The following is a 57671-nucleotide window of genomic DNA, read 5'->3' as shown; positions in this document are numbered from 1 at the left end:
TGTGGGCGTACACCCTGATGCTGGCGGTGACCTCCACCATCGCGTACGCCACGATCTTCGACGTCCTGTTCGACCTGAACCGCACCGTCGCGATCATCCTCGGCGGCACGATCGTCGTCGCCTACTCCACCCTCGGCGGCATGTGGTCCATCACGCTGACCGACATGGTGCAGTTCGTGGTCAAGACCATCGGCGTGCTGCTCCTGCTGCTGCCCATCGCCGTCGTCAAGGCGGGCGGCTTCAGCGAGATGAAGGCCAAGCTGCCGACCTCGTACTTCGACCCGCTGGGCATCGGCGGCGAGACGATCTTCACCTATGTGCTGATCTACACCTTCGGCATGCTCATCGGCCAGGACATCTGGCAGCGCGTGTTCACCGCCCGCAGCGACACCACGGCGAAGTGGGGCGGCACCGTCGCCGGCACCTATTGCCTGGTCTACGCGATCGCCGGCGCGGTCATCGGCACCGCCGCCAAGGTGCTCTACCCCAATCTCGGCAGCGCCGACGACGCCTTCGCCACCATCGTCAAGGACGACCTGCCCATCGGTGTCCGCGGCCTGGTGCTCGCCGCCGCCCTGGCCGCGGTGATGTCCACCTCCTCCGGCGCGCTGATCGCCTGCGCCACCGTCGCCAACAACGACATCTGGTCCCGGCTGCGCGGCGCGGTCCGACGCGACGGGGAAGAGCACGACGAGGTCAAGGGCAACCGCGTCTTCATCCTGATCATGGGCGTCGGCGTGATCTGCACCGCCATCGCGCTCAACAACGTCGTCGAGGCGCTGACCGTCGCCTACAACCTGCTCGTCGGCGGGCTGCTCGTGCCGATCCTCGGCGGGCTGCTGTGGAAGCGCGGCACGGTGCAGGGCGCCCTCGCCTCCGTGATCGTCGGCGGCGCCGCGGTCATCGGCCTCATGGCGGCCTTCGGCATCCTCGCCAACGAGCCCGTCTACTACGGCCTGCTGTCCTCCCTGGCCGCCTACGTCGTCGTCTCCCTGGCGACGAAGCCGACCGACGAGGCCGTCCTCGTCGCCTGGCGCGAGCGGCTCGCCGGGCGTACCCCCGAACTCGCGTCCGAACCCGCCCCCGCGCATCAGTAGAGTCGATCACGAGCCAGTACATGCGCGACGAAGCGCAAGAAAGAAGGCATTCCAGATGAGCAGCACCGAGACGCCCCGCGGTCCCGTCGACTCCTCCCGCGTCCCGCGGTACGCCGGCCCCGCGACCTTCGCCCGGCTGCCCCGCCTCGACGAGGTGGGCACCACCGACGTCGCCGTCGTGGGCGTGCCGTTCGACTCCGGCGTCTCGTACCGGCCGGGCGCCCGCTTCGGCGGCAACGCCATCCGTGAGGCGTCCCGGCTGCTGCGCCCCTACAACCCGGCGCAGGACGCCTCCCCGTTCGCCCTCGCCCAGGTCGCGGACGGCGGCGACATCGCCGTGAACCCGTTCAACATCAACGAGGCCGTCGAGACCATCGAGGCCGCCGCCGACGAACTCCTCGGCACCGGCGCCCGGTTGATGACCCTCGGTGGCGACCACACCATCGCGCTGCCGCTGCTGCGGTCCGTCGCCAAGAAGCACGGCCCGGTCGCGCTGCTCCACTTCGACGCCCACCTCGACACCTGGGACACCTACTTCGGCGCCGAGTACACGCACGGCACCCCGTTCCGGCGGGCGGTGGAGGAGGGCATCCTCGACACCGAGGCGCTCTCCCACGTCGGCACCCGCGGCCCGCTGTACGGCAAGCAGGACCTCACCGACGACGAGAAGATGGGCTTCGGCATCGTCACCTCCGCCGACGTCTACCGCCGCGGCGCCGACGAGGTGGCCGACCAGCTGCGGCAGCGCATCGGCGACCGCCCGCTGTACATCTCCATCGACATCGACTGCCTCGACCCCGCGCACGCCCCCGGCACCGGCACCCCCGAGGCCGGCGGCATGACCTCCCGCGAACTGCTGGAGATCCTGCGCGGCCTGGCGTCCTGCAACCTGGTCTCCGCCGACGTCGTCGAGGTGGCCCCGGCGTACGACCACGCCGAGATCACCTCGGTGGCCGCCTCCCACACGGCGTACGAACTGACCACGATCATGACCCGCCAGATCGCGGCGGCCCGGAAGGACGCGTAAGCGACGTGACGCACGACCACGACCCGGTACTCCGCCCGACACCCGCGCAGACGGAGGCCGCCCTCAACCCTCCCCCCGGCCGCAACGGCGGAGACCTGGTCGTGGAGACCCTGGCCGGACTGGGCGCGACGACCGTCTTCGGCCTGCCCGGCCAGCACGCCCTCGGCATGTTCGACGCGCTGCGCCGCTCGGACCTCACGTACGTGGGCCTGCGGGTGGAGAACAACGCGGGCTTCGCCGCCGACGCCTACGGCCGGATCACCGGCGAGGCCGCACCGCTGCTGCTGTCGACCGGCCCGGGAGCGCTGACCTCGCTGGCCGCGCTCCAGGAGGCGGCGGCGGCCTCGGCCCCCGTCCTGGCCATCAGCAGCCAGATCCCGAGCGCGGGGCTCGGCGGTGGCCGTCACGGCTACCTGCACGAACTGCCCGACCAGGCCGCCTCGTTCCGCGGCGTGGTGAAGTCGGTCCACACGGTCCGTGCCCAGTCCCAGATCCCCTCCGCCATCGCGGCGGCCTGGAAGTCGGCGCTCACGGTCCCGCACGGGCCCGTGTGGGTGGAGATCCCGCAGGACGTGCTGCTGGACGGGACGAGCCTGCCGGTGGTGACGGCGCTGGACGCGACGCCGGAGGAGCTGGTCCCGCGTCCCGAACTGACCGCGGTGGCGGCCGACCTGCTGTCGAAGGCCGCTCGCCCGGCGGTCATCGCGGGCGGGGGAGTGGTCCGCGCCGACGCGTCCGGCAAGCTGCTGGCGCTCGCGGAGCGGCTGAACGCGCCCGTCGTCACGACCTTCGGAGGCAAGGGAGCCTTCCCCTGGGAGCACCCGCTGTCCCTCCAGTCCTGGCTGGAGGACCGGCACACCACGGACTTCCTGGAGGACGCCGACGTCCTTCTGGTGGTCGGCTCGGGCCTCGGTGAACTCTCCTCCAACTACCACACGTTCAAGCCGCGCGGCCGGGTGATCCAGATCGAGGCCGACCTCGGCAAGCTGGAGTCCAACCACCCGGCGCTCGGCATCCACGCCGACGCCCGCCCGGCGCTCCAGGCCCTGCTGGAGACGGTGGACGAGCGCGCGGACGAGGGCGCCGCCGACCGCGTGCGCGAGGTGCTCGGCAAGGTCCGCGACCGGATCGCCGCCCAGGAACTCACCCTGGAGCAGAACGTGCTGGCGTCCGTCCGCCGCGCCCTGCCCGTGGGCTCGCCGTCCTTCTGGGACATGACGATCCTGGCGTACTGGGCCTGGTCGGCCTTCGACGCGAAGTCACCCAACACCATGCACTCGGCCCAGGGCGCCGGCGGCCTCGGCTACGGCTTCCCGGCGGCGCTGGGGGCGGCGGCCGCCGACCGCACCCGCCCGGTCCTTGCGGTGTCGGGCGACGGCGGCGCGCTGTACTCGATCGCGGAACTGGCCACCGCCCGCCAGTACGACCTCGACGTCACCTGGCTGATCGTCGACGACGGCGGCTACGGCATCCTCCGCGAGTACATGACCGACGCCTTCGGCCAGGCCACGGCGACGGAGCTCACCCGCCCCGACTACGTGGCCCTGGCCGAGTCCTTCGGGGTCCCGGGCGTCCGTACGACCCCCGAGAACCTGGAGACCGACCTGTCGAACGCCCTGGACCGACCGGGGCCCTCGGTGGTCGTCCTCCCGGCGGTGCTGCGGATGTTCGCGCCCACGCACCTGGCCTGAGAGGACGGCACACCCGCCCCGGCGGGGCTACTTCAGGCGCAGCTCCTTCCACGTCTTCTTGCCGACGACGCCGTCGTACGGCTTGACGTGGTACTTCTTCTGGAACCAGATCACGGCGGCCTTGGTGTTCTTGCCGAAGTCGCCGTCGACCTTGAGCTTGGGCTTGTACGAGGTCGTCTGGTTGATCAGCGCCTGGACCTCCCGGACCGCGTTGCCCTTGCTGCCCTTGCGGACGGTGCCGTTGCCCTTGTAGTAGCCGCAGTAGTAGCCGAGGCTCTTCGTGTACGTGCACTTCTTCGCCGCGGCCACGGTGGAGTGGGCGGTGACGCTCCCGGTCGCGTGGGCCGTGCCGGCGGTGGCCACGCCGCCCAGGAGGGCGAGCGTGGCGACACCGATCCCGAGGGACTTGTGCGTTGCGCCGATGGTCATGAGTGTTCCCCGTTTCCTTGCTGGGGCCGGTTGTCGAGGCCGGGCGGGGACCGCGTCGGACGAACACGCCGCCCCGCCGGGCACCACCGACACTGCCCGCCGGCCGCGGGGGCGGGCCACAACCACCGCCCGAATGCTGCCCAGATGGGACGTCCCCTCTCCTGACCTGCGGGGACGTGCCGTGCGACGAGGCAGTGGCGGGAGGCGGGTTACACCAGGTGGTGGTTGAACGCACCCTTTCGGGGGACGCCGCCGGGGAACCGCGGCGGGAATCCGTCGCATCTTCGGTAAAGAGTTGCTGGCAAACGGAAGAGATGTGGGGGACATGTCTCCTTGGAAGCAACTGCCGACCTCGCTCGACCCCAGGATGCGACAACTGGTCCTGCAACTCCGCCGGGTCAAGGACCACAGCGGTCTCAGCCTGCAGTCACTGGCCGCCAGAACCGGGTACAGCCGCTCCTCCTGGGACCGGTACCTCAACGGCCGGGCGTTGCCTCCCCAGCCTGCCGTGGCCGCCTTCGCCCGCGCCTGTGCCGCCGACCCCGGCCGGCTGCTGGCCCTGCACGAGGTGGCCGCGGCGGCGCTGGACGGCGCCGCACGGGACACGCGCGGCAAGGAGGCGGAGACACCCGAGGAGCCGGCGGAGTCGGAGGAGCCGGCCGACGTCGGGAAGGGAACGCGGGACGACGAGCCGGGGAGCGGCCGGCGGTCGTGGGTGGCCGTCCTGGCGGCGGCGTCCGTCACGGCCCTGCTGGCCCTGACCGCGCTGCTGATGGCCGCTCCCTGGGACCACGGCGGGACGCCGGACCGGCCGGCGGCCGCGGCGGGGAGTTCCGCCAAGGATCGGGACGGGCACCCGTTCGTGTTCCAGGCGGGCAAGGACTACGCGTGCTCGGTCCGGAGGGGCAAGGACGGCCTGCTGTACGCCGGTTACAGCAACACCCGTACGGAACTGCTCGGTGTGGGATCCGCGCAGTGGCCCGTCGTCGAGGCGCAGTGCCTGCTGCGGCACCACGGCTTCCCGCCGGGGCTCGCCGACGGGGCCTTCGGCAGCGGCACCGAGCGTGCGGTGCAGCGGCTGCAGCGGGACGCGCACATCGTCGTGGACGGGGTGGTCGGCGAGGACACCTGGGGAGTGCTGCGGCATGACACCCGGTGACCGGCACCTGGAATGCGACCGGCTGGCCGGGACGCTGCGCGGCCTGCGCGCCCGGACCGGCCTGAGCCTGGCCGGACTGGCGGACAAGACGCGGTACAGCAAGTCCTCCTGGGAGCGTTACCTCAACGGCAAGACGGTCCCGCCCCGGCAGGCCGTCGAGGCACTGTGCGCCCTGGCGGGCGAGGATCCCGGCAGACCCCTCGCCCTGTGGGAGCTGGCCGAGGCCGTGTGGAGCGGGCGTTCCGGGCGTCCGCCGGAGCCCGCACCGCCGAGCGCCCGAGCCGGACTCCCCGTGCCCCGCCCGGCGTCACCTCCGGACCCCGCCGAGGACGGCGCCGCAGCCCCGCCGGCGTCCCGTCGCGCCGCGTCCGAGGCGTCCGGTCACGCGGCTCGCCTACTCCCACGCTCGCGCGTGCGCCGGGAGTTGGCCGTCGGAGGGCTCTGCGGTCTGGCCGCCGTCGCCGTCGCGGCGGCGCTCGTGGCCGCCGGTGCCTTCGGAGCCGGTCACCGGCAGTCGGTCGGCTCTCCGGCCACGTCCGCCCTGACGGTCCCGGCGTCGCCGGGCTGCCAGGGCGGCGGCTGCACGGGCAAGAACCCCGAGAGTTACGGATGCGACGTCATACCCCCGCCGACGACGCTGCGACGGCAGGCCTTCCCCGTACGAACCGTGGTCAAGATCCGGCACGGTGCCGCCTGCCACGCCGTGTGGGCCCGTATCGACCTGGGGAAGGTCGGCGATCGGGTCGAGATCCGCATACCGGGCCATACTCCGCTGACGGCGGAGGTCAAGGACGAGTACGACGCGAAGGGTTCCCTTTCCACTCCCATGATCGCCCTCGGCCGCTCCGGCCCGGACACCGCCAGCGCCTGCCTGGTACGGCAGCAGGAACGACGCTGCTTCGGCCTGCACGGCGCCGACTTGTCCGGGTAGGGACGGCGATGGCCGGTCTGCACCCTTTCTTTGGTGGTTAACGGTGGGTCAAATCTCAGACAACTCGCACAACCATTCGCCGCAGCCCGTACGTCAACTGGACATGACTCACTCGACAACCCGACGCGCCAGAGTGCTCGCGGCGGGCGTGGGCGCCGGGATGCTGATTCCCTGCGTGGCCGCCGCGCCGCCCGCCGCGGCCGCCACACCCACGGTCAGCTGCACGTCCGGCAAGGCGGGCCTGGCGGCCAAGTTGCAGAAGGACATCACCGCGGCCATGGCGAGCCGCAAGGGCACCATCGCCGTCGGCCTGCTCGATCGCGGCACCAACACGACCTGCACGCTGCGCCAGTCGACCGCCTACGACTCGGCGAGCGTGGTCAAGGTCACCGTCCTCGCCACCCTGCTGTGGGACGCCAAGAAGCACAACCGCTACCTCACCACCCGCGAGTCCACGCTCGCCACGGCCATGATCACCAAGTCGGACAACAACGCCACCTCCAGCCTGTGGAAGCAGCTGGGCGTGACGAAGGTGAAGGGCTTCCTGACCGCGGCCGGCATGACCCAGACCAAGCCCGGCGCGAACGGCTACTGGGGACTGACCCAGATCACCGTGCGCGACGAGCAGAAGCTGCTCGCACTGATCACGGCGAAGAACTCCGTGCTGAGCGACAACTCCCGCGCCTACATCCTCAAGCTCATGGGCCAGGTCGTCTCCTCCCAGCGCTGGGGCACGCCCGCCGGGGCGCCGTCCTCCGTCGCCGTGCACGTCAAGAACGGCTGGCTGTCGCGCTCCACGCACGGCTGGCGGGTGCACAGCGTCGGCACCTTCAACGGCGCCGGCCACGACTACATGATCACGGTGCTCACCCAGGACAACAGCACCATGAACTACGGCGTCACCACCATCCAGAACATCGCCAAGGCCATCCACAAGGACCTCGTCCCCACTACGACGAACACCGTGCGCTATGTGCCGACCACCACACCGAAGGAGGCGTTCGTGGCGGTCCCCTCCGGCGGGTGATCCCCGCGCCGCCGGGCGCGCTGCCACGGAGGGATGAAATCCGCCCCCGCCCGCGTTGGTGTCTTCCGGAAGACCAGCTCTTGAGGGAGGCACCGACGTGGCAGCGCAGCCGGGGTGGGCGCGGAGACTGGCCGGGTACGCCTGGCGTTACCCCAGGGACGTCGTCCTCGCCCTCGGAGCCTCGCTCGCCGGCATGGCCGTCACGGCGCTGGTACCGCTGATCACCAAGGTGATCATCGACGACGTGATCGGCGGCCACAGCCGCGGTATGGCCCCCTGGGCGGGCGCCCTGATCGCCGCCGCGCTCGTCGTCTACGTCCTCACCTACATCCGCCGCTACTACGGCGGTCGGCTCGCCCTCGACGTCCAGCACGACCTGCGGACGGAGATGTACGAGACGATCACCCGGCTCGACGGCAGACGCCAGGACGAACTGTCCACCGGCCAGGTGGTCGGCCGCGCCACCAGCGACCTCCAGCTGATCCAGGGCCTGCTCTTCATGCTGCCGATGACCATCGGCAACGTACTGCTCTTCCTGATCTCCCTGGTGATCATGGCCTGGCTGTCGCTGCCGCTGACCCTGGTCGCCCTCGCCGTCGCCCCGGCCCTCGGCTGGATCGCCCGGCGCAGCCGCACCAAGCTCCACCCCGCCACCTGGTACGCCCAGGCGCAGGCCGCCGCCGTCGCCGGCGTGGTCGACGGCGCGGTGGGCGGCGTACGCGTGGTGAAGGGCTTCGGTCAGGAGGAGCAGGAGACCGCCAAGCTGCGGGACGTCGGCCGCAGGCTGTTCGCCGGACGGCTGCGCACCATCCGGCTGAACTCCCGGTTCACCCCCGCCCTCCAGGCCGTGCCCGCCCTCGGCCAGGTCGCCATGCTGGCCCTCGGCGGCTGGCTCGCCGTGCGCGGGCACATCACGCTGGGCACGTTCGTCGCCTTCTCCGCCTACCTCGCCCAGCTCGTCGGCCCGGTCCGCATGCTCGCCATGGTGCTCACGGTCGGGCAGCAGGCCCGGGCGGGCACCGAACGCGTCCTGGAGCTGATCGACACCGATCCCACCCTGACCGGGGGCACCAAGGAACTGCCCGCCGACGCCCCCGCGACCGTCGAGTTCGACGACGTCTCCTTCGGCTACGAGGACGGCCGGCCAGTCCTCCAGGGGCTGTCCTTCGAGATCCGCCCCGGCGAGACCCTGGCCGTCGTCGGCTCCTCCGGCTCCGGCAAGTCCACGGCCTCCCTGCTGCTGCCCCGCTTCTACGACGTCACCCACGGCGCCGTCCTCGTCGGCGGCCACGACGTGCGCGAGCTGACCCTGGACTCGCTCAGGGCCGCGATCGGCCTGGTGCCCGAGGACTCCTTCCTGTTCTCCGACACCGTCCGCGCCAACATCGCCTACGGCCGCCCCGACGCCACCTGGGAGCAGATCGAGGCCGCCGCCCGCGCCGCCCAGGCCGACCGTTTCATCTCGGAACTGCCCGAGGGCTACGACACCAAGGTCGGCGAGCACGGACTGACCCTCTCCGGCGGGCAGCGCCAGCGCGTCGCACTGGCCCGCGCGATCCTCACCGACCCGCGCCTGCTCGTCCTGGACGACGCCACCTCCGCCGTGGACGCCCGGGTCGAGCACGAGATCCATGAGGCCCTGGCACAGGTCATGGAGGGCCGCACCACCCTCCTCATCGCCCACCGCCGCTCCACCCTGAACCTCGCCGACCGTATCGCCGTCCTCGACCAGGGCCGCCTCGCCGACATCGGCACCCACGACGAGCTCCAGGAGCGGTCCCCCCTCTACCGGCGCCTGCTCACCGACCCCGACGAGCTCGGCGGCGTCTCGCCGGGCCACGCCCAGCCCGCCGCGCCCCCGGAGGACGTCTCCGTCCGGGAGGAACTGGACGCCGAGTTCGATGCCGAGCGCGGCATCACGCCCACACTGTGGGCGGGGGACCGCGAGCCCCGGGACACGGCGATGGCCGGCATGCCCGCCACCCCCGAACTGCTCGCCCAGGTCGAGGCGCTGCCGCCCGCGAACGACACCCCCGACATCGACGAGCGGCGGGCCGTCCGCCCGGAGGACTCCTACGGCCTGCGCCGCCTGCTGCGCGGCTTCGGCCTGCCGCTCCTGGCCAGCCTGGGCCTGGTCGCCGTGGACGCCGGCATGGGCCTGCTGCTGCCGATCCTGATCCGGCACGGCATCGACCAGGGCGTCACACGGATGGCCCTGGGCGCCGTCTGGGCGGCCTCGCTGCTCGCCCTGCTCGCCGTGCTGGTGCAGTGGTCGGCGCAGGTCGGCGAGACCCGGATGACCGGGCGGACCGGCGAGCGGGTGCTGTACTCGTTGCGCCTGAAGATCTTCGCCCAGCTCCAGCGACTCGGCCTGGACTACTACGAGCGCGAGCTGACCGGCCGGATCATGACCCGGATGACGACGGACGTGGACGCGCTGTCGACGTTCCTGCAGACCGGTCTGGTCACGGCGTTCGTCTCGGTCGTCACCTTCTTCGGCATCATGGTCGCCCTGCTGGTGATCGACGTGCAGCTGGCGCTGGTCGTCTTCGCGACGCTGCCGCCGCTGGTCGTCGGCACGTTCTTCTTCCGCCGGGCGAGCGTGAAGGCGTACGAACTCGCCCGTGAGCGGGTGTCGGTGGTCAACGCCGACCTCCAGGAGTCGGTGGCCGGGCTGCGGATCGTGCAGGCCTTCCGGCGCGAGCGGGACGGCGGGCGGCGGTTCGCCGGACGCAGCGACAGCTACCGCCAGGCGCGGATCCGGGGCCAGTGGCTGATCTCGGTCTACTTCCCGTTCGTGCAGTTCCTGTCCTCGGTCGCGGCGGCCTCGGTGCTGATCGCGGGCGCGGGCCGGGTGGAGGCGGCCACGCTGACCACGGGCGCCCTGGTGGCGTACCTGCTCTACATCGACCTGTTCTTCGCGCCCGTCCAGCAGCTCTCCCAGGTCTTCGACGGCTACCAGCAGGCGACCGTCTCCCTGGGCCGCATCCGGGAGCTGCTCCGGGAGCCGACGTCCACGAAGTCCGCCGCCGAGCCCCTCGACGTGCCCGCCCTGCGCGGCGAGATCGCCTTCGAGGACGTGCACTTCCGGTACGGCGCCGCCGACGCGGGCGAGGCGGCACTCACCGGTGTCGACCTGCGCGTCCCGGCCGGACAGACCGTCGCCTTCGTCGGCGAGACCGGCGCGGGCAAGTCGACCCTGGTGAAGCTGGTGGCCCGGTTCTACGACCCGACCGGCGGCCGGGTGACCGTGGACGGCACGGACCTCAGGGCGCTGGACCTCACCGCGTACCGGCACCGGCTCGGGGTCGTGCCGCAGGAGGCGTACCTCTTCCCGGGCACCGTCCGCGACGCCATCGCCTACGGCCGGCCCGACGCCACCGACGCAGAGGTGGAGGCCGCCGCGCGCGCGGTCGGCGCGCACGAGATGATCGCCACGCTGGAGGGCGGCTATCTGCACGAGGTCGCCGAGCGCGGGCGCAATCTGTCGGCCGGTCAGCGCCAGCTGATCGCGCTGGCCCGCGCCGAACTCGTCGACCCCGACGTGCTGCTCCTCGACGAGGCGACCGCCGCGCTCGACCTGGCCACCGAGGCACAGGTCAACCAGGCCACCGACCGGCTCGCGGGCCGCCGTACGACACTGGTGGTCGCCCACCGGCTGACGACGGCCGCCCGCGCCGACCGGGTGGTGGTGATGGACCACGGCCGGGTCGCCGAGGACGGCACGCACGAGGAACTGCTGGCCCGCGGCGGGCGGTACGCCGAGCTGTGGCGGACGTTCGTCGGCGCGCCCGAGTCGGAGGAGCAGGTCAGCGCGTCCCGCTGAGCCCGTGGTCGCAACCATCCGGCCCACGGGCCGCGTCCGTACAGCCGTACGCTTGTACGCTCACGTCAGGGGGGACCGTGGACAGTGCTGCGATATGTCGGAGGCCGCTGCCGCTCGTGGCCGTGCTGACCGGGGCGGTGCTGCTGGCGTTCGCCGCGCCCGGCACCGCCCAGGCAGCCACCGCCTGCGCCGGCCGCGAGGTCAGAACGCTCTCCTTCGCCACCGGCACCGTCCACGTCCACAAGCGCGACGGCTACGTCTGCGCCCTCACTGTCGCCAGTAAACCCGGCCCCAAGCGGCCGATGTCGGTGACGGTGCAGGCCCGCGGCAACCGTCCGGTCACCGACAAGGGCAACTACTCCCGGCACGCCGGCCCGGTCACCGTGCACGCGGGCCACCGGTGCGTGCGGGTCGCCGGATCGGTGGGGTCGAATTCGGTGCACACGGACTGGATCCTGTGCTGAACCGCTGAAACACGTTCAGGTATTTTCCCTGCTCCCCTGGTGTGCACCCGAGTTGCTCCGATACCTTCCGGCGAACATCTGTCTCATAGGGAGGGTGCATGCGCAAGGCGCTCAGATGGCTGCTCGCGCTCACGGTGTCCATCGGCACACTGAGCACGGCAGGGGTGGCTACCGCGGCCCAGCCGGAGGCCACGAACGGCCCCGCAAGCAGCACGGAAGCCGACATCCTGAACCAGCTCCTGGCCATTCCGGGCATGAGCCTGATCCAGGAGAAGCCCTACGCCGGCTACCGCTACTTCGTCCTCAACTACACCCAGCCGGTCGACCACCGCGACCCCTCGAAGGGCACCTTCGAGCAGCGGATCACCGTGCTGCACAAGGGAGTCGACCGTCCGACGGTCTTCTACACCGGCGGCTACAACGTCTCCACGACCCCCAGCCGCCGCGAGCCCACCCAGATCGTGGACGGCAACCAGGTCTCCATGGAGTACCGGTTCTTCACCCCGTCCCGGCCCGCCCCGGCCGACTGGTCCAAGCTCGACATCTGGCAGGCCGCCAGTGACCAGCACCGCATCTACCAGGCGCTGAAGCCGGTCTACTCGCAGAACTGGATCTCCACCGGCGGCTCCAAGGGCGGCATGACGGCCACCTACTACAAGCGCTTCTACCCCGGTGACATGGACGGCGTGGTCGCCTACGTCGCGCCCAACGACGTGGTCAACAAGGAAGATTCCGCCTACGACCGCTTCTTCGCCACCGTCGGCACCAAGGAGTGCCGCGACCGGCTGAACGGCGTGCAGCGGGAGGCGCTGGTGCGCCGGGAGTCGCTGGAGAACAAGTACGCGAAGTTCGCCGCCGACCACGGCTACACCTTCACCACCATCGGCAACCTGGACAAGGCGTACGAGGCCGTCGTCCTCGACTACGTGTGGGGCTTTTGGCAGTACAGCCTGCTGAAGGACTGCGGCACCATCCCGGGTGACGCCAAGAACGCCACGGACCAGCAGATCTGGGACTCCGTCGACGCCATCTCCGGGTTCGACGCGTACACGGACCAGGGCCTCGAGCCCTACACGCCGTACTACTACCAGGCCGGCACGCAGCTCGGCGCGCCGACCATCCAGTTCCCGCACATCGAGAAGCAGCTGATCCGCTACGGCTACCAGCCGCCGCGCAACTTCGTCCCGCGGTCCATCCCGATGAAGTTCCAGCCGTCGGCGATGCGTGACGTGGACACCTGGGTGCGCCAGCACGCGAACCAGATGCTCTTCGTCTACGGGCAGAACGACCCGTGGGGCGCGGAGCCGTTCCGCCTCGGCAACGGGGCACGGGACTCGTACGTGTTCACGGCGCCCGGCATGAACCACGGTGCGAACGTCGCGGGTCTCGTGGCGGACGAGAAGGCGCTCGCCACGGCGAAGATCCTGAAGTGGGCCGGAGTCGCCACCCCGGCGGTCCAGGTGAACCCGTCGGTGGCCAAGCCGCTGGCCGGCTTCGACGCGAAGCTGGACGTGCGGGACGTGGAGCGCGAGCCCGCGCTCAGGCCGTGACGCGCCGGTCGGCACCCGCCGACAGGCACGCGTTGATCGACACGCGTTGATCGACAGGCGCTGATCCATCGGTGGGCTGCACCCGGAGTCACAGTTTCCGGGCGCAGCCCACCGGTTCGTCGCCGCCGAGCCGGACGTACAGGGCGGTCGACGCCGGGCACTGGCCGCGGTCGCGCACCGCCCGCGTCACCCGGTACTCCGGTTTCCTCCCGCCCGTGCCGTCGCACGCGGTCTCCCGGACCTGGCCGCGGCCGGAGTCGTAGAGGCAGTCGCCGACGACGGTGCGCGGGCCGCCCCCGCCGCCGGGGTCGCCGGGGTGCGGTGGCTGGAGATTGCGCATGCAGGCGTAGCCCCGCGGGATCGCGCCGTCGTCCTGGCCGGGTGCGGCCGGCTGGGCGCCGATGTGCAGGACGAAGTCGGTGTCCGGCGGGCAGGGCGGGCCGTCGCCGGGTGGGCCGTCGTGGCGGGCGATCACCCGGGCCGCAGCCCGCTCCCCGGAACACGGCACCTCGGTGAAGCTCGTCGTGCCGAAGGAACTGCACTCGCCCAGGCCGAGGAACACCGCGCCGTGACCGGAGGGCCGCGCGGAGGCCGGGGCGCCGCCCCGCTCCTGGCCGCCCGTGGACCCGGACGGCTGCCCGCAGCCCGTCAGCAGAAGCACGAGCAGCGCCGGCAGGGCGCACGCCATCCCCACGGACCATTTCCCGAGCATCGCCATCCCCCGGTCCACCCCCCGGCCCAGCGTGGCCCGCCTCAGCGGGGCCACGCCAGGCGTGCGGGGTGCTTCGGGCCAGTTGGCGGTGGCACGCCGGGGGTGCGGCGTAAGCGCCGTACGCCCGGCGCGCGAGGGCGGCTAGTACGACAGGCCGTACCCGATGGGGTACAGGACCTGCGCCGGGTCGTCCGCCCGCTGGACCGGCACCGGGAGCCTGCCGTGCGGCCGCACCTGCCCTGCGATCACCCGTGCGGCGGCGCGCAGTTCCACGTCGGTCCAGGAGTAGGCCGCCAAGTGGGCCGGGACCGTGGGAAGGTGGGCGATGTCGTAGGGGTTGCGGATCGCGACCGCGATCACCGGGCGGCCGGTGGCGACGAGCCGTTCCACCAGCGTCTTCTGGGAGCTGCCCGCCGTGACGTTGTACGTCCCGACCACCACCGCGTCCGCGTCCTGCGCCGCGGCCACCGCCTTGTCGGCGGTCGCCGCCGACGGGGCGGTGCCCGTCGACAACGCCGTGGCCTGGAAGCCGAGTTCGGTGAGGGCGGCGGCGAGAACTCCGGTGGGCGGGCCCGTGGTGCCCGACGGGGAGGCGGGGTCGGCGCCGACGACGAGCAGCTTGTTGTGGCTGCGGCGGGACAGCGGCAGCAGGCGGCCCTCGTTGGCCAGCAGGGTCGTGGTCCGCTCGGCGACGCGGTCGGCCGCCGCCAGGTGGGTGCCGATGCCCACGACGCGGTCGACGTCCGCCTGGCTGACGTACGGGTCGTCGAGCAGTCCCAGCTTCGCCTTCATCCGCAGGATGCGCAGGATCGACTCGTCGAGCCGGGCCTCGGTCAGCTCGCCGGCGCGCACCGCGCTCAGCACCGCGTTCCAGGCCACGTCCAGCGAGGGCGGGTTGAGCAACTGGTCCACGCCCGCCTTCAGCGCCAGCACCGGCACCCGGTCGTCGCCGTACTTGCTGCGCACGCCGTCCATGCCGAGCGAGTCGGTCACCACGACCCCGTCGTAGCCGAGTTCGCCGCGCAGGATGCCGGTGAGAACCGGGTGGGAGAGGGTGGCCGGGTCGCCGGAATCGTCCAGCGCCGGGAACTGGATGTGCGCGGTCATGATCGAGTCGATGCCGGCCTTGATCGCGGCCCGGAACGGCACCGCGTCCAGCTTCTCCCACAGCTCGCGGCTGTGCGTGATGACCGGGAAGCCGTAGTGGCTGTCGGTGGCGGTGTCCCCGTGCCCGGGGAAGTGCTTGGCGGTCGCCGCCACCTTGGAGCTCTGATAGCCCTTCACCTCCGCGGCCACCAGCCCCGCCACCGCGTCCGGGTCGGCGCCGAAGGACCGTACACCGATGACCGGGTTGGCCGGGTTGACGTTCACGTCGGCGTCGGGGGAGTAGTCCTGGTTGATGCCGAGGGCGCGCAGCTCCGCGCCGGAGATGCGGCCCAGGGTGTGGGCGTCGGCGGGCGAGCCGCCCGCGCCTATCGCCATGGCGCCCGGGAAGAGGGTCGCGGGCTTGCCCACGCGGCAGACGATGCCGTGCTCCTGGTCGGTGGCCACGAGCAGGGGCAGACCGCGCGGCTGCCCGAGGGCCGCCTGCTGGATCCCGTTGGACAGGTCGGCGATCTGGTGCGGGTTCTTGGTGTTGTTGGCCCAGGCGAAGTAGATGATGCCGCCGACGCGGTACTTGGCGATCAGCTCGGCGGCCGTGCGGACGCCGATCTCCTTGAGGTTGGCGTCGATGTCGGCCTGCGTCGGGGCGGTGGCCGAGTGGCCGTAGACCCGCATCACGAAGAGCTGGCCGACCTTCTCCTCGAGCGTCATCCGGGAGATGAGGGCAAGCAGCTTCTGGTCGTTGTGGGAAGCGGCGTGGGCGGTGCCGGTGCCCTGGACCGCCAGGGCGGCCGTGATGCCGGCGGTGGCGGCGAGGAGGGTACGTCTGGAGGGAAGTGCGGTGGTTCCCGTGCTGGCGTCGTGCACGTGCGCCCCTTCCGGAGGAGATCCGCTGGAGTACCACTGAAGGAAACTTCCGAGGAGTCACCAATATCCGGGAAGTTTCTGCCAGTCAAGGGAGCGCACAGGAACCGGTGGGGCCGCCGCCGGCGCTGCCGGAGGGGGGGCGCGCCGACGGCGGCGGGCTGCCGGCCGCGGTGCGGAGGAGAGGGTGGTCGGCGACCGCCGGCCGTCGGCGAGGCCGACACCGCACCGCGCGGACTCCTCCGGCAGCTCGCCGGTTGGACGGGCGGCAGCGGGGCCGGGTTCCCGGCCGGGCGCGGATTCCCGCACGTCGGTGCGGGTGTGGCCGCGAGGGCTCAGCGGGGCTCAGCGGGGCGTGTGCGCGGACACCTCGGGCCAGTGCTCCCGCAGGGTACGCACCGTTTCCGCGATGGCCGGCCTCCGGGCGGCGCCCGTGCGCCACAGCGCGTACAACCGCCGTACGGGCATGGGGTCCAGCGGCACCTCCACGACCCTCTCGGGCAGCGGGCCCCGGCCCAGCCGCGGGATCAGCGCGACGCCCAGGCCCGCGGCGACCAGGGCGACCAGGGTCGGGTTCTCGTCGGCCTGGTGGACCACGTCCGGCTCGTGCCCGGCGGCGCGCAGGGTGCGCAGCAGCCAGTCGCTGCACACGCGGCCCGGCGGCTGGCAGATCCACCGCTCGCCACCCAGCTCCTCGCGCCGTACCCCCGTCCGCCCCGCGAACGGGTGCCCGGCCGGCACCAGCAGGTCGCACAGGTCGTCCCCGATGACGGCCTGTTCCACCCCGGACGGCGCGGGCAGCGGGGCGATGTCCCAGTCGTGCGCGACGGCCAGGTCGACGGCGCCCTTGGCGACCAGGTCCACCGACAGATGCGGGTCGACCTCGCTGAGCCGGGCGTCCAGGGCCGGGTGCCGGCGGGCCAGGTCCGCGAGGACGCGCGGCATGAGCCCACGCGCCGCCGAGGCGAACGCCGCCACCAGCAGCCGCCCGGCGGGCACCCCGCGCCGCTCCTCCAACTCGGTCTCGGCGCGCTCCACGATCGCCAGCAACTCCCCTGCTGTGGCGACCAGTTGGTGTGCCTCGTCGGTGAGCCGCACCCCGCGCCCCTCGCGTTCGAGGAGTACGGTCCTGGTCTCCCGCTCCAGCTTGGCGATCTGCTGCGACACCGCCGACGAGGTGTACCCGAGCGCGACGGCGGCCGCCCCGACGGTGCCGTGCACGGAGACGGCGTGCAGGGCGCGCAGACGCTGGAGATCGAGCACGGTTCCTCCGGTGGGCGAATGGTTAGCGGTGCTTCACTCAATGGTGCAGCAATCATCGCTGGTGCTTCACGGTCCCCGGAAGTGATCCTCGGTACATGCGACCTGCCCATGTCCTGCTCGCCGTCCTCGTCGCCGCCGTCTGGGGCGTGAACTTCACCGTCATCGAGGTCGGCCTCGGCCACTTCCCGCCCCTGCTCTTCTCGGCCCTGCGCTTCCTGGCGGCCGCGGTGCCTGCCGTCTTCCTGGTGGGCCGGCCGAAGGTGGCGTGGAAATGGATCGTGGCGGTGGGACTGGTGCTCGGCGTCGCCAAGTTCGGGCTGCTGTTCGTCGGGATGGACGCCGGGATGCCCGCCGGGCTCTCCTCCCTGGTGCTCCAGATCCAGGCGGTCTTCACGGCCCTGTTCGCCTTCCTGGTGCTGGGCGAACGGCCCACGGGCGTAAGGGTGCTGGGCATGGGCGTGGCGCTCGCCGGCATCGGCGTCGCGGCCGTGGACGAGGGCACCGCGGGCCCCCTCGGCGCCTTCGCGCTCGTCGTCGCCGCGGCGGCCTGCTGGGGCGTCTCCAACGTCCTGACCCGCAAGGCGGCCTCCCCGGACGCGCTGAACTTCATGGTCTGGGTGAGCACGGTCCCGGTCCTGCCGCTGCTCGGCCTGTCGCTGCTGCTGGAGGGCCCCTCCCGGGACCTGGCCGCGCTGCGTGCCCTGGACTGGCAGGGCGCGGGCACGGTTTTCTACGTCGCCTGGATCACCACGGTCTTCGGCTTCGGCGCCTGGGGCTGGCTGCTGCGCCGCCACCCGGCCTCCACGGTCGCGCCGTTCTCACTGCTGGTCCCGGTCTTCGGCATGTCCTCGGCGGCGCTCTTCCTCGGCGAATCGGTGAGCCCCCTGCGCTGGTGCGCGGCGGCGCTGCTGGTCGGCGGGGTGGCGCTGACCTCACTCGCACCGAGCCGCCGCGAGCAGCCGCCCGCCCCGGCCCCGGAGCCCGCCGTCCACGCCGTAGGCCCCGAGCCGTCGCACTCCGCCGGGCTGCCGCGGTGAGGTCGGCGGCACCACCGGTGGTGGTCCGGCCCGGCCTGGTGCCGGGGCGCTGGGTCAGGCCGACTCGGTCAGCAGCCGGGCCAGATGCTCCCGCCCCGGGCCGAGCAGGTCCGGCAGCGGTGCCGCCGCCTCGTACCAGCGCTTCTCGTACTCCCAGCACAGCCAGCCGTCCCAGCCGTGGCGGGTGAGGACCTCCACGCACTCGGCGAGCGGCAGGGCACCCGCGCCCAGAGGGAGAGGCGTCGTGTCGTCGGCCGAGGCGATGTCCTTGACCTGGACGTAGCCGAGGTACGGGGAGAGGGCGGCGAAGGTCTCAGGCGGCTGCTCGCCGCCCAGCCAGGTGTGCATCACGTCCCACAGGGCGCCGATCTGGCGGTGGCCGACCGGACCGAGGACGCGCAGGACGTCCGCGCCCGTGCGGTGCGAGTCGTGGGTCTCCAGCAGGATGCGGACGCCCAGGTCGGCGGCGTGTCCGGCGACGGCCGCCAGCCGCCGGGCGGCGAGGGCGTCGCCCTCCGGGGCCGGCCGCCCCGGATCCGCGCCGGGAAACACCCGCACGAAGGAAGCGCCCAAGTCCCCGGCGAGCTCCAGGAGTTCGCGGATCTCACGATTGACGGCCGCGTCGTCGCCGGGCGCGGCGACCCGCGGGTACCCGGCGAGCCCCAGGATCTCGACCCCGCCCGCCTCGAACTCGGCGGCCACCTCGGCCCGTTCAGTGGCCCCGAGCCCCGGGTGCACCGGCTCCTCGGGGTGGGCGCGCAGTTCGACACCGTGGTAGCCGTGCGCGGCGGCGAGCCGGACCACGTCCGGTACGGGCAGACCGGGCACACCCAGAGTGGAGAAGGCGAACTTCATGGGCAGGGACCCTACCCGTCATGCGCCCGGTTCGCCCAGATTCAGCCGCCAGTCCTGGCCCACCAGGTCCTTGCCGAAGGAGTGGTGCGGCTGCTCGGCGACCAGGACGAAGCCGTGCCGCTGGTAGATGCGGCGGGCGCCGCCGAGCACGTCGTTGGTCCACAGCACCAGGTCCCGGTAGCCGGCCACGCGCGCGAAGTCGACGACCGCCCGCACCAGCCGGTCGCCGATGCCCAGTCCGCGCGCCTCGGGCCCGACGAGCAGCAGCCTCAGCCGGGCGGTGGCCGGGGCCTCGTCCCGTACGCACATCACGCACCCCACCGGCCGCCCGTCGAGCTCGGCGATCCACACCCGCTCCAGGTCCGGGTCGTGGTCCTCGGCGAAGCCGGCGACGATCCTCGCCACCAGGCCCTCGTAGTCGGCGTTCCAGCCGTACTCGGCGGCGTACACCGCGCCGTTGCGCTGCACGATCCAGCCCAGGTCGCCGGGTCCGGGCCCGCGCAGCACGACGTCCTCCGGCCGGGGTGCCCGCCCCTCGGACAGGATCTCCCGTACGGTGCGCATCGCGTCCGCCAGCCGCGGCCGGTCCGTCGGCGGCACGGAGAGCAGCAGCCGGCCGACGGACTCCCGCGACCGCTCCTCCAACAGGCCGGCGGCCTCTCTGCCCCGCGGGGTGAGAGCGACGCTCCGGCGCCGGGGATCACGCTCGGACGGCCCGCGCTCGGCCAGCCCCTCCCGCTCGAACTTGTTGAGGATCCGGCTCAGGTACCCGGCGTCCAGCGAGAGTTCGGCCCGCAGGTCGGCCGCGTCGGTCCGGGGCGCGTGCGCGAGCTCGTAGAGCACCCGGGACTCGGTGAGCGTGTAGGGGGCGTAGAGGTGGCGGCCGTAGTCGAGGGCGCCGATGGCGTTGGTGTAGAAGCGGTTGAACGCGCGGATGTCCTGGACGGTCATGTCGGGCCCCGTGGGTGAGGGGTGGGAGACGGGCACGGTTCCGCCACCGGCCCGGACAGCCCGGATACTTGACCCAGTCAGAGAAACCGCTCACCCCGAGGCTATCCCCGCAACGACCCCCCGTCCACGCCTCGTCCCCGCCTCACGCCCCGCGGCGGTGTGCCCGCGGACTGGCGCGGCGCCTCACGCCCCGCGTATTGCCTCACGCCCCGTACGGTGTCTCACGCGCCGCATGGTGCTCCCACGACCCGCGCTTCTCAAGCCCCGCGGGATGTCTCACGCCCCGCCAGGTGCCTCCGCCCCAGCGCGGTGTCTCACCCCGGTGCGCCGCACGCTGCGGGGTCCCGTGGGTTCGCGTGTGCCTCACGTCCCGCGAGGTGTGCCCGTGGACTCGCGCGGTGCCTCACGTCCCGCGCTCACGTCCCCGCGGGATGTGTCTCCTGCCCTGCGGGATGTCTCCTGTCTCGCCAGGTACCTCCGCCCCGCGCGATGTCTCACCCCCGCGCGGCGCTTCACGTCGCGGGATCCCCGTGGGCTCGCGCATGCCTCACGTCGCGGGTCCCCGTGGACCCGCGCGTGCCTCACGCCCCGCGCGGTGCCTCCGCGGACTCGCGCGGTGCCCCCGTGGACCCCCGCACCATCAGCTCCCCCGGGATGGTCGCGACGCCTCCGGGCGGCGGCTCCTCGCGGCCCATCGCGATGCGGCCCGCGCGCGCCCCCGCTTCCGCGAGCGGCAGTCGGACCGTCGTGAGGGCGGGGACCGTGTCGACGCTGAAGGGAAGGTCGTCGAAGCCCGCCACCGAGACGTCCTGGGGGATGCGCAGACCGGACTCGCGCAGCGCGGCGCAGGCGCCCAGCGCGACGGAGTCGTTCGCTGCGACGACGGCCGTGAGGGACGGGTCGCGGCGCAGCAACTCCAGGGTGCCCTCGTGGCCGGACGAGCGGTCGTACCGGCCGTAGACCGTACGGCCGGGGTCGTCCTCGATGCCCGCCGCCGCCAACGCCTCCCGGTGGCCCTCCAGACGGTGGCGGGTGGTCGTCCGCTCCTCGGGGCCCGCGATGTAGCCGAGCCGCCGATGGCCCAGGGCGATCAGATGCTCCGTCAACCGCCGTCCGCCGCCCCGGTTGTCGAAGGCCAGCGCGATCGCCTGGGTGCCGGGCGCCGGCGGCCGCCCGCACAGCACCACGCGCGTCCCGGCGTCGGCCAGCTTGCGCAGCTTCGCCGAGACCGCCGCCGCGTGCGGCGCGTCCTCCACGGCCCCGCCGGTCAGCACCACCGCCGCCGCCCGCTGCCGTTGCAGCAGGGTCAGGTAGGTCAGCTCGCGGTCCGGTGAGCCGCCCGTGTTGCAGACCACCGCCAGCCGCTCCCCGCCGGCCCGGCCCCCGGGGCCGCCGATCTCCGACTGGATGGCGCTCGCCATGATCCCGAAGAAGGGGTCGGCGATGTCGTTCACCAGGATGCCGACCAGGTCGGAGGTCGCGGCGGCGAGCGCGCTCGCGGGGCCGTTGAGCACGTAGTCCAGCTCGTCGACCGCCTTCAGCACCCGCTCCCGGGTGGAGGCGGCGACTGGGTAGTTGCCGTTCAGCACGCGCGACACCGTCGCGGGAGAGACCTGTGCGCGGGCCGCCACGTCCGCCAGGGTCACCGTCATCTCGTCGTCCTCCGGTCGCGCATCTCGTCCTCGTACGTGCCGTGCTCAGCCGGTACGTGGCACCCGCGGCCCGCCGCGGGGATGCGGCCGCTCAGGGTGTCGAGCAGACCTTACGGCCACCCGGCCCGCCCGTTCGCCCCCTCGAACCATCACGTCCTGGCCGGGCTCTTGTCCGACCGCTGTCCAGAGGCTAGCTTCTCTGTGCATAGAAAGCGCTTGCTGCAACGCTCACCAGTGCGACCACCGGGGGCGCACGCGGCGCGTGGACCGCGTACGAAGGGACTGACGTGACACGCAAGACGGTGCGGATCGCCATGAACGGCGTGACCGGGCGCATGGGGTACCGCCAGCATCTGGTCCGCTCGATCCTCGCCCTGCGTGAGCAGGGCGGACTCGACCTCGGCGACGGCACCGTGCTGTGGCCGGAACCGGTCCTGGTCGGCCGGCGCGCGCACGCCCTGCGGGCGCTCGCCGAGAAGCACGGCCTGGAGCACGTCTCGACCGACCTGGACGCCGTCCTCGCCGACCCGGCCGTCGACATCTACTTCGACGCGCAGGTCACCTCGGCCCGCGAGGAGGCGATCAAGAGGGCGATCGCCGCCGGAAAGCACGTCTACACCGAGAAGCCCAGCGCCACCGGCCTGGAGGGCGCCCTGGAGCTCGCCCGGCTCGCCCGCGAGGCCGGCGTCAAGCACGGCGTCGTCCAGGACAAGCTCTTCCTGCCCGGACTGCTCAAGCTGAAGCGGCTGATCGACGGCGGCTTCTTCGGCCGGATCCTGTCCGTGCGCGGCGAGTTCGGCTACTGGGTCTTCGAGGGCGACTGGCAGGACGCCCAGCGCCCGTCCTGGAACTACCGCGCCGAGGACGGCGGCGGCATCGTCGTCGACATGTTCCCGCACTGGGAGTACGTGCTGCACGAGCTGTTCGGCCGGGTCACCTCCGTACAGGCCCTCGCCGCCACCCACATCCCCCAGCGCTGGGACGAGAACGGCAAGCCCTACGAGGCCACCGCCGACGACGCCGCCTACGGCGTCTTCGAGCTGGAGGGCGGCGTGATCGCCCAGATCAACTCCTCCTGGGCGGTCCGCGTCAACCGCGACGAACTCGTCGAGTTCCAGGTGGACGGCACCGAGGGGTCGGCCGTCGCCGGCCTGCGCAACTGCCGCGTCCAGCACCGCTCCGCCACCCCCAAGCCGGTCTGGAACCCCGACATCCCCGCCACCGAGGCCTTCCGCGACCAGTGGCAGGAGGTGCCCGACAACCAGGACTTCGACAACGGCTTCAAGGCCCAGTGGGAGCTGTTCCTCAAGCACGTCTACGCGGACGCCCCCTACCACTGGGACCTGTTCGCCGGCGCCCGCGGCGTCCAACTGGCCGAGCTGGGCCTGAAGTCCTCGGCCGAGGGCCGCCGCCTCGACGTACCGGAGATCCAGCCGTGACCATCCGACTGCCCGGCGCGGGCAGGGCGCTGCGGACCTACGAGCCCCGCACCGAGCCGCTCGCCCCCACCCCCGGCACGCCCTTCACCTCCCGCACGGTCTTCTCGGCGGCGCACGTCGTCGCCGACCCGTTCGCCGACGCGTCGCCCGACTCGCCCGCCGCCGTCGACTGGGACGCCACCCTCGCCTTCCGCCGCCATCTGTGGGCCCACGGGCTCGGCGTCGCCGAGGCCATGGACACCGCGCAGCGCGGCATGGGCCTGGACTGGGCGGGCGCGGCCGAGCTGATCCGCCGGTCCGCGGCCGAGGCCCGCGGCGTCGGCGGGCGGATCGCCTGCGGCGTCGGCACCGACCAGCTCACCGGCGGCTCGCTCGCGCAGATCCGGGCCGCGTACGAGGAGCAACTCGCCGTCGTGGAGGAGGCGGGCGCCCAGGCGATCCTGATGGCCTCGCGCGCTCTGGCGGCCACGGCCGAGGGCCCGGAGGACTACCTGGAGGTCTACGGCCACCTGCTCCGCCAGGCCGCCGACCCGGTGATCCTGCACTGGCTCGGCCCCATGTTCGACCCGGCCCTGGAGGGTTACTGGGGCTCGGCCGACCTGGACGCGGCCACCGACACCTTCCTCCAGGTCATCGCCGCCCACCCCGACAAGGTCGACGGAGTGAAGATCTCGCTGCTGGACGCCCAGCGGGAGATCGACCTGCGCCGCCGACTGCCGCAGGGCGTGCGCTGCTACACCGGCGACGACTTCAACTACCCGGAGCTGATCGCCGGCGACGAGCAGGGCTTCAGCCACGCGCTGCTCGGCATCTTCGACCCGCTCGGACCGCTGGCGGCCGAGGCGGTACGGGTCCTGGACACCGGGGACGTCAAGGGCTTCCGCGGCCTGCTCGACCCCACGGTCGAACTGTCCCGGCACCTCTTCCAGGCCCCCACCCGCTTCTACAAGACCGGCGTGGTGTTCCTGGCCTGGCTCGCCGGACACCAGGCGCACTTCACGATGGTCGGTGGTCTCCAGTCGGCCCGCTCCCTGCCGCACCTCGCCCGCGCCTACGAACTCGCCGACGGACTCGGCCTGTTCCCGGATCCGAAGCTCGCCGAGGAGCGGATGAAGAACCTGCTGTCGCTGTACGGGGTGAACCAATGAGCACGGGCCTGGAACGCTTCTCGATCAACCAGATGACGGTCAAGCAGCTGTCACTGCCGGAACTGGTGGACACCTGCCTGGAGTTGGGAGTGCCGGGCGTAGGCCTGTGGCGCGAACCGGTGCGGGCGTACGGGGTGGAGGCCGCCGCCAAACTCGTACGGGACGCGGGCCTCACCGTCACCACCCTGTGCCGGGGCGGCTTCCTCACGGCGATCGACCCGGTCGAGCGGGCCGAGGCGCTGGGCGACAACCACGCGGCGATCGACGAGGCCGCGGCGCTCGGCACGGACACGCTGGTGCTGGTCTCCGGCGGACTGCCCGCCGGCAGCAAGGACCTGCACGGGGCCCGTGAGCGCATCGCGGACGCCCTCGCCGTCCTCGGCCCGTACGCCGCCGAGCGCGGTGTCCGCCTGGCCATCGAGCCGCTGCACCCCATGTACGCCGCCGACCGTTGCGTGGTCTCGACCCTCACCCAGGCGCTCGACCTCGCCGAACGCTTCCCCGCCGGCCAGGTCGGCGTCACCGTCGACACGTACCACATCTGGTGGGACGACACCGCTCCGGAGCAGATCGCGCGGGCGGGCGCGGGCGGCCGCATCCACACCTTCCAGCTCGCCGACTGGACCACCCCGCTGCCCGAGGGCGTGCTCAACGGCCGCGGCCAGATCGGCGACGGCTCGATCGACATGCGGGAGTGGAAGCGGTACGTGGAGGCGGCCGGCTACACCGGCGCCATCGAAGTCGAACTGTTCAACGAGGAGTTGTGGGCCAGGGACGGACGGGAGGTACTGGCGGAGACGGCGGACCGGTTCGTGGAGCACGTCATCCGATGACCGTCTGACGCAGGCGAAGAGCCGAGGGGGCCGGGTCGACGGACCGGGCCCCTCGAAGCCGTCCGGGCGCCGCACCCCCGGACAGGCCCCGACTGACACCTCGCACCGCTCAAGACGGACGCCCCGCCCGGCTCAAGACGGACGCCCCGCACCGCTCATGAGGGACACCACACCCCTCTCACAGCGCGTCGACCTCCGCCGCCGTCGGGTAGGACTCCTGCGCGCCCCGCCGGGTGACGGCGACCGCGCCGACCCGGGCCGCGTAGGCCGCCGCCACCTCCAGGGACGCGCCCGCGCCCAGCCGCCAGGCCAGCGCCGCGGTGAACGCGTCGCCCGCGCCCGTGGTGTCCACGGCGTCCACCTTCACGGACGGGACCCGGGCGACCTCGTCGGCGGACGCCACCAGCGCGCCCTCGCCGCCCAGGGTGACCACCACCGAGCGCGGGCCCAGGGCAAGCAGGTCCCGCGCCCAGCTCTCGGGGGTGTCGCCCGCCTCGGCGCCGCCCAGGATCACCTTCGCCTCGTGCTCGTTCACGATCAGCGGGTCGCAGGCCTTCAGGAGTTCCTGCGGCAGGGGGCGCGGCGGCGACGGGTTCAGCACGAAGCGGCTGCCCGGCGCCAGGTTCCGCACCGCCTCCACGACCGTCTCCAGCGGGATCTCCAGTTGCGCCGAGACCACCCGGGAGGCCCGCAGGAGGTCGCCGGCCGCGCGCACGTCCTCGGGGGTGAGCCGGCCGTTGGCGCCCGGCGAGACCACGATGCTGTTGTCGCCGGACGGGTCCACCGTGATCAGCGCGACCCCGGTCGGCGCCCCGCCGACCAGCACGCCCGCCGGGTCGACCCCGGCCGCGCGCTGGGCGTCGAGCAGCAGTCGGCCGTGGGCGTCGTCGCCGACCCGGGCCAGCAGAGCCGTCCGGGCCCCGAGCCGGGCGGCGGCCGCGGCCTGGTTGGCGCCCTTGCCGCCGGGGTGGACGCTCAGATCGGAACCGAGCACCGTCTCCCCGGCGGCGGGCCGCCGCTCGACACCGATCACCAGGTCGGCGTTGGCCGACCCCACGACCAGGAGGTCGTAGTCGTACATGTGTGCTTTCTCCTTACGGGGGTGATTCACGAGCGCGGCGGGGCGGGGGTCGATCGGCGGAATCCGGCCATGTCGGGCGCCGCCGGTGGCGGTCAGGTCGCCGGCGCCGGGCCACCTGGCACGGCGCCGGCCCCCGGCTCGCCGCAGGAGCGGCGTACGACCAGCCGGGCGGGGAGGGTGACGGACCGCGCGGGCCGTCCCGCTATCCGGTCGACCAGGGCGCGTACGGCGGCCCGCCCCAGCTCGCCGGTGGGCTGGGCGATCGCGGTGATCGGCGGGTCGGTGTGCGGGAACCACGGGATGTCGTCGAACGCGGCCAGCGCGATGTCGTCGGGCACCCGCAGCCCGCGCGCGCGGACGGCGTCCAGCGCGCCGAGCGCCATCAGGTTGTCGGCGGCGAACACGGCCTCGGGAGGCTCGGGCAGCCCCAGGAAGCCCTCGGTGACACGCCGGCCGCTCCCGGCCCTGAAGTCGCCCTGGCCGACGTACGCGTCCGGGAGCGGGAGGCCGTGGGCGGCCAGCGCCTCGCGGAACGCCTCGACGCGCTCGCGGCCGGTGGTGGTGGCCGCGGGGCCCGCGATGATCGCGAGCCGCCGGTGGCCGAGCCCGTACAGGTGCGCGACGAGATCGCGTACCGCCGCCCGCCCGTCCGAGCGGACGACGGGCACGTCCACGCCCTCGATCCACCGGTCCACGAACACCATCGGCGTGCCCGCGCGCGCGGCGTCCAGCATCAGCGGGGAGCCGCCGTCGGTGGGGGAGACCAGGAGGCCGTCGATACGGCGGTCGAGCAGGGTCCGTACGTGGTGGTCCTGGAGGCCGGGCCGCTCGTCCGCGTTGCCGATGATCACGCTGTAGCCGAGGGCGCGGGCCTCCTCCTCGACGGAGCGGGCCAGCGCGGTGAAGTACGGGTTGAGCACGTCGCTGATGACCAGGCCCAGGGAGCGGGTCCGGTGGGTGCGCAGGGACCGGGCGACGGCGTTCGGGCGGTAGCCCAGTGCCTCGACGGAGGCCAGCACGCGTGCGCGTGCGTCGGCGCTGACCGACGGATGCTCGTTCAGGACGCGCGAGACCGTGGCGACGGACACGCCCGCCGCGGCGGCCACGTCCTTGATGCTCGCCATCGCCGTTCCGCCTCCTCGTGGAATCGATTACACAATCGATTGGAAACGATTACACGCGCCGACCGCAAGGGCCCGTTGCCGGATCGTTGCCCTTCGGGGCCCGGGGAGTGGCGCGAAATCGCCCCCGTCCGAGCGATGAGTCCGTCCTCCGGCGTCAGTCATCACATACGACAGCGTCCGCCATAGGAAGGCACCCGCCATGACCGCCGCCGCCAAGGGCCCCGCGAGCTACTTCCCCTCCATCGAGAAGAAGTACGGCCGGGCGATCGCCGAGTGGAAGGACCTCATCCGCTCCTCGCCGCTGACCAAGCACATGGAACTCGTCAACTGGCTCAAGTCCGAGCACGGCCTGGGGCACGGCCACGCCAACGCCCTGGTGGCCCACACCCTCGCCGAGGGCAAGGCCGGGTGAGCGGCGGGCTCCGCCGGCGGCCCGGCCGGCGGGGCTGTCACAGCCCGGCGGTACCGTCGGGTCATGACCACGGAGGCGAGTCGGAGCGGGCAGGCCGGTGCCGGGGAGTGGCGTCCGGCCGTGCTGGAGGGCGTGCTCGAGCGGATCACGTACGCCAACGAGGAGAACGGCTACACGGTGGCCCGCGTCGACACCGGCCGGGGCGCCGGTGACCTCCTGACGGTCGTCGGCGCGCTGCTCGGCGCCCAGGTCGGCGAGTCGCTGCGGATGGAGGGCCGCTGGGGCTCCCACCCGCAGTACGGCAAGCAGTTCCAGGTGGACAACTACACCACCGTGCTCCCGGCCACCGTCCAGGGCATCCGCCGCTATCTCGGCTCCGGCCTGGTCAAGGGCATCGGGCCGGTCTTCGCCGACCGCATCACCCAGCACTTCGGCCTGGACACCCTGAAGGTCATCGAGGAGGAGCCCAAGCGCCTGATCGAGGTGCCCGGCCTCGGCCCCAAGCGGACCAGGAAGATCGCCGACGCCTGGGAGGAACAGAAGGCGATCAAGGAGGTCATGCTCTTCCTCCAGACCGTCGAGGTCTCCACCTCGATCGCGGTACGCATCTACAAGAAGTACGGCGACGCGTCGATCTCGGTGGTGAAGAACCAGCCGTACCGGCTGGCCGCCGACGTCTGGGGCATCGGCTTCCTGACCGCCGACAAGATCGCGCAGTCCGTCGGCATCCCGCACGACAGCCCGGAGCGGGTCAAGGCGGGCCTTCAGTACGCGCTGTCGCAGTCCACCGACCAGGGCCACTGCTTCCTGCCCGAGGAGCGGCTGATCACGGACGCGGTCAAGCTCCTCCAGGTCGACACCGGGCTCGTCATCGAGTGCCTCGCCGCACTCGCCGAGCCCCCCGAGGACGGCGCCGACCCCGGAGTCGTACGCGAGAAGGTGCCCGGCCAGGACGGCGGCGAGGCGGTGACGGCGATCTACCTCGTGCCCTTCCACCGGGCCGAGCTGTCCCTGTCCGCCCAGTTGCTGCGGCTGCTGCGCGTCGACGCCGACCGGATGCCCGCCTTCCGGGACGTCGCGTGGGACAAGGCGCTGACCTGGCTGAAGGGCCGTACGGGGGCCGACCTCGCCCCCGAGCAGGAGGCGGCGGTCAGGCTGGCGCTGACCGAGAAGGTGGCCGTGCTGACCGGCGGCCCCGGCTGCGGCAAGTCCTTCACGGTGCGCTCGATCGTGGAGCTGGCGCGGGCCAAGAAGGCCAAGGTGGTGCTGGCCGCGCCCACCGGCCGGGCCGCCAAGCGCCTGTCGGAGCTCACCGGCGCCGAGGCCTCCACCGTGCACCGCCTGCTGGAGCTCAAGCCCGGCGGGGACGCGGCCTACGACCGGGACCGCCCGCTGGACGCCGACCTGGTGGTCGTGGACGAGGCGTCCATGCTGGACCTGCTGCTGGCCAACAAGCTGGTCAAGGCCGTGCCCCCGGGCGCGCACCTGCTGTTCGTCGGGGACGTGGACCAGCTCCCCAGCGTGGGCGCCGGCGAGGTGCTGCGCGACCTGCTGGCCGACGGCAGCCCGGTGCCCGCCGTCCGCCTCACACGCGTCTTCCGCCAGGCCCAGCAGTCGGGTGTGGTGACCAACGCGCACCGGATCAACGCCGGGCAGCATCCGCTGACCGACGGCATGAAGGACTTCTTCCTCTTCGTCGAGGACGACACCGAGGAGGCCGGCCGGCTCACCGTGGACGTGGCGGCGCGCCGGATCCCGGCCCGGTTCGGGCTCGACCCGCGCAGGGACGTGCAGGTGCTCGCGCCCATGCACCGGGGCCCGGCGGGCGCCGGCACGCTGAACGGCCTGCTCCAGCAGGCGGTCACCCCGGGCCGCCCCGACCTGCCGGAGAAGCGGTTCGGCGGCCGGGTCTTCCGCGTCGGAGACAAGGTCACCCAGATTCGCAACAATTACGAGAAGGGGGAGAACGGTGTCTTCAACGGCACCGTGGGCGTGGTCACCTCGCTCGACCCGGTCGACCAGCGCCTGACGGTGCTGACGGACGAGGACGAGGAGGTGCCGTACGAGTTCGACGAACTGGACGAACTGGCGCACGCGTACGCGGTGACCATCCACCGCTCGCAGGGCAGCGAGTATCCGGCCGTGGTGATCCCGGTTACCACAGGCGCCTGGATGATGCTCCAGCGCAACCTGCTCTACACGGCGGTGACCCGGGCCAAGAAGCTGGTCGTCCTCGTCGGCTCGCGCAAGGCGATCGGCCAGGCGGTGCGCACGGTGTCGGCGGGGCGGCGCTGCACGGCGCTGGACTTCCGCCTCGGCGGCTGAAAACCGCCGTCCGGCGGGCCGGAAGACACTGTCTGACGCCACGTCACAAAAAATGATCGATCAAATGAGTCGTAAAGGTCACACAGCACTTCCCGTGGCCGGAGCGAGGGGGCAGGATGAACAGGTTGACGGCACTGAGTGCCGCCAATGGGCCCAATGGTCGACCCCGAGTGCACTCTCCTGAGCCAAATGGGGGATGGTAGAGACAGTCAGGGCACCTCGAAGATGAGGCACTACGTCGGTGAGGGAAGACGTGAGCGACAACTCTGTAGTTCTGCGGTACGACGGCGGCGAGTACACCTACCCGGTGGTCGACAGCACCGTCGGCGACAAGGGCTTCGACATCGGGAAGCTGCGCGCCCAGACCGGTCTAGTGACCTTGGACAGCGGATACGGCAACACGGCCGCCTACAAATCCGCCATCACCTATCTCGACGGTGAGCAGGGCATCCTCCGGTACCGCGGCTACCCGATCGAACAGCTGGCCGAGCGCTCCACCTTCCTGGAGGTGGCCTACCTGCTGATCAACGGTGAGCTGCCGACCGTCGACGAGCTCACCTCGTTCAAGAACGAGGTCACGCAGCACACCCTGCTGCACGAGGACGTCAAGAACTTCTACACGGGCTTCCCTCGCGACGCCCACCCGATGGCGATGCTGTCGTCGGTCGTCTCGGCGCTGTCGACCTTCTACCAGGACAGCCACAACCCGTTCGACGAGAAGCAGCGCAACCTCTCCACGATCCGCCTGCTCGCCAAGCTCCCGACGATCGCGGCGTACGCGTACAAGAAGTCGATCGGTCACCCGTTCGTCTACCCGCGCAACGACCTCGGTTACGTCGAGAACTTCCTGCGCATGACCTTCTCGGTGCCCGCGCAGGAGTTCGAGCCGGACCCGGTCGTTGCAGCCGCGCTGGACAAGCTGCTGATCCTGCACGCCGACCACGAGCAGAACTGCTCGACCTCGACGGTCCGCCTGGTCGGCTCCTCGCAGGCCAACATGTTCGCCTCGATCTCGGCCGGCATCAGCGCCCTGTGGGGCCCGCTGCACGGCGGCGCCAACCAGTCCGTCCTGGAGATGCTCGAGGGCATCCGCGACTCGGGCAACGACGTCGACACCTTCATCCGCAAGGTGAAGAACAAGGAGGACGGCGTCCGCCTGATGGGCTTCGGCCACCGGGTCTACAAGAACTTCGACCCGCGCGCCAAGATCATCAAGGCCGCCGCGCACGATGTGCTCTCCGCGCTGGGCAAGGAGGACGAGCTCCTCGACATCGCCCTGAAGCTGGAGGAGCACGCCCTGTCCGACGACTACTTCGTCGAGCGCAAGCTCTACCCGAACGTCGACTTCTACACCGGCCTGATCTACCGGGCCATGGGCTTCCCGACCGAGATGTTCACGGTCCTGTTCGCCCTCGGCCGGCTGCCGGGCTGGATCGCCCAGTGGCACGAGATGATCAAGGAGCCTGGCTCCCGCATCGGCCGCCCGCGCCAGATCTACACGGGCGTGGTCGAGCGCGACTTCGTCCCGGTCGAGGAGCGCTGATCCTCCCGGCGGCGCCATTGGCCCCGTAGCGTCACCCGGCCCCGTATCCCGCGCGAGTTCGCGGGTGCGGGGCCTCGTGCTGTGCGGAGCGCCCCGGATGCGTACCGGTGCGGGAACGGAGCGCAGGGAACGCGGCCCGGAAGCGGGCCGCGGAAGAAGGCCGAGGAAGAAGCGGAAGGCGCCCCGGAACGCCGGTCCCCCCACGGGCCGACGACCAGGGCGCCTTCCCATGTCCCGGTGCGGATTCCCCCCACGGGATCCGGCCGGGCGTTCAAGGACCAGCGCCTGAATCGCTGTGAGCACAACGAGCAGAACTCGTCGCACCTGGTGCTGTGCGGTCTGCCGGGACGCGCACGCGCGGGAGGGCCGCTCAAAGCTTCCCGGTGTACGTGCCCCGGCAACGCACCTCTGAGGAAGTCCCCCAAGACATCCCCAGATGCCGGTCAGCGCCCCCCAAGACGCTGCCCGACATCGCCAACTTAGACCTTCGAACCCCTTCGATGGTTACGTTCACATCACTGTGATCTGCGTCTCTTGCATATGTCCGTTAGGTACGCAAGAGCCCAAGTATGGCGACCGGTACCCAAGCGTAAGGATGATGCGCGAGCCTTGTGAAGAGCTTATGTGAGGCGCGCGTTGGACTCTAGAGGGACTCTTACTTCGGTCTCGACTGCTTTTCATTCAGCGGAACGTGCGCAGCCGCAGACTGTTCGTCACCACGAACACCGACGAGAACGCCATCGCCGCTCCCGCGATCATCGGGTTGAGCAGGCCGGCGGCGGCCAGCGGCAGCGCGGCCACGTTGTAGCCGAAGGCCCACACGAGGTTGCCCTTGATGGTGGCAAGGGTCCGCCGGGACAGGCGGATGGCGTCCGCGGCCACCCGGAGGTCCCCGCGCACCAGGGTCAGATCGCCGGCCTCGATGGCGGCGTCCGTCCCGGTGCCCATGGCCAGACCCAGGTCGGCGGTGGCGAGCGCGGCGGCGTCGTTGACCCCGTCACCGACCATCGCCACCGTGCGCCCCTCGGCCCGCAGCCGCCTGACGGCCTCGACCTTCTCCTCGGGCAGCACCTCGGCGACCACGTCCTGCGGGTCGATCCCGACGGCGCGTGCCACGGCCTCGGCGACGGCGCGGTTGTCGCCGGTCAGCAGGACCGGCCGCAGCCCCAGCGCGCGCAACTGCGCCATCGCCTGCGCGCTGGTCTCCTTGACCGCGTCCGCGACGGCGATGACACCGCGTGCCGCCCCGTCCCAGCCGACGACGACCGCCGTACGGCCCTCGCTCTCCGCCTGGCGCCGGGCGCGGGCCACCTCCTCGGGCAGCTCCGCGGTGAGTTCCACGAGCCGCCCCACGGCCACGTCATGGCCCTCCACGCGCCCGCGCACGCCGCGTCCGGGGACGTTCTCGAAGCGCTCGACCGGGGGCAGCGGTCCGAGCCGCTCCTCGGCGCCTGCGGCCACGGCCCGCGCGATCGGGTGCTCCGAGGCGTGCTCCAGCGCGCCCGCGAGGCGCAGCAACTGCTTCTCGTCGGTGCCCTCGGCGGCGTGGACCTCCTGGAGGGTCATCCGGCCTGTGGTGACCGTTCCGGTCTTGTCCAGGACGACGGTGTCCACACGGCGGGTGGACTCCAGCACCTCGGGGCCCTTGATGAGGATGCCGAGCTGGGCGCCCCGGCCGGTGCCGACCATCAGCGCGGTCGGCGTGGCCAGGCCCAGCGCGCACGGGCAGGCGATGATCAGCACCGCGACGGCCGCGGTGAACGCGGCGGTCACCTCACCGGTGGCGAACAGCCAGGCGAGCAGGGTGCCGACGGCGATGAGCAGGACGACCGGCACGAAGACCGCCGATATGCGGTCGGCCAGCCGCTGCACCTCGGCCTTGCCGCTCTGCGCGTCCTCGACGAGATGCGCCATCCGCGCGAGCTGCGTGTCCGCGCCGATCCGGGTGGCCTCGACGACCAGCCGGCCGCCCGCGTTGACCGTGGCGCCGGTGACCGTGTCGCCGGGGCCGACGTCCACGGGCACCGACTCGCCGGTGAGCATCGAGGCGTCGACCGCCGAGCTGCCCTCGACGACCGCGCCGTCGGTGGCGATCTTCTCGCCGGGCCGAACGACGAACCGGTCCCCGACCGCCAGCGCGGCCACCGGGATCCTGGCCTCCGCTCCGTCCCGCAGTACGGAGACGTCCTTCGCGCCCAGTTCCAGCAGCGCCCGCAGCGCCGCGCCCGCCCGCCGCTTGGAGCGGGCCTCCAGATAGCGGCCGAGCAGGATGAACGCGACGACCCCGGCGGCGACCTCCAGGTAGATCGTGGAGGCCGCGTCCACCCGGGAGACGGTGAGGCGGAACTCGTGGCGCATGCCGGGCATGCCCGCGTCGCCCAGGAACAGCGCCCACAGCGACCAGCCGAACGCGGCCAGAGTGCCGATCGAGACGAGGGTGTCCATGGTGGCCGCGCCGTGCCGGGCATTGGTCAGGGCCGCCCGGTGGAACGGCAGTCCGCCCCAGACGACGACCGGCGCGGCGAGGGTCAGCGAGAGCCACTGCCAGTTCGTGAACTGAAGGGCCGGGACCATCGCGAGCAGCACGACGGGGGCGGCGAGGAGTGCGGAGACGACCAGGCGCTCGCGCAGGGAGGCCAGTTCGGGATCCCGCGGCGCCCGCTCCTCGTCCGGCCGGGACTCCGCGTCCGCCGCCGGTCCGGGTGCCGGCGGCGGGGGCTCCTCCGCCGTGTAGCCGGTCTTGACCACGGTGGCGATCAGGTCGGCGACCGATACCCCGGTGGGGTAGGAGACCCTGGCCTTCTCCGTGGCGAAGTTGACCGCCGCGGTGACGCCGTCGATGCGGTTGAGCTTCTTCTCGACGCGGGCCGCGCAGGAGGCGCAGGTCATTCCCCCGATGAGCAGCTCGACCTCGGCGGCACCCGGCTGGTCGGCCGTGGGCGTCTGCGGGGCGGCGCGGGTGTTCATCCTCGGAACTCCAGACGACGTACGGGCGGGTGGGCCGGCCCTCGTCAGGCCTCGCCGACGAGTTCGAAGCCGGCCTCGTCCACGGCGGCGCGCACCGCCTCCGTCTCCAGCGGGGAGGCGGAGACGACGGTGACCTCGCCGGTGGAGGCGACGGCCTTCACCGAGCTGACGCCGGGCAGCTCGGAGATTTCGGCGGACACGGAACCCTCGCAGTGTCCGCAGCTCATCCCGCTCACCTTGTAGACGGTGGTGACGGTGTCCGGGGTGCTGGTCTGGGCGGTCATGTCGTTCTCCTCGTCGTGGTGGGTGGGGCACACGGGGCCAGGGTGGCCCGCCGCTCTCCAGATTATACCCCTAGGGGGTATTCCTCCAAGGAACCGCGGCCGATGACCGAAGCCGGGTCGAGGCAGGCCGCCCGTGCCCGGGATGTGCCCGCGTACTACGGTTTCGCCGGCGGCGGTGAGCCGCGGCGAACCGGACGGAAGGTGAGGCGGCGCGATGCGGGCTGTGGTGTTCGAGCGGTACGGGGAGCCGGCCGAGGTGCGCGAGGTGGCCGACCCGAGGCCTGCGGAGCACGGGGTCGTGGTGCGCGTCGAGGCGACCGGCCTGTGCCGCAGCGACTGGCACGGCTGGCAGGGCCACGACCCCGACATCGCGCTGCCGCACGTGCCGGGGCACGAACTCGCCGGGACCGTCGAGGAGGTGGGCCCCCGGGTGACCCGCTGGCGGCCCGGCGACCGGGTGACCGTCCCCTTCGTCTGCGCCTGCGGCACCTGTCCCGCCTGTGCGGCGGGCGACCAGCAGGTGTGCGAGCGGCAGACCCAGCCGGGCTTCACGCACTGGGGCTCCTTCGCCCAGTACGTGGCGCTCGACCACGCCGACGTGAACCTCGTCGCCGTACCCGAGGGCCTGTCCTACGCCACGGCGGCCTCGCTCGGCTGCCGGTTCGCCACGGCGTACCGCGCGGTGGTCCAGCAGGGCCGGGCCGCCGCCGGCGACTGGATCGCCGTGCACGGCTGCGGGGGCGTGGGCCTGTCGGCGGTGATGATCGCGGCGGCCGCGGGGGCCAGGGTGGTCGCGGTGGACGTGTCCCCCCAGGCCCTGGACCTGGCGCGGCGATTCGGCGCCGCGCAGTGCGTGGACGCGTCCGCCGTCAAGGACACGGCGGAGCGGGTGCGCGAGCTGACCGGCGGCGGCGCCCGTCTCTCGCTCGACGCGCTCGGCTCGCCCGCCACCTGCGCGGCCTCGGTGAACGGCCTGCGCCGCCGAGGCCGTCACGTCCAGGTCGGTCTGCTGCCCTCGACGACGGGCACCACCCCGGTGCCCATGGCGCGTGCGATCGCCCTGGAACTCGAACTCCTGGGCAGCCACGGCATGGCCGCGCACGCCTATCCGGAGATGCTGGAGCTGGTACGGGCCGGTGTGCTGCGCCCCGACCTGCTGGTGACGTCAGCCATCCCGCTGGCGGCCGTCCCGGACGCGCTCGCGGCGATGGGCACGGCACCGGGGTCCGGGGTCACGGTCATCGAGCCGTGGAGCTGACCTGACGGTGCCCCACCTCGCGTGGGGCACCGTCACGCCGGCGAACGGGGAAGAGGGCCGGGCCCGCGGCCCGGCAGCGGTGGTTCAGTCGGCTCTGCGTCCGCGGTTGCCGGGCCGGGCGGCGACCCAGGCGCGGACGGTGTCGGCGTACCAGTAGGGCCTGCCGCGCTCCACGTGGTCGGGTGGTGGCAGCAGGCCGTGCTTGCGGTAGGACCGCACGGTGTCCGGCTGTACCCGGATGTGCGCCGCGATCTCCTTGTACGACCAGAGCCTTCGGTCGGTCATGACGTGCACCTCCCCGCGCGCACCACGGCGGCGGCCGGAGAGGCCGTCGGGGGAGCCGGGCGCTGCGCTGGCGATCTCCAAGCCTGTGATCGGTGAACGACGCGGACCGCGCCCCGGCAAGCGGCTGTCGGCCGGGTGTGACCGGGGGGCCGCGTACCCGCGACATGTGTGACACGGCAGAGGTTTTTGTGACACAGCTGAAGCAAGCGATCTACCTGCCGGAGGGTTTACGCGACCGGATGGCGGACCCTCTCGTCCGTATGTCCGGACAAACCATTGACAGGGGTCCGTGCCCGGCACTAGAACCGGGGGAACAGGGGGAGTTGAGGCGAAGGGAAGCCGAGGGCAGCCGATGGCGTGCGACCTGATCACCGCGAGGCCGTACTCGCCGGCGTGCCCGGGACGGCCCGTCCGACCGACAGTTTCCCCACCCGAGCGGCGAGGGCACGCTGGGTGCAGACCCGCACGCGCCCCGTGGCGCCCGGGCACAGAACGCCTCCGGCGCGGGACGCCGCTTCGCCCTGGCAGGAGCGAAGTGCGAGCGTCGACTCCCCGCCCGCTACGGCCCCGCGCCGGAGGTCCCGACAACCCGCCGCGGGGCGGCGGCCGCCCGCACCCCGCCCGAACGCGGAATCCGCAAGCCGTCCTCACCGGGGCGCGCGCGGTGGACACTCCCACATGTGTCTACGCGGAGACGGAAACCGCAGACACAGTGTCGGGCGCGTCCTGGGCGCGTGCCTGGTGGGATGTACCTGTGGCCGAGACCGCGACGCGCCCGTCGCCGGTCACGGCACACGAGCTCGACGAACGGCACGCTTCGACCCGTCGCCGCCATCTGTGAAGGAGTAACCGGGCATGACGAAGATCGTCAACCACTGGATCGGCGGGAAGACCGCCGAAGGCGCCTCGGGGACGTACGGGCCGGTCACGGACCCGGCGACCGGCGAGGTCACCACGAAGGTCGCGTTCGCCTCCGTGGAGGAGGTGGACGCCGCGGTCGCCGCCGCCAAGGACGCGTACCTGACCTGGGGGCAGTCCTCGCTGGCCCAGCGGACCTCGATCCTGTTCAAGTTCCGCGCGCTGCTGGACGCCCACCGCGACGAGATCGCCGAGCTGATCACCGCCGAGCACGGCAAGGTGCACTCCGACGCGCTCGGCGAGGTCGCGCGCGGCCTGGAGATCGTCGACCTGGCCTGCGGCATCAACGTCCAGCTCAAGGGCGAGCTGTCCACCCAGGTCGCCACCCGCGTCGACGTGGCCGCGATCCGGCAGCCGCTGGGCGTGGTCGCCGGCATCACGCCGTTCAACTTCCCGGCGATGGTCCCGATGTGGATGTTCCCCATCGCCATCGCGTGCGGCAACACCTTCGTGCTGAAGCCGAGCGAGAAGGACCCGTCGGCCTCCCTGAAGATCGCCGAGCTGCTGGCCGAGGCCGGGCTGCCCGACGGCGTCTTCAACGTGGTCCACGGCGACAAGGTGGCCGTGGACCGCCTTCTGGAGCACCCCGACGTCAAGGCGGTCTCCTTCGTCGGCTCCACCCCCATCGCCCGCTACATCCACACCACCGCCTCCGCGAACGGCAAGCGCGTGCAGGCCCTGGGCGGCGCCAAGAACCACATGCTGGTGCTGCCGGACGCCGACCTGGACGCGGCCGCCGACGCCGCCGTCTCGGCCGCGTACGGCTCGGCGGGCGAGCGCTGCATGGCCATCTCGGCCGTCGTCGCGGTCGGTTCGATCGGCGACGAGCTGGTGGAGAAGATCCGCGAGCGCGCCGAGAAGATCAAGATCGGTCCGGGCAACGACCCGTCCTCCGAGATGGGCCCGCTGATCACCAAGGCGCACCGCGACAAGGTGGCCTCGTACGTGGAGAACGCCGCGAGCGAGGGCTCCGAGGTCGTCCTGGACGGCACCGGCTACACGGTCGAGGGCTTCGAGGACGGCCACTGGGTCGGCATCTCGCTGCTGGACAAGGTGCCGACCAGCGCCAAGGCCTACCAGGACGAGATCTTCGGCCCGGTGCTGTGCGTGCTGCGTGTGGACAGCTACGACGAGGGCGTGGCGCTGATCAACGCCTCGCCGTTCGGCAACGGCACCGCGATCTTCACCCGGGACGGCGGCGCGGCCCGCCGCTTCCAGCTGGAGATCGAGGCCGGCATGGTCGGCGTCAACGTGCCGATCCCGGTGCCGGTGGGCTACCACTCCTTCGGCGGCTGGAAGGACTCGCTCTTCGGCGACCACCACATCTACGGCAACGACGGCACGCACTTCTACACGCGCGGCAAGGTCGTCACCACCCGCTGGCCGGACCCGTCCGAGGCCCCGGCGGGCGTGGACCTCGGGTTCCCGCGCAACCACTGACCGTCGCACCCCCGACCGTCGCCGCAGGCGATGACGAGGCCGTCCGCTATGCGGACGGCCTCATCTTTTTTCGGGTGCGTGCTGCGGTTCCCGCACGCCCGTAAGGGCCCGAACAGTCGGACCGTTCGACGAGTGAATCAGTTGTAGATCGCTGTTGCGCCGCGAATTCCGTAGGTTAACGACCATTGACTCAGCGGTTTTCGTTGATGTTCGATATCCGGGCCGGGAGCGGACGAGAGCACTACGACCGCGAACCGCCGGAGGCGATAGCGCGCTCCCCGGCCCCTCACCTGTTGCACAAGTCGATCGGAACCGCTGCATGACCGACATGCTCCGCTCTGTCGAGAGCGCCGTCCCGGACGTGGCCGGCAGTCCCACAGAGTCGACGGACAGCCCCACCAAGCTCAAGCGCTCCATCGGGGTCGTCGGCGGCACCCTCCTCACCCTCTCGTGCGTGACCCCGGCCTCCACGCTGTTCGTGGTCGTGCCCGATCTCCTCGGCACGCTCGGCACCGCCACCGCCCTCACCATCGCCATCGGCTCCCTGCTGTGCATCGCCGTGGCGTTCTGCTACTCCGAGCTGGGCACCCTCATCCCCAGCGCGGGCGGCGAGTACGCCATGGTGTCGACCATGGCCGGGCGACTGGCGGGCTGGCTGGTCTTCGTGCTGTCCCTGCTCGTCGTCATGATCGTCCCGCCGGTGATCGCGATGGGCACCGCGGACTACCTGGCGCCGATCGTGCACCTCGACCCGGCCTGGACCGGCGCCGGCGTGATGCTGCTGGCCACCCTCGCCGGTCTGCTGGACCTGCGCGCCAACGCCTGGATCACCGGCATCTTCCTGGTCCTGGAGGTCATCGCGGCGGGCGTGGTCGCGCTGCTGGGCTTCGCGCACAGCCACCGGGGCGTCGGCAGCCTGGTCTCCATGCAGGTGGCCGGCGCGGACGGGCACACGGACGCCGTGACGGCCATGCTCGTCATCTCCGGGCTCGCCATCGCGCTCTTCGCCACCCAGGGCTTCTCCACCGCCGTCTACCTCTCCGAGGAACTGGAGAACCCGCGCCGCAACGTCGCCCGCACGGTGCTCGCCACCCTCGCCATCTCCTCCGTGATCATCCTCGTGCCGGTCGTCGCCATCACCATGGGCGCCTCCGACATCAAGGAGCTGACCGCCGGCAACCTGAGCTCGATGGTGATCGCCTGGTCCAACTCCGCGGTCGGCACCTTCGTCAGCCTCTGTGTGGCCCTGGCGATCATCAACGCCGGCATCGTCATGGTCATCCAGAACTCCCGCGTGCTGTTCGCCTCCGCCCGCGACAAGGCCTGGCCCTCGGCGGTGAACAACGTCTTCTCCCGGCTCGGCCGCTTCGGCTCCCCCTGGGTCGCCACCCTCGCGGTGGGCGTCCCCGGCGCGCTGCTGTGCTTCGTCAACCTGGACACCCTGTACGGCGTCACGGGCGTCTCGGTGACCGGCATGTACCTGCTCGTCGCGGTCGCCGCGTTGCTGTCCCGCCGCGGCTCCCACAGGCACACGGCCGCCTGGCGCATGCCGCTGTGGCCGGCCGTGCCCGTGCTGCTCATCGCGTTCCTGGCCTACATCCTCAGCCGGCAGGAGATCACCTACCTGCTGTGGACCGGCGGCATCATGGCGGTCGCCACCCTCTACTGGGCCTTCTACCTCCGCCCCCGCCGCGACACCCGCTGGCTGGTGTCGATCCCGGAGGACACCCAGCCGTAGGACGACGCGCCGCGTACCGCGTCCGCGGTACACCGCGGCGGCCCCGTACTCCCCGAGGAGGGGCGGAGGTTCGGTCCGGCGGCGGCTTCGGTTGCCGGCGGCGGCCCGTACCGTGGAGGGCATGGATCTTCGACTGCCCGGATTGCGCGGGCTGCCGCGGAGGCCCCGGCGCCTGCTGGCCGCCGGGGCCGCCGTCGTCGTGCTGGCCGGTGCCGGCACGTGGACGGCGATCGCCTCCGACGACCCGCCCCCGGTGCACCGCGCCGACCGGATGATGACCACGGGCGACGGGGTGCGGATCGACACCTCGTACTTCACCCCGGCCACGCCCGGCCGCCACCCCGCCGTCCTGCTCGGGCACGGCTTCGGCGGCAGCAAGGACGACGTACGGCGGCAGGCGCAGGACCTCGCCAGGGACGGATACGCGGTGCTGACGTGGTCGGCGCGCGGCTTCGGCAGATCCACCGGCAAGATCGGGCTGAACGACCCCAAGGGCGAGGTCGCCGACGTCTCCAAGCTGATCGACTGGCTGGCGCGGCGGCCCGAGGTGCAGCTCGACGGGCCCGGCGACCCGCGCGTGGGCGTGGCCGGAGCCTCCTACGGCGGAGCGATCTCCCTGCTCGCCGCCGGACACGACCGCCGGGTGGACGCCATCGCCCCGGCGATCACCTACTGGAACCTCGCGGACGCGCTCTTCCCGGGCGGCGTCTTCAAGAAGCTGTGGGCGGGCGCCTTCATCAACTCCGGCGGCGGATGCGCCGAGTTCGAGCCCACGCTGTGCCGGATGTACGAGCGGGTCGCCGAGTCGGGCAAGCCGGACGCCGAGGCGCGCGCACTGCTCCAGGAGCGTTCGCCGTCCGCCGTCGCCGACCGCATCAAGGTGCCGACCCTGCTGGTGCAGGGCCAGACCGACTCCCTCTTCCCGCTCGGCCAGGCCGACGCCGCCGCCCGGGCGATCCGGGCGAACGGCGCCCCGGTCGACGTCGACTGGATCGCGGGCGGCCACGACGGCGGCGACCTGGAGACCGGCCGGGTCCAGGCACGCGTGAAGACCTGGTTCGACCGGTACCTCAAGGGCGACAAGAACGCCGACACGGGCCCGGCGTTCCGCATCACCCGCACCGGCGGGGTCGACTCCACCGACGGCCGGGCCCTGCTGCGGGGCGCGAGCGGCAGCGCCTATCCGGGACTGGACGGCGGGCAGCGGTCCATCGCCCTGCGTGGAGGCGAGCGGCGCTTCGAGAACCCGGCCGGGGCCAACCCGCCCGCCGTGTCCTCCCTGCCGGGCCTCGGCGGCTCCGGCGGTCTGGCCCAGCTGTCCTCGCTCGGCGTCGGGGTGTCCCTGGACTTCCCCGGCCAGTACGCGAGGTTCGACTCCGCGCCGCTCGGCGGCGGCCTGCGCATCACCGGATCGCCCACGGTGACCGTCCACGTCACCTCGACCGCCGACGACGCGGTGCTCTTCGCCAAGCTGTACGACGTCGGACCGGGCAAGGACCAGCCGGTGCTGCCCGCCCAGCTGGTGGCCCCCGTGCGCGTCGAGGGCGCCAAGGCCGGCAAGGACGTCACCCTCACCCTTCCGGCGATCGACCACGAGGTGCAGAAGGGCCACCGGCTCCGCCTGGTCCTCGCCTCCACCGACCTCGGCTACGCCTCACCGGCCGCCCCCGCGACGTACACCGTCGGCCTGAAGAGCGATCTGAAGGTGCCGACCGCGCCGGGCGTGACCACCGCGGCGGCGCCGCTGCCCAGCTGGGTGTGGTGGCTGCCGGCGGCCGGCGCGGCGGTCGCGCTCGCCCTGCTGCTGACCGCCCGCCGCCGCACGGCCGCGCCCGCACCCGACCCGGAACTGGCCGACGTCCCGCTGCGGATCACCGGCCTGAGCAAGCGGTACGCGAGGTCGGCGGACCGGTACGCGGTACGGGATCTGTCGTTCCAGGTGGACAAGGGCCAGGTCCTCGGCCTGCTCGGGCCGAACGGCGCGGGCAAGACGACCACCCTGCGCATGCTGATGGGCCTGATCCAGCCGGACGCCGGCGAGATCCGCGTCTTCGGCCACGCCGTCCGGCCCGGCGCGCCCGTGCTGTCGCGGGTCGGCGCCTTCGTCGAGGGCGCCGGCTTCCTGCCCCATCTGTCCGGCCGGGAGAACCTGGAGCTGTACTGGCAGGCCACCGGCCGCCCGCCCGAGGACGCACACCTGGACGAGGCCCTCCGGATCGCCGGCCTCGGCGACGCGCTGGCCCGCGCGGTACGCACCTACTCGCAGGGCATGCGCCAGCGCCTGGCGATCGCGCAGGCCATGCTGGGCCTGCCGGACCTGCTGATCCTGGACGAGCCCACCAACGGCCTCGACCCGCCCCAGATCCGCGAGATGCGCGAGGTGATGATCCGTTACGCGGCAGACGGCCGCACGGTGATCGTCTCCAGCCATCTGCTCTCGGAGGTCGAACAGTCCTGCACGCACCTGGTCGTGATGGACCGGGGACGGCTGGTGCAGGCGGGTCCGGTCGGCGAGATCGTCGGCTCCGGGGACACCCTGCTGGTCGGCACCGCCACCCCGGTGGAGGACCCGGTCGTGGAGAAGGTGTCCGCCCTGCCGGGCGTCGCCTCGGCACTGCGGACCGAGGACGGCCTCCTGGTCCGGCTGGAGACCGGCGGCACGGCGCGGGAGCTGGTCGTGGAGCTGGTCCGGCTGGAGGTGCCCGTCGTCTCGGTCGGCCCCCACCGCCGGCTCGAAGACGCCTTCCTCACCCTGATCGGAGGTTCCGCATGAGCACGCTCGCCGAGAGCACCGAGGTCGCCTCCGGCTACCGGGCGGGCCGCACCCTGCCCCTGAGGGTGGAGCTGGTGCGGCAGCTCAAGCGGCGCCGCACGCTCGTCATGGGCGGCATCCTGGCCGCGCTGCCCTTCGTGCTGGCCGTCGCCTTCGCGATCGGCGGCGGTCCGGGCGGCCGCAGCGGCCGGGTGACGTTGATGGACACGGCCACCGCGTCCGCGGCCAACTTCGCCGCGGTGAATCTGTTCGTCTCGGCCGGCTTCCTGCTGGTGATCCCGGTGGCGCTGTTCTGCGGGGACACGGTCGCCTCGGAGGCGAGCTGGTCCTCCCTGCGCTACCTGCTCGCCGCGCCCGTGCCGCGGGCCCGGCTGCTGTGGTCCAAGCTTGTCGTCGGACTCGGGCTCAGCCTGGCGGCGATGCTGCTGCTGCCGCTGGTGGCGCTCGCCGTCGGCACGGCCGCCTACGGCTGGGGCCCGCTGGAGATCCCCACCGGCGGCGCGCTGGACGCGGGCACCGCAGCGCAGCGGCTGCTGGTGGTCGTGGCGTACATCTTCGTGTCGCAACTGGTCACTGCGGCACTGGCGTTCTGGCTGTCCACCAGGACGGACGCGCCGCTCGGCGCCGTGGGCGGTGCCGTCGGCCTGACCATCGTGGGCAACGTCCTGGACGCCGTCACGGCCCTCGGGCACTGGCGCGACTTCCTGCCCGCGCACTGGCAGTACGCCTGGGCCGACGCCGTGCAGCCGCACCCCGAGTGGTCCGGGATGATCCAGGGCACGGCGGTCTCCGTCAGCTACGCGCTGGTGCTGTTCGCCCTGGCCTTCCGCGGGTTCGCCCGCAAGGACGTGGTGTCCTAGCAGTCGCGCTTGCGGCGGGCCCGCCCGAACCACCGGGCGACCCGCCGCGCACCCGTTCCCGTACGTGGTCGAGTTGCCGTAGCTCTCCCACGAGTTCAGGCCGTTCGTGACGGCCGGCCCGCCGTCGCGGCGACGGCCGCGGTGGCGACAATCTTCCTCATCACTGGCCAGTCCTTTCTGAAAAACCGCGTCCACACCGGAGCGCTCTGGTCAGCTGTGCGGCCACACCCTGGTTTCTCCGGGTCACTCCGTCGGTCGAGGGTGCGGACTGATTGTGTGTTTTTTGGAATCCGTGATTTTCCGGAGTTTTGAATGCGGTGGCGTCCAAGCGGGTGAACCCCCGCAACCAAACATGCGGCGCCGGGTTGATGAGGGCGTAGGACCTGCGTCGCTAAGAGGAAAGGAACGCGCAGTGGTCAAGAAGGCAAAGGTCGCCGCGGCGGCCGCCGCTTCTGTCGTCGGTATGTCGGTGGCGGTTGCCATCGGGAACGACAGTGGCCCGACCGTATCGAACGGCGCCGGAGCCTCGTCGTCGTTCGGCGACTCGGCCACGAGGGCACTATGAGCCCGCAGTTCTCGCCGACCCGGGGGTCGCTCGACAAGCCGTGCCTCGGCCTGGGCGACACCAGCGCCGGTGTGCTGCAGGCCGTCGACGTCCAGGACGTTCCGGTTCTGTCGGACCAGCAGAACCAGCAGTGCTCGGACACCTCCACACAGGCCAAGCGGGACGCCGCGCTTTCGCACCTCCGGGACAACCTGTCGGCTCTGTCCGCCAACACCGGGAGCTGAGCCGAGTCAGGTGGCCCATGGTCCTTTGCCGCCTCGGCCGAGGACTGCCCGGACCTTTCCGAAGAACTCTTTCCGGCAATGCAGTCGAGGGTGAATCGTATGGCCGCGAGGGTCAATCGAGTGAAGTGCTCGGCGACTCACGTTCCGCGTTTTCCCATTACGGCTATTCCTCGTTCAGCATCACGACCGTATCGGTTGTGTTCAATCGGTTTCTGACCGCCATCGGGGGCATCGTCCCCAAGAAGGGAACATTTCATGAAGAAGAGCGTTGCTGTCGTCGCCGGTGCCCTCGTGGCCCTGGGCATGGCCGGCCCCGCCTTCGCCGACTCCGGGGCCTCGGGTACCGCCACGAACTCCCCGGGTGTGCTCTCGGGCAACGTCATCCAGGTTCCCGTGCACGTTCCGGTCAACGCCTGTGGCAACACCGTCGACGTCATCGCGCTGCTGAACCCGACGTTCGGCACCACCTGCGCCAACGGCTGACCGTCCGGCGCACCCAGCCGCACCGGCTGTGTCACGGCCGGCCTTGGACATCGATCTCTCGCCCAAGGCCGGCCTTCCCACTTTTTCAAGCCGCACAGACCTGGCGGCTGCAAGCAGGAAGACAACGAGATTGCGACAGACTCTGAGCAGGGGAGTGTTCGCGGCCGCCGCCGCGACGAGCATGCTGACCCTGTGCGGCAGCTCCGCCCTGGCCGACTCGCAGGCCGATGGTGCCGCCTCCAACTCGCCCGGCGTGCTGTCCGGGAACACCATCCAGGCACCGGTCTCGGTGCCGGTGAACGTCTGCGGTAACACCGTGGACGTGGTGGCGGCGCTCAACCCGGCGTTCGGCAACGGCTGCGCCAACGGCTCACCGGCGCCCGTGCCCGTGCCCGTCACGGAGCCGGAACCCGGTGTCACGCCGCCGACCGACGGCGGCTCCACGACTCCGCCTCCCCCGGCCACGCCGACGCCCACGCCGGCCGCCGAAACGCCGACCATGGACACCCCGCCGCGCGTGGTGGACGAGCCGGTGGACGAGCCGGTGGACGAGCCGGTGGACGAGCCCCAGCATGCCCAGACCCTGCCGGCTCCGGCGGCCTTCGAGCACGCCACGCCTGACGCGGCCCCGCAGCTGGCCGAGACCGGCACCGGCGCCCTGCTGGCGTCCTCGGCCGCCAGCGCGGCCCTGATCGCCGGCGGAGTGATCCTCTACCGCCGCGGCCGCGCGGCGTCGCACCGCTAGGGCTGGATCTCCCGGGCCTGCGAAGCGGCCCCCTACGGGTGCCGGACAGCCGGACATGCTGTCCGGCACCCGTTCTTGTTGTCCCTGACCGCCGGCATGCCCGTCGGGCCGACGGTTGGTGCGCGCGTCTTGTTGTCGACCGTCGCGCTCGTCTTCCTTGCGGGCTGGCGGGCTCGCGCTGGTCCTCCTGAAGGCTCTCGTCTGGCTGGGGCCGGCGGGCTCGTCTTGCAGCCGGCCATCGCGTCTGTCTTGCCGACGGCCGAGCGCTCGCCTGCCTGGCGTCCGGGCGCACTTGTCTTGCCGACGTCCGGAGCGACCGCCCGCGGTCGGCCGACCACCGGCTTCGGCCCGCGCCATTCCTGGCCCGCCGCCAACCCTGCCGCGCCTCTGGCCCTGGCCCGCCGCCGGTCCCGGCTCGCCCACGGCCCCGGCCCGGCCAGCCCCCGGTCCTGGTGTTTTGCCTCCGGCGGTGGCCCGCCTCCGGTCCTGGCTCGCCACCGGCCCCCGTACGCCCCCGGTCCCGGTTTGCCTCCGCCCGTGGCCCGCCCCTAGCCCTGGCCCGCTGTCGGCCCTGGTCCGTTGCCGGACCTGGTCCGCTGCCGGTCCCGGCCTGCTGCGGGCCCCGATCCGACCCCCGGTGCTGGTTCGCCTCCGGCTGTGGCCTGCCAGCAGTCGCTCCTGGTCCTGGCTTGCCACCGGCTCCGGCCAGTTGTCGGTCCCGGTCCGTCCTCGCTCCTGACTCGCCCCCGCTCCCGGCCCGCCTCGGTCCTGAATCCGGTGGCCCCGGCCGGCCCCGGCCGTGGCTCGTCCTCGGAGTTGGGAGGCGAGCCGGACGTGCTTGCGGACACTTTTTAGATCACCCCTTTGGCGGAGCAACTCGTGGGACTGCCACGCGTTGACACAACGCCGGGCATCCCCGCCCGGGTGATTTTGCATCAACCCAAGGAGCACCTCTCCATGTCGCGTATCGCCAAGGGCCTGGTCCTTACCTCCGTCGCCGCAGCGGCCGTCGCCGGTGGTGCCGGCATCGCCGCCGCCAGCAGCGGCGCGACCGGCGGCGCCGCCAACTCCCCGGGCGTGCTGTCGGGCAACGTCATCCAGCTTCCCGTGCACGTTCCGGTCAACGTCTGCGGCAACACCATCGACGTCGTCGGCGTGTTGAACCCGACGTTCGGCAACGCCTGCGTCAACGGCTGACGTCCGCGCGCGTTCCTCCGTCCGGCCGCCGTCCCCGGGTTCCTCCTCTGGGACGGCGGCCGGACGCGTAGAAGACCCCCTGTGTCGCAGATCCCGGATGAGAACCCGGCGAATTCGGGCCGCCGGGGTTTCCGGTCCGGCCGCGGCTCGTTGGGCAGGGCGACGCAATGCCCCGCGGTGACCGACGTCGCCGAAGAAAGGAACACGATGAAGCCCCTGAAGGCTGCCGCCGTCCTCGCCGGGTCCCTGGCCCTCACCGGCGCCGCCGCGCCCGCGTTCGCCCAGAACGCCGCCGACTTCACGCCCAACAGCCTCAACGGCGCCGTGAACACGCTCAGCAAGGGCCCCGTCGACGTCATGCCGCTCCAGCACCAGTCCGACGCCCTCAACACCGAGAACCAGGACTCGCTGCTCCACACGGTGAACGGCGCCACCCAGACCCTGAACGCCCCCAAGCCGCTGCTCGGCGGCCTGGCGCTGCAGCGCTGAGCCGAGAGAGGCGTGAGCCCGTCGCCCCGTACCGGCCGGACCCGTCGTACTACTGCGGCACTCGGGGGAATCCCGTGCTGGTGGTGGCGTCAGGATCGTTGGGCGGTACGGACGTCGAGCCCCGAACCCGGAAAGGGACCGTACCTGACATGAAGTCGATCACCCGAGGAACCCTCGCCGCCGTCATCACGGGCGTCGCCGCAGCCATGGGCGCGGCAGCGACCCCCGCCGCCGCGGCCGGCACGGTTCCCGTCCCCGTCCCGCTGGGCGGCGCGGAGGCGGCCCTCGGCACGGAACTGCCCGAAGTCGGCGGACAACTGCCGCTGCCCACGGCGGGCGTGCCGGAGCCCCCGCGCTTCGTCCGGGGACGGCTCCTGCCCGAACGCGCCGTGCCGCGGCTGCCGGTCGAGGGCGGGCTGCCCGGCCTGGAGTTGCGCGCCCCGCTGGCCCACACCCTCGACGACGGCTTCGACCACGTCGGCGTCGGCCTGCCCGCCTCCGACGTGCGGAGCCTGACCCCGGGCCTCTCCCTGGACGCCCCCCTGACCGCCCCGAACCCCGGCGAACTGCCCGCCCTGAAGCAGCCGGAGCTGGCCGTCCTCGCCCCCGTACTGCGCACCGCACCGGGCGCCGACCTGACGGCCGGTCCCGGCCTGTAGCGGCGACGGAGAGACGTCAGCCGTCCGACATGGGCCGGCGTCCGCCGAGGCGCGCGGTGACCTGGGCGGCGGAATCGCGCACCGTCTCGCCCAGAACCGGGAGCCCTTCGGGGGAGACCCGGAACCGGGGCGCGGAGACGAGGACCGAGGCGACCACCTCGCCGCGGTGGTCGAAGACCGGGGCGGCGACGCCCACTTCCTCCACCGAGGTCTCGCCGTAGTTGACGGCGTAGCCGCGCTCGGCGCTCTCCGCGAGGCGGAGCAGATAGGCGTCGACCGCGGCGTCGCTGAGCCCGGGGTGGACCACGGCCCCGCTGGTGACCAGGGCCCGTACCCGCTCGGAGGGCAGTCGGCCGAGGAACACCTGCACCGAGGAACTCGCCGCGGTCTGGTAGCGGGTGCCCAGCGGAGTGCTGTGCTTGACCTCGTGCCGGCTCGCCACCTGCTCCACACAGACCGCCTCGGCGCCGTTCCACACCAGCAGCGCCGCGGTCTCGCCGGTGCGGTGACTCAGCTCCTGGAGCACCGGGTACGCCGCCCGGCGCACATCGAGGTCGGCCAGCAGCGGACCCGCCATCGCGATCACGCCGAGCCCCAGCCGGAACCGCCGGGAGCCCGGGTCGCGCTCGACCAGGCCGTCCTGCTCCAGCGTGGCGAGGATGCGGGACACGGTGGACTTGTGCAGTCCGGTCCGGGTGGCGATCTCGGTGACGCCCAGCTCGGGCTCGTCGACGCTGAAGGTGCGCAGTACCCCGATGCCGTTGCGCAGCACGGTCATACCGCGCCCTGAGCCGGCCGCACCGTTGTCGGGGATCTCGTCCGTCGTATTGCCTGCCATGGTGCGCCCCATCATGCCCTTGCCGGAATGCCGACCGGGACACAGGGAGCAAAATGGAGGAGTGATCGCACACTCCCGTCGATCCCTCCGGCGCGGCGGGCGCGACAACTCGCCGACGCCGCCCACGGGGCGGCTGCGGTCACTGTTCAGGCCGCGCACCGTCGCGGGCCAGGTGTTCCTGCTGCAAGTGGTCATCGCGGTACTGATCGTCGCCGCCGCGCTGGTCGCCCTCGTGCTCCAGGCCGGGGACGACAGCTCAAAGGACGCCCGGGAACGCTCCCTGGGCATCGCCGAGACGCTGGCGTACGCGCCGGACACGCTGAAGGCGATGACCGGCCCCAACCCGACCAAGGTGCTCCAGCCCGTCGCGCAAAAGATCATGAAGGGGACCGACGTCGACCTCGTCGTCATCTACTCGAAGGACGGGATCCGCTACACCCACCCCAACCCGGCCTTCATCGGCAAACCGGTCTTCGGCCCCCGCAAGCCGCCGCCCTCCGCGGTCACCCATACCATCCAGACCACCCAGGGGCGCTCGGTGGTCTCGTACGTCCCCGTCACCAAGCCGGGCGGCGGGGCCGTCGGCACCGTCGCGGTCGCGATCACGGTCCAGAAGGTGCAGACCACGGCGGGCCGGCAGCTCCCGGTCCTGCTGGGGACGGCGGCCGGGGCGCTGGTCCTGGCCGCGGCAGGCACCGCGCTGGTGAGCCGGCGGCTGCTGCGCCAGACCCACGGTCTGGGGCCGGCCGAGATGACGCGGATGTACGACCACCATGACGCCGTCCTGCACGCGGTGCGCGAGGGCGTGCTGATCGTCGGGGGCGACGGACAACTGCTGCTCGCCAACGACGAGGCACTGCGGCTGCTGGAACTGCCGCCGGACGCGGAGGGGCAGAAGGTCACCGACCTGCCCCTGGACGCCGGCATCGCCGAGCTGCTGACGTCGGAGCGCACGGCCAACGACGAGGTCCACCTCACGGCCGACACCCTGCTCGCGGTCAACAAGCGGCCCACCGCCCCGTACGGCGAGTACGAGGGGAGTGTGGTGACGCTCAGGGACACCACGGAACTGCGGGCGCTGTCGGGACGCGCCGAGGTGGCGCGCGAGCGCCTGAAACTCCTCTACGACGCGGGCATGAAGATCGGCACCACCCTGGACGTGTCGCGCACCGCGCAGGAACTGGCGGACGTGGCCGTTCCCCGCTTCGCCGACGTCGTCACCGTCGAACTGGTCGAGGAGGTCCTGCGCGGCCAGGAGCCGACCGGGGCGATCAGCGAGGTGCGCCGGGCCGCGGTGCGGGGCCGTCCGGGGTACCAGCCGCTGGTGGAGTTGGGCCGACGGCTCAGTTTCGCGCCCGACTCACCGCAGGCCCGGTGTGTGGAGAGCGGTCGAGGGGTGCTCGAGGCGGAACTGACGGAGGCGGGGGAGTGGCGGGCGGCTGATCCCGATCGCGCACGGCGCATCCTGGAGCGCGGCATCCACTCCCTGATCGCGGTGCCGCTGCGCGCCCGCGGCACGGTACTGGGGGTGGTGGACTTCTGGCGCTGCCGCCGGGAGGGGGCCTTCGACGCGGAGGACGTACCGTTCGCCGAGGAACTGGCCGCCCGGGCCGCCGTCGCCCTCGACAACGCCCGCCGCTACACCCGCGAGCACACCATGGCGGTCACCCTGCAACGCAGCCTGCTGCCCCGCGGCCTGCCCGAATACAGCGCCCTGGAGGTGGCCTACCGCTATCTGCCGGCCCAGGCGGGGGTGGGCGGGGACTGGTTCGACGTGATCGAACTGTCCGGGGCCCGGGTGGCCCTGGTGGTCGGCGACGTGGTGGGACACGGGCTGCACGCGGCGGCCACCATGGGACGGCTGCGCACCGCGGTGCACAACTTCTCCACCCTGGACCTCGCCCCGGACGAGCTGCTGGGCCGCCTGGACGACCTGGTGGCCCGGCTCGACCGGGACGGCCCGGCCGGCGGCGGTGAGGAGGGCCTCGCGGGGGCCACCTGCCTGTACGCCGTCTACGACCCGTCCTCGGGCACCTGCTCCCTGGCCCGGGCCGGCCACCCGCCGCCCGCCCTCGTTTCCCCGGACGGCAGCGTGGCCTTCCCCGACCTGCCCGCCGGACCGCCCCTGGGCCTGGGCGGCCTGCCCTTCGAGGCCACCGAACTGCGGCTGCCCGAGGGGAGCCAGCTGGTCCTCTACACGGACGGGCTCGTCGAGGGCCGCGAACGGGACATCGGTGCCGGCCTCGAACTCCTGCGTGCCGCGCTGGCCCATCCCGACCGGCCCCCGGAGCAGACCTGCCAGGCGGTGCTCGACGCCCTTCCCCCGGACCACGCCAGTGACGACATCGCCCTGCTGGTGGCCCGTACCCGCGTGCTCGATCCCGATCTGGTCGCCGACTGGGACGTGCCGGCCGACCCCGCGGCCGTCTCCCGCGTCCGCGCCGACGTCGCCCGGCAGCTGAAGGACTGGGGCCTGGAGGACGCGAGCTTCACCACCGAACTCGTCCTCAGCGAACTGGTCACCAACGCCATCCGCTACGGCAGTGCCCCCATCCACGTCCGCCTGCTGCGTGACCGCAAACTGATCTGCGAGGTCTCCGACGGCAGCAGCACCTCGCCCCACCTGCGGTACGCGGCGACCACGGACGAGGGCGGACGCGGTCTGTTCCTGGTCGCCCGGTACGCGGAGCGCTGGGGAACCCGGTACACCCCCACCGGCAAGGTCATCTGGACCGAGCAGCCCCTGCACGGCGGGGCGGGGTCGGCCGACGGCCCCGTGGGCGGCGACCTGCTCGACCAGTGGGACGACGTGACGCTGTGACCCGGCCCTGACCGCCCGCTGCCCGCCGGACAGCGGCTCCTTGGCCGCGGGGATCTCCGCCCCACGGGCGGCACCGGCGTACAGGCCTGCGGGATCAGCGCCTGACGTGCTTGCTGTCCAGCGGTGACCTGGTGTCCCGCTGTGCCGGGATGGCGGAGAGCGCTCGCGCCGCCGTACCCGCCCGGCGCTCGCCGGGCACCGCGCTCAGCGCACGGGCCGCCTCGTTGAAGCGGACGGCGGACGGCGGATCGCTCGGGCCCAGCAGGTGCTGCTTGAGCTCGGCGCGGGCCTCGGCGTGGGTGTCCTTCTCGGGGTGGCGCACGGACTCCAACAGGGCTGGTACGCCGGAGGCGTCCGGAGCGAGGACGGCGCCTGCCCGGACGGTGGGGAAGGTGTCGCGGAAGTCCTGCTCCGGAAGGCCGCTGGTGTTGGCGACGGCGTAGGGCTTCTCGCTCGCCAGATAGTCGGATATGACGCTGGAGACATCGCTGACCAGCAGGTCGGCCACGTTGAAGCAGGCGTAGACGGTCGGCCGCGCCTCGGTGATGATCCGGTGTTCCCACGCGGGGAACAAGGCCCAGTACGCGGTCTCCCAGGCGGCGGTCGCCTCGGCCACGGCCGTGGCTCGACCGGGTTCCGGGACCGACTGGAGCAGCATCCGCTCCGTGTTGTCCGCGCTCGCCCGGAACGAGGACGTGGTCAGCCGGTCGAGTTCGGCGGTCCGCCGGGCCAGTTCCGCCGCCGCGGAGGGCGCGGGTCGCTCATCGGAGTGTTCCGCGGCACGGAGCGTGTTCGCGGCGCGGATCATCTCCTGGATCCGGGTGTTCGCGGATGCCGCCCGCGGATCGACCGAGCCGGTCAGCGGGTGCGGCTTGTACAGGAGCCGGATCCCGGGGTCGGCCAGGAGGGCGCGGACGATGTTCTCGCCGGCCTCGATGACCGAGGTGTTGCCCGGGTTGCCGTCCCACCCCTCCCACGTGGGGGCGTAGAGAACCGTGGTGTACGGGCCCACGGGCGCACCGGCGTACGGCTCGATCGCGTCCAGCTGCGGGCGTCCGATCTCCACGACGTCGTTGTCGTCGACACCCACGTTCGCCAGGGCGTACCGCTCGCGCGCCGCGGGACCGGCCACCCACACCTCGTCGTACGCCTTCGCATACGGATTGCAGCTGGACAGTTTGTCGCTCTCGCCGTGGTTGACGAACGCGTGCTTGATGGTCGGGATGCGCAACACCTGCGAGGTCTTCCCGGAGTTCGACGGGTGGATCATCATCGTCAGGGTCGAGTGCTCCAGCCTCATCAGGTCGGCGACCTTCGGCAGACACACGATGGGGATGTCGGTGGACGCGATCTGATTCACCATGAAGCGCTCACGCAGCACGATCAGCGGGCGGCCCTCCAGCCGGGACAGCGGCTCCAGCCACATGTTCGCCTGATAGGCCGAGCTCGTGCCGCCGGAGAAGTACATGCCCACCGTCGGCTGGTACTCCGCGAGCCAGGCGTCGAACCACTCCAGCGCCTGCTCGCTCGTCACCGGCCTGCGTCCCGGCAGCAGCCGCCGCAGCAGTATGCCGTTGGCCACCAGGGCGAGGGCGGCGGACAGGGCGATTCCCGCGACGGCCCACCAGGCCGAGCCGCCCACCGCGGTGGTCAGCAGTCCGGCCGCCGAGGGCAGACCGAACACGAGGAGCCGCTGCCCGGAGCGCTGCGTCAGCAGCGCCGGGGGAGCGGGGCTCAGCAGCAGCGGCGAGGCGTCGATGTTCCGGGTCACCACGGGCAGGGTGCGGGTGCGGCGTACGAGGATCGCAAGCGCCTGGGACACGAAATGCAGGGCGTAGAAGAGCAGCAGACCGCAGACCAGAGCCAGGTATTTCGTCTCGTAGTCCTCGTTGCTGATGCGGATCAGGCCGGTCAGCAGCAGAAGGTCCCGGATGACTTGGCGCACGGTCACGGTCGCGTGCAGCTTCCCGAGGGCGGTGGTCACGTTCCGCTGCCACCGGTGCAGAGCCATGTCCGCCGCCAGCCCGAGAGTGGTGGAGGCCACGAGCAGGGGAACGCTGGGGAGGAGGGCACCTACTGCCTGAGCGGCGAACGACAGGGCGAGCACTGCGGGCAGGAGGATGCGTGCCGCGGCGGTACGCAACCGAGCGGGTGGGGGCATTGCTGACAACTTCGCGGGCTCCAGGCCAATCACCATCCCTGCGCACGGACTTGCTGACTTGCGCGCTCAAATGGCCGCGGGCCGGAAGCCAATGCGTACGGATGTTTTCCTTCAAATTTCAGCGGACTTTACCTATGGGACATCCTCGACTCCAGGGAGAACAGGAGGATTTTGTTTGAAGGAACGGTGTATCAATGTGCCCGATGTGACGTTCAAGTAACCGGGTGGCACTCCTCGCGAAATGCGTGGCGTGGCTGTGCGAAGCGTCTGTGACCAGCCATTTTCGAAAGATCAAAGAGCATGTTGCTGAGCTGCGCTGACGCTCCGTGTTGTATTCGAAGCCGGGTGTTGTTCCTGTTTTTGAACCAGATGAGGTGAGGCTGTGGAGTGGATTTGCCGCCGCTGTGACCGGTCTTTGTATTCCATTGGCGGGTGAGGAATTGAACACGTGGCGATCTCACCACAAGTGAGGAGTCCACAGCGGCATTCCGCCGGCCCGCGGACAGGGCGGGTTTGCGAGCCCGCCCGCTCAGCCGAAGGTGTCGGAAGGTGCCGGGCGCCCGGCGTCGGCCACGGGCCTGTCGTCGGATCCGGCGTCTTCGGGCGCCGGATCCGATGCCGGGCGGCGGCGCTCGAGAAGGGTGAGGAGCGGGCCGGTCATGGCAGTGGTGGCCAGGGCCGCGGTGGCGGAAGACATGCGGCGCATCCTGCCAGCGCCCACTGACACCCGGGTGTGCTGTTCTGAACCGCTCAGGGGCGTGCTTCGGACCTGGTGACGGCGGCTTCGTCGTACGCGGCCAGCGTCCAGTAGAGGGTGGAGCGGCCGACGCCGAGGTGCTCGGCGATGGAGGTGACGGACTCCTTCGCGCCGCCGGGGCCGCAGGGCGACGGCGAGTATGTCGGCGTCGACGGCCGGGGGCCGACCCGCCATGGTTGCCGTTCGCCACGGCGGTGTCCAGGCCGATCAGGGTCCGCTCGCGGATGAACTCCCGCTCGCTCTGCCATAGCGGCGAACACCACGAGCAGGACCTTGCCCGCGCCCTGCGGGTCGTTAGATCCCGCGACAGCGGGCCGCCGAGGATTTCCAGGCGGTGGTCGCACCGCTTGGCCGCCGTCCTCGACTACGCCCGCACGCACCACCCTGACGCCGGCGGCGCACTGGTCCTCCGCCAGGTTCCCCCCGACGGGTATACCGCCGCCCCCCGGCTCGACATCCTCCGGCCCGACCGGGCCGACGCCGTCACCGGCCGGAAGAAGCCGCACGCTCCGCACGTGCCGGAGGTGTGTCGGGCGCCCCGCTCCTTGGGCGGCGGCCGGGGTCGAGCCTGGCTACTCGGACCGGTGCGGGGCGGTGAGCATGTGGCAGCTGACCATCAGAACCCAGAAGGGGAATGCCAGTTCGGACCACCGCACGTTCACGACGACGAAGAGGAGGACGAGGCCGACGAGGTAGCCGAGCCACACCAGCCAGCGGGGGAACAGCCCCAGAAGGCGGCCGATGGTTGTAGTCGTGAGGGTGAACACGGCGGCCATGCGCATGCAGTAACTGGACAGCAGCGTGTAGGTGAAGTGATGGCCGTACTGCAACAGTTGGAGCTGTGAGAGGCCGCCTCGCATTGCGGTCATGTCGAGCATGCTGCCCGCCGACGTGGCCAGCTCGAACAGCGTCGCGACGAACAGTACGCCGCTACCGAGAAACACGGTGGCGACGAATTTGTCCTCTGCTTCGCCGACGTAGGCCCGTAGCGCGCCCATGAACCACAAGAAGGCGATGCCGACGAACGGCAGCAAGGCCAGCGCCCACCGAAGGGGCTCCCGGCCGGAGGAGCTGGTGTGCCACTCGTGTGTGCTGGGTGGGAGTGAGGGGAACACGATGCGCACGAGGACGATGACGGCCGTCAGCAGGACGGCGAACGCGATGCCGACCACGCCCGCTGCTCTAGGCGTCCGTAGACGTTGTTCCGGGTGGGCGGTCGTCGCTGCCATAGCTTGCCTCCGTTGGACCGGATGGGCGCGGTGGAAAGCCCATCGGTCTTCGGTCTTTGCGCGGGACCAGGGCCCCGTGGGGGCCTGGGTGAATTTGTCGTCTTCAACGAAGGTGAGTGATCAAGGCATCGTTTCCCGGATATTCAGCGCAGGCGGAAAGGCGGCCCTACAAGCGCCCGGCTGGGGATTCTCGCCCTCGCGATGCACGCTTGGTAACCATCATTTTAGGATGATTTGGGATAAAGTACCTCTGCGTGGCTACTTAGAGTGACGAGGCCTTCATGAGTCCGGTCCACAACCGCCCCGACCACGGCACCTGCCGCTGCGGCACCCGACACGCTTCCGACGCCCCGGAGTTGGGCACCGCCCCTGACCCGAACACCTACGACTACGCGGGTGCCGTGCTGTTCAACAACCACGCCGGACAGCTCTGGCAGCGCTTCACCACCCGACTGCGCCGCGAACTCGCCGGCCGTGCCGGTCTGCCCCGCCGTGAACGCGCTGAACACCTTCGCGTCTCGTATGGCAAGGTCGCCGAGTTCCAGAAGCGCGGGGCCCCGCACTTCCATGCCGTCGTACGCCTCGACGGCCCGGAGGGGCCCGGGACACCGCCGCCCGCCTGGCCCACGGTCGACCTCCTCACGGACGCGATCCACGCCGCCGCCGCGCACTCGTACGCGTCCGTCTCGGTCCCTGCTGTCGGTGAGCAGCCGTCCAGGACGTTCCGATGGGGTCGACAGCTCGACGTCCGCCCGGTCAAGGCCTTCGGCGACGGCTCGACATCACCGAACAGGCCGTCGCCTCGTACGTGGCCAAGTACGCCACCAAGGCCGCCGAGAACACCGGCACCCTGGACCGCCGCATCGGCGAACTCGCCGAACTCGACCGCCATCAGGTCCCGGACCACACCCGTCGGCTCATCACCGCGTGCCGCGACCTGGATGGACGGCCTGTATCCGGACCGGCGGCTGTGGGTCTGGGTGCACATGCTCGGCTTCCGCGGGCACTTCTCGTCCACGTCGCGCACCTACTCGACCACCCTCGGCGCCCTCCGTCAGGAACGCGCCGACTACCGCGCCGCTCAGGAAGTGTCGGCCCTGGGCCTCGACGACCGGGAGCCGGACACCGTCCTCGTCCTGACGGACTGGCAGTACGCCGGCCACGGCCACACACCGGGCGAAGCCGCCCTCGCCGCGACCGTCGCCCGCGACCTCCAGACCCAACCGCGAGACCGCCCGCGACGCCCTCCTGAGTGAAGGAAGCACGACACCCTCGACTGGATCCGGCGCCGACCGCGCGGAGGCAGGCGCTTGCATGCGTTTTTCGCCACGCTGTACTACTGCGGTCCGCGTCCCGAGGAAGCAGTGGCCACTCGGGTGAAAGATGTGACGTTGCCCGTTCCTGATGCCGAGGACCAGTGGAGTGAACTTCTGATC

44 protein-coding genes and 3 pseudogenes (1 of these 47 only partly in view) are annotated in these 57671 nt (G+C 71.9%); 31 read left to right on the top strand and 16 right to left on the bottom strand.

Annotated elements, in window-relative coordinates; all coding sequences use genetic code 11:
* The 3 genes in view from ACIQFZ_RS05250 to ACIQFZ_RS05240 are tightly spaced (at most 55 nt apart) and all read left to right on the top strand, a layout consistent with a single transcriptional unit that may run on beyond the window.
* A protein-coding gene (locus tag ACIQFZ_RS05250; protein WP_365417208.1) for a sodium:solute symporter crosses the window boundary here: on the top strand, positions 1-1097 show its 3' portion. Its footprint begins 364 nt before the window's first position; the window shows 1097 of its 1461 coding nt (coding positions 365-1461); its start codon lies off the left edge, out of view; it ends in the stop codon at positions 1095-1097.
* A 55-nt stretch (positions 1098-1152) separates the two neighbouring features.
* Positions 1153-2124 carry an agmatinase gene (gene speB / locus ACIQFZ_RS05245; protein WP_361415519.1) on the top strand — a complete coding sequence of 324 codons (972 nt, stop codon included), beginning with the start codon at positions 1153-1155 and terminating at the stop codon, positions 2122-2124.
* Positions 2125-2129: 5 nt separating this feature from the next.
* Complete coding sequence (locus ACIQFZ_RS05240) at positions 2130-3815, top strand: thiamine pyrophosphate-binding protein (RefSeq protein ID WP_402690651.1); 1686 nt, start codon at positions 2130-2132, stop codon at positions 3813-3815.
* Between the two features lie 27 nt (positions 3816-3842).
* On the opposite strand, the gene ACIQFZ_RS05235 is transcribed toward ACIQFZ_RS05240, so the two are convergent.
* On the bottom strand, positions 3843-4244 hold the full coding sequence (locus ACIQFZ_RS05235; protein ID WP_365417200.1) for a peptidoglycan-binding protein: 402 nt from the start codon (positions 4242-4244) through the stop codon (positions 3843-3845).
* A 325-nt stretch (positions 4245-4569) separates the two neighbouring features.
* Between ACIQFZ_RS05235 and ACIQFZ_RS05230 the strand changes: the two genes are divergently transcribed.
* The 6 genes from ACIQFZ_RS05230 to ACIQFZ_RS05205 all read left to right on the top strand — a co-directional run bounded on the left by ACIQFZ_RS05230 (position 4570) and on the right by ACIQFZ_RS05205 (position 13201).
* Positions 4570-5403 (top strand): helix-turn-helix domain-containing protein, encoded by an 834-nt coding sequence (locus tag ACIQFZ_RS05230; RefSeq protein ID WP_365417197.1) that lies wholly within the window; start codon positions 4570-4572, stop codon positions 5401-5403.
* Positions 5390-6334 carry a helix-turn-helix domain-containing protein gene (locus ACIQFZ_RS05225; protein WP_402690650.1) on the top strand — a complete coding sequence of 315 codons (945 nt, stop codon included), beginning with the start codon at positions 5390-5392 and terminating at the stop codon, positions 6332-6334. The genes ACIQFZ_RS05230 and ACIQFZ_RS05225 overlap by 14 nt, the downstream gene beginning before the upstream one ends.
* Positions 6335-6494: 160 nt before the next feature.
* Complete coding sequence (locus ACIQFZ_RS05220; RefSeq protein WP_376650859.1) at positions 6495-7361, top strand: serine hydrolase; 867 nt, start codon at positions 6495-6497, stop codon at positions 7359-7361.
* A gap of 97 nt (positions 7362-7458) precedes the next feature.
* Positions 7459-11187, top strand: coding sequence for an ABC transporter ATP-binding protein (locus tag ACIQFZ_RS05215; protein ID WP_402690649.1), 3729 nt, complete (start codon positions 7459-7461; stop codon positions 11185-11187).
* A 77-nt stretch (positions 11188-11264) separates the two neighbouring features.
* Positions 11265-11651, top strand: coding sequence for a hypothetical protein (locus ACIQFZ_RS05210; RefSeq protein ID WP_365417185.1), 387 nt, complete (start codon positions 11265-11267; stop codon positions 11649-11651).
* Between the two features lie 98 nt (positions 11652-11749).
* Positions 11750-13201: a S28 family serine protease gene (locus ACIQFZ_RS05205; RefSeq protein ID WP_365417183.1), complete on the top strand. Its 1452-nt coding sequence runs from the start codon at positions 11750-11752 to the stop codon at positions 13199-13201.
* Positions 13202-13289: 88 nt separating this feature from the next.
* Here ACIQFZ_RS05205 and ACIQFZ_RS05200 read toward each other — a convergent pair whose 3' ends face one another.
* The 3 genes from ACIQFZ_RS05200 to ACIQFZ_RS05190 all read right to left on the bottom strand — a co-directional run bounded on the left by ACIQFZ_RS05200 (position 13290) and on the right by ACIQFZ_RS05190 (position 17144).
* On the bottom strand, positions 13290-13913 hold the full coding sequence (locus ACIQFZ_RS05200) for a hypothetical protein (protein WP_402690747.1): 624 nt from the start codon (positions 13911-13913) through the stop codon (positions 13290-13292).
* A gap of 141 nt (positions 13914-14054) precedes the next feature.
* Complete coding sequence (locus ACIQFZ_RS05195) at positions 14055-15884, bottom strand: glycoside hydrolase family 3 protein (RefSeq protein WP_365417181.1); 1830 nt, start codon at positions 15882-15884, stop codon at positions 14055-14057.
* A 342-nt stretch (positions 15885-16226) separates the two neighbouring features.
* On the bottom strand, positions 16227-17144 hold the full coding sequence (locus tag ACIQFZ_RS05190) for a LysR family transcriptional regulator (RefSeq protein ID WP_402690648.1): 918 nt from the start codon (positions 17142-17144) through the stop codon (positions 16227-16229).
* 95 nt (positions 17145-17239) lie between these two features.
* On the opposite strand from ACIQFZ_RS05190, the gene ACIQFZ_RS05185 reads away from it, so the two are divergent.
* Positions 17240-18181: an EamA family transporter gene (locus ACIQFZ_RS05185; protein ID WP_365417177.1), complete on the top strand. Its 942-nt coding sequence runs from the start codon at positions 17240-17242 to the stop codon at positions 18179-18181.
* Positions 18182-18235: 54 nt separating this feature from the next.
* On the opposite strand, the gene ACIQFZ_RS05180 is transcribed toward ACIQFZ_RS05185, so the two are convergent.
* From ACIQFZ_RS05180 to ACIQFZ_RS05170, 3 genes are all read right to left on the bottom strand, one after another.
* Positions 18236-19036: a sugar phosphate isomerase/epimerase family protein gene (locus ACIQFZ_RS05180; RefSeq protein WP_402690647.1), complete on the bottom strand. Its 801-nt coding sequence runs from the start codon at positions 19034-19036 to the stop codon at positions 18236-18238.
* An 18-nt stretch (positions 19037-19054) separates the two neighbouring features.
* Positions 19055-19987: a GNAT family N-acetyltransferase gene (locus ACIQFZ_RS05175; protein ID WP_402690646.1), complete on the bottom strand. Its 933-nt coding sequence runs from the start codon at positions 19985-19987 to the stop codon at positions 19055-19057.
* Between the two features lie 581 nt (positions 19988-20568).
* The gene (locus ACIQFZ_RS05170; protein WP_383055587.1) at positions 20569-21639 is read right to left on the bottom strand and encodes a LacI family DNA-binding transcriptional regulator; all 1071 of its coding nucleotides are present in this window, start codon (positions 21637-21639) and stop codon (positions 20569-20571) included.
* Positions 21640-21926: 287 nt separating this feature from the next.
* Between ACIQFZ_RS05170 and ACIQFZ_RS05165 the strand changes: the two genes are divergently transcribed.
* The 3 genes from ACIQFZ_RS05165 to ACIQFZ_RS05155 are packed head-to-tail and all read left to right on the top strand — an operon-like array spanning position 21927 to position 25059.
* A complete protein-coding gene (locus ACIQFZ_RS05165; RefSeq protein WP_365417171.1) occupies positions 21927-23078 on the top strand; it encodes a Gfo/Idh/MocA family oxidoreductase in 1152 nt (383 codons plus the stop codon).
* On the top strand, positions 23075-24226 hold the full coding sequence (locus tag ACIQFZ_RS05160; RefSeq protein ID WP_383055586.1) for a dihydrodipicolinate synthase family protein: 1152 nt from the start codon (positions 23075-23077) through the stop codon (positions 24224-24226). Before ACIQFZ_RS05165 ends, ACIQFZ_RS05160 begins: the two co-directional genes overlap by 4 nt.
* Positions 24223-25059: a sugar phosphate isomerase/epimerase family protein gene (locus tag ACIQFZ_RS05155; RefSeq protein ID WP_365417168.1), complete on the top strand. Its 837-nt coding sequence runs from the start codon at positions 24223-24225 to the stop codon at positions 25057-25059. Before ACIQFZ_RS05160 ends, ACIQFZ_RS05155 begins: the two co-directional genes overlap by 4 nt.
* 178 nt (positions 25060-25237) lie before the next feature.
* On the opposite strand, the gene ACIQFZ_RS05150 is transcribed toward ACIQFZ_RS05155, so the two are convergent.
* Both ACIQFZ_RS05150 and ACIQFZ_RS05145 read right to left on the bottom strand, forming a co-directional pair.
* Positions 25238-26140 (bottom strand): ribokinase, encoded by a 903-nt coding sequence (locus ACIQFZ_RS05150; protein ID WP_383055583.1) that lies wholly within the window; start codon positions 26138-26140, stop codon positions 25238-25240.
* A gap of 92 nt (positions 26141-26232) precedes the next feature.
* Complete coding sequence (locus ACIQFZ_RS05145) at positions 26233-27264, bottom strand: LacI family DNA-binding transcriptional regulator (protein WP_402690645.1); 1032 nt, start codon at positions 27262-27264, stop codon at positions 26233-26235.
* 199 nt (positions 27265-27463) lie between these two features.
* On the opposite strand from ACIQFZ_RS05145, the gene ACIQFZ_RS05140 reads away from it, so the two are divergent.
* The 3 genes from ACIQFZ_RS05140 (at position 27464) to ACIQFZ_RS05130 (ending at position 31544) form a co-directional block, all read left to right on the top strand.
* Positions 27464-27676, top strand: a complete 213-nt coding sequence (locus tag ACIQFZ_RS05140) for a DUF4287 domain-containing protein (protein WP_361415561.1) — start codon at positions 27464-27466, stop codon at positions 27674-27676.
* Positions 27677-27739: 63 nt separating this feature from the next.
* Positions 27740-30001, top strand: coding sequence for an ATP-dependent RecD-like DNA helicase (locus ACIQFZ_RS05135; protein ID WP_365417160.1), 2262 nt, complete (start codon positions 27740-27742; stop codon positions 29999-30001).
* A gap of 253 nt (positions 30002-30254) precedes the next feature.
* The gene (locus tag ACIQFZ_RS05130) at positions 30255-31544 is read left to right on the top strand and encodes a citrate synthase (protein ID WP_225075241.1); all 1290 of its coding nucleotides are present in this window, start codon (positions 30255-30257) and stop codon (positions 31542-31544) included.
* A gap of 681 nt (positions 31545-32225) precedes the next feature.
* On the opposite strand, the gene ACIQFZ_RS05125 is transcribed toward ACIQFZ_RS05130, so the two are convergent.
* Together ACIQFZ_RS05125 and ACIQFZ_RS05120 are read right to left on the bottom strand one after the other, a co-directional pair.
* Positions 32226-34511: a heavy metal translocating P-type ATPase gene (locus ACIQFZ_RS05125; protein ID WP_402690644.1), complete on the bottom strand. Its 2286-nt coding sequence runs from the start codon at positions 34509-34511 to the stop codon at positions 32226-32228.
* A 44-nt stretch (positions 34512-34555) separates the two neighbouring features.
* Positions 34556-34795 (bottom strand): cation transporter, encoded by a 240-nt coding sequence (locus ACIQFZ_RS05120; protein ID WP_365417227.1) that lies wholly within the window; start codon positions 34793-34795, stop codon positions 34556-34558.
* Positions 34796-35009: 214 nt separating this feature from the next.
* Between ACIQFZ_RS05120 and ACIQFZ_RS05115 the strand changes: the two genes are divergently transcribed.
* Positions 35010-36053: a zinc-dependent alcohol dehydrogenase family protein gene (locus ACIQFZ_RS05115; RefSeq protein WP_402690643.1), complete on the top strand. Its 1044-nt coding sequence runs from the start codon at positions 35010-35012 to the stop codon at positions 36051-36053.
* 84 nt (positions 36054-36137) lie between these two features.
* Here the strand turns inward: ACIQFZ_RS05115 and ACIQFZ_RS05110 are convergent, their stop codons facing one another.
* On the bottom strand, positions 36138-36338 hold the full coding sequence (locus ACIQFZ_RS05110) for a MerR family transcriptional regulator (RefSeq protein WP_365428747.1): 201 nt from the start codon (positions 36336-36338) through the stop codon (positions 36138-36140).
* A gap of 464 nt (positions 36339-36802) precedes the next feature.
* Here ACIQFZ_RS05110 and ACIQFZ_RS05105 point away from each other — a divergent pair.
* The 12 genes and pseudogenes from ACIQFZ_RS05105 to ACIQFZ_RS05050 all read left to right on the top strand — a co-directional run.
* Positions 36803-36940: pseudogene (locus ACIQFZ_RS05105) on the top strand (5-deoxy-glucuronate isomerase); the annotation flags it as partial.
* A 44-nt stretch (positions 36941-36984) separates the two neighbouring features.
* Positions 36985-37179, top strand: a pseudogene (locus ACIQFZ_RS05100) (3D-(3,5/4)-trihydroxycyclohexane-1,2-dione acylhydrolase (decyclizing)); the annotation flags it as partial.
* Between the two features lie 14 nt (positions 37180-37193).
* Positions 37194-38696, top strand: a complete 1503-nt coding sequence (gene mmsA, locus ACIQFZ_RS05095) for a CoA-acylating methylmalonate-semialdehyde dehydrogenase (protein ID WP_365428750.1) — start codon at positions 37194-37196, stop codon at positions 38694-38696.
* Positions 38697-39015: 319 nt separating this feature from the next.
* Positions 39016-40434 carry an APC family permease gene (locus tag ACIQFZ_RS05090; RefSeq protein ID WP_383055575.1) on the top strand — a complete coding sequence of 473 codons (1419 nt, stop codon included), beginning with the start codon at positions 39016-39018 and terminating at the stop codon, positions 40432-40434.
* A gap of 121 nt (positions 40435-40555) precedes the next feature.
* Positions 40556-43207, top strand: a complete 2652-nt coding sequence (locus ACIQFZ_RS05085; RefSeq protein ID WP_365428756.1) for a CocE/NonD family hydrolase — start codon at positions 40556-40558, stop codon at positions 43205-43207.
* Entirely contained in the window at positions 43204-44067 is an 864-nt protein-coding gene (locus ACIQFZ_RS05080; RefSeq protein WP_365428759.1) for an ABC transporter permease, read from the top strand. Before ACIQFZ_RS05085 ends, ACIQFZ_RS05080 begins: the two co-directional genes overlap by 4 nt.
* Positions 44068-44628: 561 nt before the next feature.
* Positions 44629-44856 (top strand): rodlin, encoded by a 228-nt coding sequence (locus ACIQFZ_RS05075; protein WP_376650773.1) that lies wholly within the window; start codon positions 44629-44631, stop codon positions 44854-44856.
* A 255-nt stretch (positions 44857-45111) separates the two neighbouring features.
* Positions 45112-45339 carry a chaplin gene (locus ACIQFZ_RS05070; RefSeq protein ID WP_365428762.1) on the top strand — a complete coding sequence of 76 codons (228 nt, stop codon included), beginning with the start codon at positions 45112-45114 and terminating at the stop codon, positions 45337-45339.
* Between the two features lie 130 nt (positions 45340-45469).
* Positions 45470-46084, top strand: coding sequence for a chaplin (locus tag ACIQFZ_RS05065; protein ID WP_383055573.1), 615 nt, complete (start codon positions 45470-45472; stop codon positions 46082-46084).
* Between the two features lie 957 nt (positions 46085-47041).
* Positions 47042-47281, top strand: coding sequence for a chaplin (locus tag ACIQFZ_RS05060; RefSeq protein WP_225075233.1), 240 nt, complete (start codon positions 47042-47044; stop codon positions 47279-47281).
* Positions 47282-47488: 207 nt separating this feature from the next.
* Positions 47489-47770, top strand: coding sequence for a hypothetical protein (locus tag ACIQFZ_RS05055; RefSeq protein WP_402690642.1), 282 nt, complete (start codon positions 47489-47491; stop codon positions 47768-47770).
* A gap of 149 nt (positions 47771-47919) precedes the next feature.
* The gene (locus ACIQFZ_RS05050; RefSeq protein WP_365430267.1) at positions 47920-48429 is read left to right on the top strand and encodes a hypothetical protein; all 510 of its coding nucleotides are present in this window, start codon (positions 47920-47922) and stop codon (positions 48427-48429) included.
* Positions 48430-48445: 16 nt separating this feature from the next.
* Here ACIQFZ_RS05050 and ACIQFZ_RS05045 read toward each other — a convergent pair whose 3' ends face one another.
* Positions 48446-49267 carry an IclR family transcriptional regulator gene (locus tag ACIQFZ_RS05045; protein WP_365430269.1) on the bottom strand — a complete coding sequence of 274 codons (822 nt, stop codon included), beginning with the start codon at positions 49265-49267 and terminating at the stop codon, positions 48446-48448.
* A 13-nt stretch (positions 49268-49280) separates the two neighbouring features.
* Between ACIQFZ_RS05045 and ACIQFZ_RS05040 the strand changes: the two genes are divergently transcribed.
* On the top strand, positions 49281-52088 hold the full coding sequence (locus ACIQFZ_RS05040; protein WP_383055570.1) for a SpoIIE family protein phosphatase: 2808 nt from the start codon (positions 49281-49283) through the stop codon (positions 52086-52088).
* Positions 52089-52182: 94 nt separating this feature from the next.
* Here ACIQFZ_RS05040 and ACIQFZ_RS05035 read toward each other — a convergent pair whose 3' ends face one another.
* The 3 genes from ACIQFZ_RS05035 to ACIQFZ_RS05025 all read right to left on the bottom strand — a co-directional run bounded on the left by ACIQFZ_RS05035 (position 52183) and on the right by ACIQFZ_RS05025 (position 56235).
* Positions 52183-54249 carry a hypothetical protein gene (locus ACIQFZ_RS05035; protein ID WP_402690641.1) on the bottom strand — a complete coding sequence of 689 codons (2067 nt, stop codon included), beginning with the start codon at positions 54247-54249 and terminating at the stop codon, positions 52183-52185.
* A 529-nt stretch (positions 54250-54778) separates the two neighbouring features.
* Positions 54779-54946 (bottom strand): hypothetical protein, encoded by a 168-nt coding sequence (locus tag ACIQFZ_RS05030; protein WP_376650770.1) that lies wholly within the window; start codon positions 54944-54946, stop codon positions 54779-54781.
* Between the two features lie 632 nt (positions 54947-55578).
* The gene (locus tag ACIQFZ_RS05025; RefSeq protein ID WP_365430273.1) at positions 55579-56235 is read right to left on the bottom strand and encodes a hypothetical protein; all 657 of its coding nucleotides are present in this window, start codon (positions 56233-56235) and stop codon (positions 55579-55581) included.
* A gap of 287 nt (positions 56236-56522) precedes the next feature.
* Between ACIQFZ_RS05025 and ACIQFZ_RS05020 the strand changes: the two are divergent.
* Positions 56523-57483, top strand: a pseudogene (locus ACIQFZ_RS05020) (replication initiator); the annotation flags it as partial.
* Positions 57484-57671 lie beyond the last annotated feature (188 nt).

Origin of the sequence: Streptomyces sp. NPDC093064, assembly GCF_044754605.1 — a bacterium.
GTDB lineage: Bacteria > Actinomycetota > Actinomycetes > Streptomycetales > Streptomycetaceae > Streptomyces.
This window is presented reverse-complemented; position numbering and strand designations above follow the sequence as displayed.

Bases quoted from the DNA above. Each gene is read 5' to 3' on its own strand.
- ACIQFZ_RS05145 (WP_402690645.1), bottom strand. From the start codon at position 27,264: ATGGCGAGCATCAAGGACGTGGCCGCCGCGGCGGGCGTGTCCGTCGCC.
- ACIQFZ_RS05150 (WP_383055583.1), bottom strand. From the start codon at position 26,140: ATGTACGACTACGACCTCCTGGTCGTGGGGTCGGCCAACGCCGACCTG.
- ACIQFZ_RS05180 (WP_402690647.1), bottom strand. From the start codon at position 19,036: ATGAAGTTCGCCTTCTCCACTCTGGGTGTGCCCGGTCTGCCCGTACCG.
- ACIQFZ_RS05085 (WP_365428756.1), top strand. From the start codon at position 40,556: ATGGATCTTCGACTGCCCGGATTGCGCGGGCTGCCGCGGAGGCCCCGG.
- ACIQFZ_RS05135 (WP_365417160.1), top strand. From the start codon at position 27,740: ATGACCACGGAGGCGAGTCGGAGCGGGCAGGCCGGTGCCGGGGAGTGG.
- ACIQFZ_RS05155 (WP_365417168.1), top strand. From the start codon at position 24,223: ATGAGCACGGGCCTGGAACGCTTCTCGATCAACCAGATGACGGTCAAG.
- ACIQFZ_RS05200 (WP_402690747.1), bottom strand. From the start codon at position 13,913: ATGCTCGGGAAATGGTCCGTGGGGATGGCGTGCGCCCTGCCGGCGCTG.
- ACIQFZ_RS05110 (WP_365428747.1), bottom strand. From the start codon at position 36,338: ATGACCGACCGAAGGCTCTGGTCGTACAAGGAGATCGCGGCGCACATC.
- ACIQFZ_RS05040 (WP_383055570.1), top strand. From the start codon at position 49,281: ATGCCCTTGCCGGAATGCCGACCGGGACACAGGGAGCAAAATGGAGGA.
- ACIQFZ_RS05070 (WP_365428762.1), top strand. From the start codon at position 45,112: ATGAAGAAGAGCGTTGCTGTCGTCGCCGGTGCCCTCGTGGCCCTGGGC.
- ACIQFZ_RS05025 (WP_365430273.1), bottom strand. From the start codon at position 56,235: ATGGCAGCGACGACCGCCCACCCGGAACAACGTCTACGGACGCCTAGA.
- ACIQFZ_RS05035 (WP_402690641.1), bottom strand. From the start codon at position 54,249: ATGCCCCCACCCGCTCGGTTGCGTACCGCCGCGGCACGCATCCTCCTG.
- ACIQFZ_RS05170 (WP_383055587.1), bottom strand. From the start codon at position 21,639: ATGACGGTGACCCTGGCGGACGTGGCGGCCCGCGCACAGGTCTCTCCC.
- ACIQFZ_RS05080 (WP_365428759.1), top strand. From the start codon at position 43,204: ATGAGCACGCTCGCCGAGAGCACCGAGGTCGCCTCCGGCTACCGGGCG.
- ACIQFZ_RS05205 (WP_365417183.1), top strand. From the start codon at position 11,750: ATGCGCAAGGCGCTCAGATGGCTGCTCGCGCTCACGGTGTCCATCGGC.
- ACIQFZ_RS05125 (WP_402690644.1), bottom strand. From the start codon at position 34,511: ATGAACACCCGCGCCGCCCCGCAGACGCCCACGGCCGACCAGCCGGGT.
- speB (WP_361415519.1), top strand. From the start codon at position 1,153: ATGAGCAGCACCGAGACGCCCCGCGGTCCCGTCGACTCCTCCCGCGTC.
- ACIQFZ_RS05185 (WP_365417177.1), top strand. From the start codon at position 17,240: ATGCGACCTGCCCATGTCCTGCTCGCCGTCCTCGTCGCCGCCGTCTGG.
- ACIQFZ_RS05045 (WP_365430269.1), bottom strand. From the start codon at position 49,267: ATGGCAGGCAATACGACGGACGAGATCCCCGACAACGGTGCGGCCGGC.
- ACIQFZ_RS05225 (WP_402690650.1), top strand. From the start codon at position 5,390: ATGACACCCGGTGACCGGCACCTGGAATGCGACCGGCTGGCCGGGACG.
- ACIQFZ_RS05230 (WP_365417197.1), top strand. From the start codon at position 4,570: ATGTCTCCTTGGAAGCAACTGCCGACCTCGCTCGACCCCAGGATGCGA.
- ACIQFZ_RS05220 (WP_376650859.1), top strand. From the start codon at position 6,495: ATGCTGATTCCCTGCGTGGCCGCCGCGCCGCCCGCCGCGGCCGCCACA.
- ACIQFZ_RS05235 (WP_365417200.1), bottom strand. From the start codon at position 4,244: ATGACCATCGGCGCAACGCACAAGTCCCTCGGGATCGGTGTCGCCACG.
- ACIQFZ_RS05090 (WP_383055575.1), top strand. From the start codon at position 39,016: ATGACCGACATGCTCCGCTCTGTCGAGAGCGCCGTCCCGGACGTGGCC.
- ACIQFZ_RS05140 (WP_361415561.1), top strand. From the start codon at position 27,464: ATGACCGCCGCCGCCAAGGGCCCCGCGAGCTACTTCCCCTCCATCGAG.
- ACIQFZ_RS05030 (WP_376650770.1), bottom strand. From the start codon at position 54,946: ATGTCTTCCGCCACCGCGGCCCTGGCCACCACTGCCATGACCGGCCCG.
- ACIQFZ_RS05060 (WP_225075233.1), top strand. From the start codon at position 47,042: ATGTCGCGTATCGCCAAGGGCCTGGTCCTTACCTCCGTCGCCGCAGCG.
- ACIQFZ_RS05115 (WP_402690643.1), top strand. From the start codon at position 35,010: ATGCGGGCTGTGGTGTTCGAGCGGTACGGGGAGCCGGCCGAGGTGCGC.
- ACIQFZ_RS05055 (WP_402690642.1), top strand. From the start codon at position 47,489: ATGAAGCCCCTGAAGGCTGCCGCCGTCCTCGCCGGGTCCCTGGCCCTC.
- ACIQFZ_RS05120 (WP_365417227.1), bottom strand. From the start codon at position 34,795: ATGACCGCCCAGACCAGCACCCCGGACACCGTCACCACCGTCTACAAG.
- ACIQFZ_RS05050 (WP_365430267.1), top strand. From the start codon at position 47,920: ATGAAGTCGATCACCCGAGGAACCCTCGCCGCCGTCATCACGGGCGTC.
- ACIQFZ_RS05175 (WP_402690646.1), bottom strand. From the start codon at position 19,987: ATGACCGTCCAGGACATCCGCGCGTTCAACCGCTTCTACACCAACGCC.
- ACIQFZ_RS05075 (WP_376650773.1), top strand. From the start codon at position 44,629: ATGAGCCCGCAGTTCTCGCCGACCCGGGGGTCGCTCGACAAGCCGTGC.
- mmsA (WP_365428750.1), top strand. From the start codon at position 37,194: ATGACGAAGATCGTCAACCACTGGATCGGCGGGAAGACCGCCGAAGGC.